Source organism: Terrihalobacillus insolitus, from assembly GCF_028416575.1.
GTDB classification, from domain to species: domain Bacteria; phylum Bacillota; class Bacilli; order Bacillales; family Amphibacillaceae; genus Terrihalobacillus; species Terrihalobacillus insolitus.
This window is the reverse complement of sequence record NZ_JAMQKB010000004.1, coordinates 153847-201176: the sequence shown is the minus strand read 5'-3', so window position 1 is coordinate 201176 and position 47330 is coordinate 153847. Positions and strand designations below refer to the sequence as shown.

The window sequence follows — 47330 nt, the reverse complement described above, 5'->3', positions numbered from 1 at the left end:
ACAAAAAAGAATTCGAATGGCTAAAAGAAGTGGACTCCTTGGCATTAGCGAACGCTCAACTGAACTTAGATAAGGCATATAAAGCCTTTTTCAAAGGTAACGCTAAGTTTCCAAAATTCAAAAGTAAACGACATAAACAAAGTTACACAACAAATCTCGTCAATGGAAATATTGAATTGTTCGATGGTCATATCAAATTACCTAAACTGAAAAAGGTTAAAATCAAACAACACAGAGAAATACCTTTGGAATGCAAAATGAAATCCTGTACCCTATCTATGACTGCATCAGGAAAATACTATATTTCTATTCTTACAGAGTGTGAGAAGGAGATCGAAGCTAAAGAAATTCAAGACGTTGTAGGGTTAGACTTTGCGATGGATGGGTTGTTTGTCGATAGCGAGGGTGAGAAAGCCAATTACCCCAAGTATTATCGACAAATGCTTGAGAAATTAGCAAAAGAACAACGTAAACTTTCCCGTAAAAAGAAAGGCTCTTCCAATTGGAATAAACAACGAATTCGAGTAGCTAAAATTCAAGAGAAAGTAGCCAATCAACGTAAGAACTTTCTTCACCATAAATCAACGGAGTTAGTGTCTAACTTTGATGCTATTGTAATTGAGGATTTAGACATGAAAGGAATGTCACAAGCACTTAAATTCGGCAAAAGCATAGCTGATAATGGGTGGGGAATGTTCACTTCTTTCTTACAGTACAAACTAAAAGGACAAGGGAAACAACTTGTCAAAATAGACAAATGGTTTCCATCTACTAAAACTTGCTCGAATTGTGGAAATACTCAACCAATGCCTATGAATATTAGGATGTATGTTTGTTTATGTGGACTAAATCTTGATAGAGATTACAATTCAGCACTAAACATCAAAAAAGAAGGCATTCGCTTATTAGCAACTGCCTAAAGACAATATGAACTCTTGGAACAAGAGGGTTAGCTTGGTCAATTTTGTCAGCTACCAAAAGTGGCGATTACCCAAGAAGCCCCACTTCAAGCAACCCGCAAGGGTGGTAAGTGGTGGGAGTAGTTCACTATACCCTACTGTAGCCATTTTGTTTATTTTTGAACATCCTCTACAATCAAATTTTCTTTTACATTGATTCTACATTTGCTTTGTTCATTTTTAAAAATATCTTTGTAATGACCCATGCAAACAAGTAAATTCCCAGATATCCAATTAAAAGGTGGAAGTAGCTAACACCATCTCCTAATTCAAACAAACCAATACTTGTTAAAAATGGTTTTATTGCAAATGAATAAATAATAGCTAACAGTATTGAATATAGGTGGAAATTCTTATTATGGTTTAGAGTCCACTGGTAAATTAACATAAATGATACAGGTACTAAAGAGGCATCTAAAGAAAAACTGGAGGGCAATACAGCAAGGATCTGATATGGATAATTCCACCAGCCATTTTGAACACCTACAATATCCGTATAGGCAAACCATGCGTGAACATTGAAGCCATAGAAACCAAGATGGAACATCCTTCTCCTATCAATTGTATAATACAGCACAACTAATGGTAACAAAAGCATGAATAAGACGATCCAAAATTGCCATGTATCAATGTTAGAATATACTTGCCAATATTCCATTTGATCTTGTGTTAAACGTTCTTGAAGCATATTAACTTCCTCAAAAAGCTTTCGCTGTTCTTCACTCAATAGAAACATCCTCTCTTATTTTACTTTTCATAATTTTCACCTAAAGCCTATTACCTATTCTAATTAAAGGTGGATTTCGTACGAAAAACAGGAGTCGTTCATTGAACGGCTCCTGTTTTACTGACATCCTGTTAATTGACGCCAAATGCTTTGATCTATTGTAACTGATTCGTTTGATAGGTGCTGGTAGGTTGCTGGGACTGTTGACTTTGTGCCGACGTATTACCCATACTTGAAGCAAAAGGAATCGCTTGTTGCATTATTTTGCCTATGCCTTGTCCTCTTGTCATGCTATAATAAGCTGCTGCGCCAACACCAACAGATGCTAATAGTGGTACCCACATTCCTTGTTTATTGTCCATGACTTTTCCCCCTTTTTTTGTCTTACCTTCTTACTTTCTCCGATCACAATAAATCCATGTAGAAAATTAATCGGACAATCCTGTGAATAAAGGGAGATTCTACATGATCAATGCATTTGAGTATAGATAAACTTCTTTATGTTAAACTAAAAGTAAATGGCAGCAAACTTACTTATTTCATTAAAAAAAGGCACCAATATAGTGCCCTTTTCAACTACGGTTATATGCAATTCGGGAGATGACCCAAGATGTATCTATTTTTTCAAAAGTAACATTCATTTTCAATATCCCGTGTAATTCACTTTTGTGTAAAGAATCCAACTCATATGTTTCATCATTTATTTTTGTAATTTGATATGGGTTATTTTTGTCAAATTTAGGTTGTCCATCCATTGGAACCAAATAAACGCCCTCGTCACCTTGATTTATTCCATCTTTCCACACCGTCTTTGTTGCTTCCTCAGACATAAAATCAGAGAATATGTCATAAAACTGCTCTTTCGTTTCAATTGACTTCATCTTATAACCTACGTACTCCTTTGAAAATTGCTGATAGTTCACTTTTGGTTCCACACGTTGCATCATATTATTATACTTTTCTAGCAGGTTCAAAAATATAGTTTCCACAACATTCTCTGCTTTTTGATCAATCGGTTGATCTATGGAAGTCAAAAGAGGAGCCATCGCATCGGACTGTGAAATGTCTGAGTCAAGATTTACGACGTTCTCAGCGGCAGATACTGTATTAGAAGCCCTATTATTCCCACCTTCTTCCTTCAACCCACAACCAGAAATGAACAAAACGGTTAAAATAAAAGTAACAAACATAGATGATTTCAAGATTAACACCCTTTCCTCTCCATCTATTAAAATAGACGTATTTATACACTTAAATGTTTCAATTTCATTACAATATTATTACTTCTTTATATACATTATGCCCAATGGATTGGATTATATTCTGGTAATCTAGTACTATTTTGTTTTTTATAGCTTTTTTACCTTTTCATTTATAGTATTCCTTAAAAATACAACGCGTTAAACATAATTCAAAAACTTATAGAGTCTTAAGCGTTCATTAGATTCATTTCTTATTTTTCCCTCTATTTAGATTACTGCGTATACAAGCTTAGCTTTCCTTTCATAGAACATTATTAGACTTTGTGGAAGGGAGGATTGTAGATAATCATCGCAATTTTTAGGTTGTCGCTTTAGAAATAGAGGAGGGATTTTTTTTGAAATTGAATCGAATAGAAGGACAACATCCTTCGTTAGCCTTTAATACTGCAGATCATTTAAAATCTGTTAAAAAGAGCCACTCGTATCACTCATTCAATGAACCGAAAAAGTCTAGTAAAAATACAATTCATATGCACCTAGAAGATAAAATCAATCAATCAGACGGTCATCATTCCTTTGAAGTCATTATCCAACTAAATGATGAACTAAAAAAAGATAAACAGAAGCTACAAAAGGCTCTTGGGAGTGCCATTACAGTAAGCCATGTTTTCACCCATATTGATGCGATAGCAGCAACTTTAACAGCAAATCAAATAATTAAACTAAGTCAGCATCCCCAAGTTTACTCAATTGAAGAAAATATTCGGATCGATATAAATCTAGACACAGCAAATAAATGGTTTGGAACAGAAGCAGCACGTGAGGATTTTAACCTTACTGGATCAGGCGTTACAATTGCTATCGTAGACACTGGTATTGATAACGATCATTTAGACTTAGATGAAAATAAAGTAATTGGCTGGAAAGATTTTGTTAATAGGAATGACTCACCTTACGACGATCAGGGACACGGTACCCATGTAGCAAGTATAGCTGCAGGAACTGGGGATGCCAATTATCGTTATAAGGGGGTTGCACCAGAAGCAAAACTGGTTGGTATTAAAGTATTAGATGCAAATGGGTCAGGATCGATCACGCAAATTATTCAAGGGATGGAGTGGCTAATCGATCATAAGGATCAATATGGTGTGCAAATTGCGAATCTAAGTTTCGGCTCAAGTGGTAGTTCAGATGGTACTGATGCGTTATCTCAAATTGTAAATGCTGCAGTCGATCGGGGCATCGCTGTTACAGTAGCAGCTGGAAACCAAGGACCCGAGAAATATACGATTGGATCACCAGGTGCGGCACAAAAAGCAATCACAGTCGGTTCCATGGCGGACGTCGGAGAAAGAGGATTTTTCCAAAACGATTTTTCATCACGGGGTCCCACTGAAGATGAGCGAAGAAAACCAGATATTTCTGGACCAGGGTATCGCATTACAGCTGCACAAGCGAATTCGTATAACGACTACGCGACATACAGCGGAACAAGTATGGCAACCCCATTCATAGCGGGGACGATTGCATTAATGCTTGAGTCAAACCCTTCATTAAGTCCTGAAGAAATTAAAAATAATGTACTTGAAAGTTCAGAGGACTGGGGCAAGGAAAGCAAAGATATTGATTACGGTGCAGGAAGATTACAAGCGTATAAAGCTATAATGAATGCAGGAAATCAAAGAGAAAATCTCCCAGCAACCCCTAATCACACTCAAATAAATGGACGCTTACAATCAACAAGAGATCGAGATCTTTATCAATATCGTGTTGAATCACTCGATTATCCAGTTTCACTGACATTAATTTTAGATAATGAAACGAGTGATTTTGACCTTTATGTGTACGATTCAAATGGCTATTTAGTTGACTATTCCTATACAACAGAGAGGCAGGAAAATGTATCATTCGTACCAAAGAGTATTGATGACTACGTTGTAGAAATATACAGCTATCGAGGGAAAGGCGCTTACTATTTAGACATTAGTGGTGGATAACAATTATGTAGAAAGCCCAGTTTCTCTGTCTTAAACAGAGAAACTGGGTGCTACCCCAAAAACGTTTCTTGAGCTCTGGGAATTCTTCCTGAAGTAATCTGGATGATCTTCCTTTTAGATATTGCAATATTTTACTCGGAGCCACGCTTGGTGGGCATGATAACAATAAATGAATGTGATCCTTCCCAACACTACCCTGTAATATTGTGATCCCTTTGGCTTCACAACCTTGCCTAATTAGTTCTCTTACTCTTATTGCCATTTGACCTCGTAATACCTTATATCTATACTTTGTTACCCAAATCACGTGATACTTGATGTCATGTACTGTATGGCTACTTTTCCTATATCCGTCCATAATTTCACCTCACACCTTAAATATGGACGAATAAAGATAAGGCTAAAAGCTGATACCGTCTAAAGACGGTGGAGTTAGACCTCGCATTTGTAAATTAAAATGGTCATGGTGCCTCCTCTTTATCATAATTTTTTAAAACAGAAACTGCTTGCCTTATTTTATTATCTATTTTTCTGAAACGTTCTTTGTTATTATTAGCTTCTAAATCGTGATAAAATATTAAGATATTCTTTACTTGGTATTGACCATGTAAAATTAACTCCAGATCTGCAGTTTTTTGTTCGAACTGTCTGATACCTTCTTCTAATGAACCCTCGGATGGAAAAACATAAATATACAACCTTCCTGAAGAAGTACTATAAGTAGTCGGTTCTATTCCATTTAATTTTTCTTGAAAAATACTATCACCTGAATTATTTTCTTGTGATATTAATTCTAATTGAATTCCCTGTTCTTTAATTGACGATATTACTGTATCTAATTTTAGCCCTTCAATTTTAATTTCGTCTGAAGACTCTGTACAACCAATTAAAAGTAAAGATACAACTATGAGAAAAATTGTTAACTTGAAAAACTTCATAAAAATATCCTCCCTCAATAAAGTTTTATTTTTCCCAGATGATACTTACGTATTATAAAAATATAATCTAATAGTTGATACCTTTAAAATTTGAATACATTCAATTTTTACATAGTAGTACCATCCTATCTTCCAAACTGGATTGGTTTGGAAAAATGTATAACCGTGATTATTTAGTTTTTTACATCACTAATAATCACTCACCCCCCATATATACATTCCTTCGTCTTGCATACCCATTAAGTTGATTTTTCTGATATGCTCCTTTGCTGGATTATAATTCTCGTAATGCCCCATTGTTCATTGTTTCAACAACATATTCACATGAATTTTCTATGTCTCTTTTTGTATATTTTGATACCAAATCAATTATTCTTTGAGAGCTGTGATACTATTGTAAAAAAATAGTGTCTTTCCAAATTCAATGCCTAAATCACCCTGTGCGTGTACAATATCAATGCCTATGACTAATGCTTGTGATGTAATTAACGTTATTTTGCGTATTCATTTAAGTCCTCGATGGTATTTTCAATTTCGATGTCAACGCGCATTGACAATTTCGTTCATTACAGGGATGCTACTTATTATTAGTAGTTAGTTGACTAAAAATATTATAAATCTTAACTGTAAATTGCACTTAAATCAATTTAATTGTAAGAGTAAAATTATAAAATAATCAATTTTTTGAATTTTATAATTTTATAGTTTTATAGTTTATACTTACCATATTACTAAATGTACAAGGAGGTATAAATTATGACTAAACTGAAAATTCCATTTATGATGCTAGTGGCTATAATATTGTCATTAGTATTTTTCCCACCACTCAACGTGGATGCTTATGTGTACTGGGACAATAACGCTAAACTTGAAAAAGGAGTCTATAATCAAGAATATTGGCTTAATGCTGACACATTTGATGGAAAAGACTATAGCTCGTTGGTAAGAACTGCTGTTAGTGATTGGAATTATTCCGTTAATTCCACATCTTCAGATTCTACTGATGTATATTTTACTAAGACTTCTTATCGTGGTTATTCTAATATTGAGTTCTATGTGGATAATTATGGAAGTAATATAGGTTGGAATGGAAATGCTGATTTTTATTCTGGTAGTACTGGTTTAATAAACGGTGGCAATGCTCCTGATGAAGACTATCTTTGGGCGCGTTGCAGATTGAATGATTCAACTCTATATAATGATGAAAATTCTGATATTCGTGCAACTATTAGACATGAAATGGGACATGCGTTAGGTCTAGCTCATTCTAGCTTTAAAAGTAATATTATGTATAAAAACAGGGACAGAACCACAAAAGTAGTTTCAGATAATGATGCCAATGGCGTAAGATATTTATATTAAAAGAAAGGATAAAATAAAAATGACAAGGGAAAAAATATTTGGAATATCTTTAATAACAATGGTGTTGGTCATTACTCTTTTTATTTTTAATAATGCAGAAACCATTGATAATAAAACCGTAACACCTAACACAGAAACTAAAAAAGAAGCTTCAGAAGTGCAAACTATAGAAGCAACAGCTGAATTAACTAATTATTTTGCAACTCTAGAAGATCTTTTAAGTAAAGCTGATTTAGTGGTAGAGGGAAGAGTTAAATCACAGGAAACAATTGTGCATGGTGAAATGCCTTTCACTATTTCAGAAGTAAAAGTTAAATCTAATTTGCTAGAAGGAAAAACAAAAGATACGATTAAAGTTATTGAAACGGGTGGTGTTTACTCTCCAATTGGTAGAGACGGAAAAAAACTTCCTAAAGTTAATATGAAATTGAATGGAGTAGATACATTAAAAATTAACGAACATGTACTTCTCTTTCTAGAAGAATTTGATGGCCCTCAATTAGAAGGTGGATATGTTCCGGTAGGAGCGTATCAAGGAAAATTCAAAGTAAAAGACGGAACTACTTTAGAACAGATTACTGATGTAGAAAATCAACTATCCCCAGAAGAAATGAAACAAATAAAAACTATTGGTAAACTTAAAGAAAAAATAAAATAAACTAATTTCTGGACCAGGGTATCGCATTACAGCTGCACAAGCGAATTCGTATAACGACTACGTGACATACAGCGGAACAAGTATGGCAACCCCATTCATAGCGGGGACGATTGCATTAATGCTTGAGTCAAACCCTTCATTAAGTCCTGAAGAAATTAAAAATAATGTACTTGAAAGTTCAGAGGACTGGGGCAAGGAAAGCAAAGATATTGATTACGGTGCAGGAAGATTACAAGCGTATAAAGCTATAATGAATGCAGGAAATCAAAGAGGAAATCTCCCAGCAACCCCTAATCACACTCAAATAAATGGACGCTTACAATCAACAAGAGATCGAGATCTTTATCAATATCGTGTTGAATCACTCGATTATCCAGTTTCACTGACATTAATTTTAGATAATGAAACGAGTGATTTTGACCTTTATGTGTACGATTCAAATGGCTATTTAGTTGACTATTCCTATACAACAGAGAGGCAGGAAAATGTATCATTCGTACCAAAGAGTATTGATGACTACGTTGTAGAAATATACAGCTATCGAGGGAAAGGCGCTTACTATTTAGACATTAGTGGTGGATAACAATTATTTAGAAAGCCCAGTTTCTCTGTCTTAAACAGAGAAACTGGGCTTTTCCTTATCCCTAAATGTCTCTGGGGCTACTTCTTAAACTCCATTTTCCAGCTAAAGTATGCATGATCTGGATTTTTTTCATATCTCAAATAAGCATTGAACTTCTTTCCCTTTTTGCTTGTTAGTCCTTTTACAAAAGCAACTTTGTTTGATAACAGTGCTTTGACCATCGTTTTCGTTGGTTTTTTTCTCATTGTTGCTAAAAATTTATCGTTTTTCCATATTATAAATTTACAGCCGCTTTTCCAATTACTACAGCCAAATCCTTTATACCCTTCTATAACGTTCCCTCCACAAATAGGACATTTACCTAACACTTCGTTTGATTTACTTTCCGATTCCACTTTGTTTATTACAGTATCTGCTTCGCCTTTTATCTTCTCTACTGACGTTCTAGTAAAATGAAAAATAAAACTTAAAAATGAATCCTTTGTAACCTGATCTTTTTCCATATCAAACAGAGATTTTTCGAGCCTTCCAGTAAATTCAAGATCAAATAAGTCGGTAATTGGGAAAGTTTCAACTAACTTTACACCTAGCTCTGTGCACAAGAGATTTTTTTGTTGGCTTGTAATATACCCGATATCCTTTAATTTTTTGATCGTTTCTGCTCTTGTTGCTGGTGTCCCAATACTAAAGCCCGCTAATATCTCGTCCATGTCTTCCTCATTCTCATCCTGTTTCAAATGTTTTCCACACGTTTCCATTACTCGAAGTAAGGTTTTCTCTGTATGATGCTTTGGAGGTTTCGTTACGTGAGAGGATATTTTTGAATCAACGACCTGGACAGGGTCTTGTTTATGAACAAGTGGTAGAATAACGTCTTTTGTTTTCATTTTCTCTACCTTTTTCCATCCTTCGACAAGCTGCACTTTACCTTTTGTTTGGAAAAAGCCTTGAACATCTTGATCATCTAATTTTGTAACTAGAACAGTCTCTTCATTTTCTGCTACTGGCATGAACTGCATAATAAACCGGTTTTTAATTGCATTATAGACGAGCTCTTGATCAGGTGTTAATCGGCTTGGTTTCACATATGTTGGAATAATAGCACTATGACTTTCCACCTTGGCATTATTAAACACTCTTTTCAACTTTTTAAACACAATTTCGTCCTTATACGGAAGATCCTCTGAAAGCACTTTTAATACTTTTGCTGTTTTTCCAACTATGCTCTCATCTAAAGCCGTACTAGCCGTTCTTGGGTATGTGATGAATTTCTTTTCATAAAGGGTTTGTGCTACCTTTAACACCTTATCTGATGTCCATCCCTTATATTTATTCGTGATATATCCTTGTAAGTTAGAAAGGTTAAACAAAAAAGGTGGGAATTCTTTTTTTTGTTCTACTTGTTTTTCCAAAATGGTTGCTGATTTATTATCGATTGCAAGTTTTATGGAATCTAGCGTATCCTTCGTCTTAAATTTTTCCTGTTTGTTTTGAAAATAGGTTCCCTCATATGTTTGGTGATCTCTCGTTTGAAAAGTTGCTGCCAATTTAAAGTAGTCTTCTGGTACAAACTGTTTTATTTCTTTGTCCCTGTCATAGATGATCTTTAGGGTTGGCAGAAGAACTCTGCCAATGTTGAGTGCCTTCCCCTTACCTGTTTGAAATTTCAGTGTTGCAACAGAGGTAAGGTTAATGCCGATCACCCAATCGGCCCATTGTCTACTCATACCTGCATCCTGAAGGGGTTTCATTTCCTGATTAGACTTCCTATTTTTAATTCCCTGTAGTACCTCATCTGGTGTCCACTCATTGAGTAGTAAGCGATAGACTGGTTTTTTAGGATTTATTTGATTGATGATACTATCCCCTATTAGTTGTCCTTCACGATCATAGTCACAAGCGGAAATAATTTGAACCACATCTTTTCTTTTCATCAAAAAGGCAATCGTTTTTAATTGCTTTTGTGCACCATAGTCTGCATTGTCTCTGTTCTTTGGATCACTTTTTACTTTGTATTGAAAATCAGTAGGAATAAAAGGAAAATGATCCATCTTCCATCTTGCCATTTTCGCGTCATAATCCTTTGCATCGTAAAGCTGTAACAGATGACCAAACGCCCAAGTAATAAGGTAGCCATTTCCTTCAAAGTAGCCATCCTTCTTTTCTTTTATTTTCAATGCATCTGCAATATTTTTTGCAACAGAAGGTTTTTCTGCTAGTATGACTTTCATTGTCTTCACCATTCCTAAAAGAACATTTTTTCTATTAGTCTGTGTCTATTATATCATAGATTCCTCGACTAATCGAACATTAGTTCTTTTTGATTTAAAAATTAAATTAGAGCATCTAAGCTTGTTGAACCGCTCTTTCCCAGATCATGTGAACGCACGTTACAAGGTTGGTAATACCATCCAATGTAGAGGATAATTAGTGTGATACATCATCCTGTTAAGACATCTTCATTCGGAAACCTTATTTGTTTCTTTTTAGGTTGTGCTAAAGAAAAGACAAGTGTCAATGGGCCAATTTTACCTAAAAACATGATGAAAATGATCACAATTTTCCCGACAAAAGTTAAAGAGAAGGTTAATCCCATCGATAATCCAACAGTTCCAAAGGCAGAAATAACTTCAAAAGTTGCTACTAAAAATGTGGTATTCTCTGTAATATTTATTATAAGGATTGCTATTATAATGAATAACATACCAATGCTAGATATTGCTAGAGAGCGATACACAATTGTGTTGGAAAGGGATCTATTTGAAATTACCACCTCTGATTGTCCTTTAAGAAAGGATATAACCCCAAAGACTATTACCATAAAAGTTGTTAGTTTAATTCCACCACCTGTAGAGGCACTACCTGCCCCTATAAACATCAAAATGATAATAAAAAATGCTGTAGATTCATTGAGACTCGTAATATCTATGGTGTTAAACCCCGCAGTCCTAGGAACCACCCCTTGAAAATATGAGGCCCAGAGTTTATTCGGTAGTGTTAATTCTCCCAAGGTATTAGGATTATCGTATTCTAAAACAAAAACGAAAAACATTGCTACAATGCTAGTTATAAATGTACCAAACAGCATCATTTTCGAATGAAGACTTAACTGTTTAAAGTTATGTTTTTTCCAAACATCCATAAGTACAGTAAATCCAATACCTCCAACTATAAATAAGAGGCTAATACTAATATTAATAATGGGGTCTCCTACATATTGCGTTAAACTATCTGACCAAAGTGCGAATCCTGCATTATTAAAGGCTGAGACGGAATGAAAGAGACTGTAATAAAGCCCTTTTTCCCATCCATATATAGGCACCCATCTAGTCGCTAACAACAAGAGACCTAGTAATTCAATGATCAAGGAAAAAACAAATAAATTTTTAACTAATTTGACCACTCCACCCAGAGAGGTTTGATTAAGAGCTTGCTGAATGACAATACGTTCTTTTAAACCAATTTTTCTCCCTAACATAATATAGATGAGAACGGCAAAAGACATAATCCCTAACCCGCCAAGTTGAATCAATGATAATATTACTACTTCCCCAAATACGGTAAAGGTTTGGGGGGTATCTACAACAATTAAACCTGTTACAGTCATGGCCGATGTGGCAGTAAATACAGAATCAATCCAACTTATTGATTCTGTAGTAGCCTGTGGTAATTTTAGAAATACTGATCCTAACAATATACAAGCAAGAAAGACTAAAATTAATAGTTGATAAGGAGATAAGTTAATACTTTTTCGACTCCATTTCATTTTGTTATACCCCCTTTTCAACGAAGAGATGCACAACTTATCAATTTGGTGATTTTTGAACATCCTCTATAATCAAATAAATTTCCGTATGTAGACTAATATCTGTTGTTTTCCTTTTCTTTAAAAGATCATAGTCATCTATACACCTTCAACCTCTAGCCGATTAAGATCACTATTTTCCCCCATCAATATTAAAATGTCACCTTCTACAATTTTCTCATTTGGTGATGGGAGCATTATCAAATGGTGTTCATTTTTCTTAACAGCAATAATATTGCAATTGTACTCCTCATATATATGTATATCATTGATGTTCTTACCGGCAATCTTATCACTAGCAACCACCTCAACAATACTATGATTTTTTGACAACTCTATATAATCAACAATTTTGTCAGAAACGATATGATGCGCAATTCGCTTTGCCATATCCCGTTCTGGATGAATGATTCTATCGGCTCCAATCCGTTCTAACACTTTTTGATGATTTTCATTGCGGGCTTTGACCCAAATTTGCTTCATTCCCATTTCTTTTAATAATAGAGTAGCCAAGATACTGGATTCCAAATCATCCCCTAAACTAATAATTGCGCAATCAAAGTTTCGAATACCAAGTGAATTAAGAGAACCCTCATCAATGGCATCAACTACTACAGCATGGCTTGCAATAGATGCATACTCTTGTACCAGCTCTCTGTTTTTATCTATTGCTAGAACCTCTATCCCAGTATCCGTTAACTCTTTACATAAGCTCCCCCCGAATCTACCTAATCCTATAATGACAAATTCTTTTTTTTCTGTTTTCACCCTTTAACTTCCTTTCAACTTTTCACTTGGTTTTTATCAGTATGAACAGTAAAAAAAATAAATATAATGCGATCTCCTAATCTTTATGTTGTGACAACATTCCGATGTATGACTTTCCATTCCTAAAAGGACATTTTTCTATTAGTGCGTGTCTATCCTATCAATATCCATTCGAATAGTTAATTAGCGCATTCTACCAGTAAGTCGGTCACCATGTCAGTCACCAAGGATTCTTGATATCCCGCTCTGCCACTCTTTTTCATTTCTTCTCTAACTGCTACCAATTCAGAAGTATCAATGGAACTAAGCTTGTTGAGCCGCTCTTCATTAATGAAGACGTCTGTTACGGCTTTTCGATACGAAGTAATGTCCATCCTCCATAGCTTGACGTGCTCAGGGTATCGACCTAACAGCCGAGTGGCCATCCCTAGACCTTCAGGATCAAAGTCACCTGCATAATGGAGCATACAGCCGCTCTTAACCAAACGATCCATTAACCATAAAGCGGCAAGCTTAAATTGACCATGCGTACAAATCAAAGGAGCATTTGGAACCTGGTCCAAAATACTTGAGTACACTCCAGAATTTTCAACGATCCACACACACTTGCCTCTAGCTGGGTACGCTCTTTCAAGCGGAATTAACTCCCTAAGTGGCATGTTTAACACACTGGATGATTTTGAAGCAGCCGCCCACATAGGGTGAATCCCGTTACTTGTTTCGCCGATAATGTTAACGCACGTTACAAAGTTGGTAATGTCATCACGCAATAGCTTGAATTCCAGTAGCAAATCATTAATTGCTTCACTATCTGTAGGCACCGTTACCTGAACACCGAGCGTTCGATTTCGATCGACAGCTAGCACATGTATCAATAGTTTTCCAAGTGTTGTGTTTCGGTCAAACGCATGTGGATTTCCTGCAATCCGTTGGCTGTATATCGGAAGCCGTTCATAGTTATCCTTCAGCCCACAAATTCCTGCGTGGAGTTGCTTTACTGCATGGATAAACATCTGTTCATCATCGTCTATTAGTCGATAAATCCAATACGTGTCAGCTGTTTTTTGTTGCAAATGCGCAAACCAAAAAGAAAGGAATGGATGATCCTCTTTTAAACGATCCAACAACATAAATAATTTCTTGTTTTTTTGTTCTTTCGCTTCCTTATTTGAAATGAAAGGTTTTTTAAAATAGGCTTCTAGCAATTCCTTTAATCCAATCCCCTCAAACCTTGTACGTTGCAGTTGTTGTTCAAACTGTTCAAGCGAAACTTTCCCTTTGTCCCGAAGTTCATCTGAGGACACACCAAAAAAACGAGCAACAGCACTTAACTCCTTGTCTTTAAAATCGGCAACCTTTACCGTACCACCAATCCGGCCGAGCGATTCATATTTCTTTTTAAACAAAGAAAAAAGACGGTGATAACCTGAGTCATCACCAAAATAAGCAAGAGCTTCTTTCAACATAATACCGAACCTACCTTCTCTATACGGGAACATCCGTTGCTTTTGATTCCTCTGGCAATTCAAAGTCGATACGATTGCCATCCCAATGATAGCGAATCACACTAACATAATCGGCATTTTTAGGGCGGATGAGCTCACAGATTGCTAGCTCAGAAATCGTATCATAGTCGCCCCACAATACTTGAGAATTCATAATATAGTCAAAGCCCAGATGCTCGACAACCTCAAACATTTCCCGAATATTATTTTCATCGACTCCAGCAAATGCCTCATCAAGTGAAATGATATGTGGTGCCGCATCGTCTGCTTCCTGGTACCGTGAATAACAAGCTGTAAAGAGTGGTATATACATGGCCATTGCTTTTTCCCCACCACTAAACTTGTAAAACGCATTGTTTGTCAGCTCACGCTTTGGCTCGCCTTCTCTACGATAGGATAAGACAAACGAAAACCACTTCCGATAGTCCAACACCTCTTTTAAAACTTGTAACAACGTGTGTACTTCGTATTGATTTCCCATGATTTCCTTTGCCTTAGCAATTTTAGACCGGAAATGAATCGTAATTCTCTCCAAATCCTCTTCTTTTAACAGCTTTGCATCCTGTTTTAACAGACGAACTAAATCAACTGTATCCATTTCTTCATCGGAATCAGCAGTGCGAGGCTTCCACTTAATTGAAAACGACAAGCCTGACGATGTATCCCTCGATTCCATCAAGCCGTTCATTTTCTCTGCCCATTGCTCAGCACGGCGGATTCTGCTGCGAAGTTTCGTACCAACAGACTTAAACAAAATTTCCTCATATAAAGCTTGATCCTGTTCATCTAATAGGCTCTCTTGGCGTGTTTGCTCGCTTTCCACCTCTTGTTGAACCGTGTACGGGCTCACTTTCTTTCCTTGATAATCCAATTCGATTACTCTGCGACTCACCTTCTGTTTCCATTGTTCGATAAAAGGTGCTTGGTTGTCATCGGTCACCGTTTCCATCCAACTTGGAACGGCTGAGGGTGCTTCAAACATCCTCATTCTGTATTCCATTAAATCGCTTTGCTGTTTGTAAAATTCTTGTGTTACTTGTCCAGCAATTTGGCTGCTATCTTTATTCTTTAGCAAATCACCGTATTCTTTCATGACATCACGAGCTCTTGAAGATATATCAAGATCTGACTCATCATTTATCACAAAACGGTAGTGTAACTCCTTTTCAAAAGAGTCATGCCATACTTGGCGCATATTTCTCCAAAAATCTAATTGGTGCTGCTGTTCCTCTAAGTTCGTTTGACCATGTGTCAAATCGGATTCTTTTTTAGGTAAGGACGTTTCCTTCTCCTTTAAATCCTGCCCAATCGATTCCAGCATTTGTTGTACCTCAGAAATTTGCCTTCGGATATCGAGAGCGCCCTCCTTTTCAAGTTGCATTTCGATCTGTTCAAGGTTTTTCTTTGTCTGACTGGCACGATCATGGACAACATTTAGCTCACCTTGAATTTCGTTTACTTCTTCAACTATATCCTGTAATCTTGCACCAATATCCTGCATACGTTGGAGGGCATTGACATATTTGATGTGTGCTGCCTCAAGAGCATATAAATCTTTTTCGTATCGCTTCATTGTTTCTTTTGCTTGCCAGTATGCCTCACGAGACATTTCTATTGAAAATGGTCGTGTTTGTTCTTCTATCGAACGTTTTACTTGTTGATAATCATCATAAATCATCTTGGTTTGCTCCGACAATTGCTGAATATGTTCATTGTGTTGTTCAATCGTTACCCGTAATTTTTCTATATGTCGAAAGCTTTCCCGTAAATCATCATCGATCGGAAATTGAGCCAAATCATTTTTAGCAAGCTTAATTGCTTCCTCAAGTGAGTCGATTACTGTTTGCACCCGCTCTTTTTCAACGATTAAATCCTGCAATTCAGCTTCGATTTTTGCGATTTGCTCCAGACGATAGCGTTTCCTTGCATTTCTTCCAATAAAACGGACGTCCTCTACTGGGATTGCATGGCCTTTTATTAGTCCCATTTGATACTGTCCACTTTCACTTATTGAAAAAGTAGACGTCTCATCATCTGCTATCATAATGCTTTGCAATACTTCGTCCACAAGACTAGCAGGTACCTGTCCATCCAATTCCAAATCTGGTTTTAAATAGTCGGCAAGTGTATGTGCCATCATGTTCGGATTTGGAACGAGCAAGCGGTCATGCTGAATCGAGATGGTTTCAGGTGTAATCAGTGCATCTAATAACCTACTATCAATAATTGCTGCCTCTAATCTTTTACGGATATCTGGTGAGACATGGTCTTGAAATTCAACTGCTGCATAAAAAGGAACAAACGCCGCACCAGTCTCTAACAGTTGCTGACGCGCTTCCTTTGTAGCAGGATCCATGTCAGGCTCGGGATCCTTTTTCGTCTTCCATTCTGCCAACTGCTTTTCTTGTGATTCCATTTGTTCTTTAAGCTGATCTAACTGGAATCGCTGATGCGAAATGTGCTGTCGTTGATCCTGTTCAAACTGCATTGTCACATTGCGAAATGGTGTTACTACCGATTCATAGCTTGTCGGTTCGTATAACGAATGGATCGCACGGGCCGCCTCTTGCAAAACATCATCCTTTACCGTTAACCATTCCGAACCCTCTACCCAGGCAAAAATCTCATTAATTTTCTTTTCTTTATCCTCTTCCAGTAAGCGACTCCATTGTTGTTTTTCATGTGTTGCGTCGTCTAGCTTTTTGTTCTCACTTGCTAGCTCTTTATCTTTTTCTTGATACTTTGCCTTTAATGCATCAAACTTTTGAAAATCAAGATCGATCTGTTCAAGGATTTTAACATACTGCTGTGTTTCTTTTCTCCAAATGGAAAAGTCAAAATTCGTTTCATGGTGTCGCTGAAAATCCTGTTCATTTAGTGTGTGCTGTTGAAAAGAGGACTCTTCGGCATCATTACGCATATCAAGCAGTTGATCCTCTAGTGTCTCCTTTTCATTATCTATCTTTTCCTCTAACGTACCTTTTTCCTCTAATAACGCATATTCCTTCCGGCGTCGCTGTTCGAGCTGAGCATCCTTTTTCTCTTTTTCCAAATCCAGTTGATGCAGCTTGGCTTGTTCTTCCTTTTTCTCCGATTCTAAATTCCACACTTTATGGGATTGCAGTCGTTCCTTTTGTTTTTCGTATGTCCATTTATTTTGAGTTAACTCACGAATTTCACCTTGAAGTTTGGCAATCGTCGTTTTAAGGTCGTTTTGATTTGTAACGATTTCTTGATGCCTTTGTTCAGCCTTTTTTACACGTTTGTCCGCTTGGAGAAGTTCATTCGCTTGATCCGCTAACAACCGTTGATTGTACGTATGGTACACACGATTCAACTGCTCAACTGCATGCAGTTCACGCTCTAGCTGTTCAATCTGCTGCTTGGTCTGATCCATTTGTTCAATTGTGTCTGAAAGGTGGCGTAGGTCGTCATCTGATAATGGAGGTAACGCCGCTTCAAGTATTTCGTAAATAACGGTTGGTTTAAAATCCTTAGAAAGCTTTGGACTACGGAGCTGGATTAACAGCTTGATCAAATCATCATAGGCATCCAATGATTCAAATCCAAACAAATACTTGTTTACCATTTTCATATAATCTGTCTGCGTTTGAACGACATGGCCACCCTCGCCGATTGCATTTTCAAGCTCGATACGTGACCGAGGAATTCGCTGTTTTTCTCCTAGGTTCTGTTCATTTTTATATAGCTCAAAATCGTGTCCAATCCTGCGATTATCCGTTATCACAAAGCCCCAGAATTTCATTTGTTTATTGCGTTTTGCTTGAAGCCCAATTCCGATCGTCAAATATTGCTCGGTTTGTGCCCGTTTAAATTCCATAAAAATGTAGCCAGTACGCTCATCACGATTCACAATTTCCTTTTCCCCAAGTAGATAATCTTCCATTCTTCTTGCTTTCGAACCAAAGGGATCTAAACGATCAGGTGACTTTTTTCCATCAAGGAGAACAGGTAACAAACTTTGCATCGTTACTGATTTTCCAGAACCATTACTTCCTCTTAGTAGTAGTTTACCATCCGCAAAGGAAAATATTTCATCATCGTAATACCAGAAATTGAGTAATCCTGCCCGATTCATTTTCCATTTATCAGCTTTCATCATTTGCCATCCTCCTCCAAAACATAATCAGTTGGATAATGTCCAGATACTCTGCCTAGCGCAGATTTAATTACAAGCATCCCCGTGTCGGGTTCCACCACTACAAGTTCCCACTCTTTCAAAAGCTGTAATAGCTCTTCCGATACACGTTTACTGGTCAAGTCACGATATTGCTTGCTCCAGCCATGACCATATTGATCCTTCAATCTCGTTATTAACTGAATAAAATCGGCACTCGTCATTTTAATCTCACCTAATACATTACGGTCGTATTGATTCATCGTGTCACGAAGAAAACGAGCAAAATGAAGCGCAATGTCCATTATTGCTTTTTGATCAGGAAAAAGTGTATATAGTTGTTTTCGCTCTTCCATAACGAGAAAAGCCGCATTTTTGAACACTTCAAGACGAAGCGGGGTGTGCTCTTCCAAGTCATCGCGCATCCGATTTCGGTACTTTCGAATGTATGCAAAATCTGGATCATCCTCGGTTTCCCTGTGTACCACAGGAGAAAACATTAGCTTACGATACACCCTTTTTCGTCTAGTATCTGCCTCGTGTCGTTTCCACTCAGTATCCAATATTTCTCTCGTTGTTTGATACATAAACAAATCATCTGGATATGATCGCATAAAATAACGAGCATATACCGTTACTTCATATAGTACTTCTTGCTCATCATTTGCCACAAACATATCAATGTCTCCGTCGACGTTCTTAATGATGTGCAGCTCGACCATCTTTTTTAACGCTCGAACAAGAGATTTACGTTGCTTGTAATTTGTCCAATCAAGCGGAAACTCGCCAGGATACATTTCCATTATTTCCTCGGCAATATTCGAAAGCAAAAACTGTTCGTCGACAGAACGCCTTTCTGTAAAAGCAAGTCCACAACAAAATATCGCGTAGTCCATTGGATCAGCAAAATCCTGAATTCCCATCCAAGGCTTAGGATCGACTGGGATTTTTTCTAGTTTGATAAAGTGTTGATGCACAATTAAGTCAAACCCAAATTTCTCAGAAACATAGCGCTTTAATCTATTTTCACGTTCACGTATAAGCTGATACATTGCTGGATCTTCTGAACGAAGCACCCAAAACTGCTCAAACAACACACTAAGTGCATCCTGTGTTTTTTCATCAAAGGTTGTTTGTTCCATTACTGCCTCACCTCTTCTTCGAGGAATTGGAATGTTGCTTTCGGCATATCAAGCACGCCATCCTCAGCGTGAAGTATAACTCTGTCTTTCTCTAACTCCACCTTCACTTTTCTGCCAAGTTCTGTTTTAATGGTTCGATCTTTTCTCGCCATCGCCTTTCCGATCCATGACAAAAGAAGCTTTCTGACATGTGCCTCTATCACGGGTAACTGTTCCACCTTAATTTCATTCTCAACGATGTATTGCTCAATCAGTTTCTTTTCTCTTCGCTTTTCTTCTAAGTGTTTTTGCATCATTTTTTCCTTTTTGACCTGATTACTTTGGATTGCGCCAGCTCGTGTTTTCTCTTTATATTTGATAATTCGCGGCTTTGTTTGATGTTCCATTGGTTGTTCATCCCATACGTCAACATAAATATCATCTGTCGGTATATGATCAATAAAAAAGTGTCTCGTATGGAATACACCAAACGCTACGGAAGAGAGCTCGTGTGCCTCATCAACCGACTCCATACTGTCGAACCATTTAGCTAAATGCAAGTAATCTTTTTTTCTGCTGCGAAAGTGCTGATGGCGCTCGCCTAAACGTTGTACCACCCTTGTAATCCGTCGAATCGTCTCATTTGTCCGTTGTTGCAGCATCTCATATTCACTCTCACCATGTTCATTACCGAGAAACCATGCCATTAGGCTCATCCATGTACCGTCCAAGTCTTCTAGTGGATCTTCTTTGATCTCTTCAAACCGAAACGTCTGGCCTTGATGACGGATCACTTTTTCAAAAAATAGCTGTCGCTGTTCTTTCGTAATCCCTAATAATAAATCTTGAATCTGAAGCGCAGTCCCTTGCAATGCAATGATAAAGTCACGTAGATATGTTGTAAATTGATCTTTATATACGAGAAAAGCTTCCGTCTGCATTCGCTCTTCTACTTCTTCACTATTAATATAGGCCATATAATCCGCCGTATTTTTAATGATTTGACGGAAATATGTCGTTACATCTTCCCATATTTGTGCACATTCCTCGTCTGATTCACTGCTATCTGGTTGGATCGTTTCCTCTATTTTTAATAAAGATTGGTACAAACGCTCAAACTGTGTCCTTTCAAGTGAACCACCAAAATTTTCTCCAATACGCTCAAGACCCACTAGCATACGCTCGAATTCTACCGTATAGGGGGTGCATTGATATCGAAATCGCCTTTTTTTAAATTCTTCAATCGTTTTAGATTTACCGAGTTCTTGTCGAGCAATAACATTGCCCCATTTTTCAAGTGCATCGAGATCCTGATGTAAGGCATCCTCGGTGTACTCTTGAAACGCATCAAATTGACGCAAATAGTCATAAATTTCTTCTGAAAATAAGAACTCTCGCATTCTCTCATGCTGTATATAGAAATAACGTAAAATTGCTCGATAGCTCCACGCCTTCTCAGCCGTAAGATAAGTTGCTTCTTTTACGCGCTTAAACACATTGCTTCAACTCCCCATGCCTGTGGTGGTCACCACTCGAAATATGACGAATGATCTGAGGCCATTTTCTACTATTGTATCGGTTATATGTATAATAGTCTATTTAATAGGAAGAGAAATTTTTGGTATTGGGAGAGCCAGTCGTTCTACTCATTGAATCAGGCTGAAGAGCGAACTCGTTTCAGCAAGCTGAAACATCGGGGAATCAGATGGAGTCTCGACTCCACCTGATTGGAAATTCCCACCTACGCTTCGCTTAGAGGTGGGGGTCTAAAACCCTAAAACCATTTAAAAATTAACTAGGTAATTACACACTATATAGCTAGGCATCCTATCTTTAAATGAGCAATTTTTTTGTCAAAAATGATCATCATGTGCTCTAATTGGTCTAGCAGGAGGTGAAAAGATTGACCGTATCGATAAAAGTTTATTCAGATTATGTCTGTCCTTTTTGCTTTATAGCAGAAAAGCCGCTGCAGGAAGCAATCAAAGGGAAAGACGTCCAGATAGAGTGGATGCCATTTGAACTACGGCCCTATCCAAACGAAACATTAAAGCCAGAAGGTGAATATTTACAGAACACCTGGCAAACATCCGTTTATCCACTTGCTAAAAAGTTTGAGGTCGATATCGTGCTACCAAACGTTTCGCCACAACCTTATACACATTTAGCATTTGAAGGATTCCAGTTTGCCAAAGAAAACGGTAAAGCCGAAGCATACAATCACCGAATGTTCCAAGCATTTTTTCAGGAACATCAGAATATTGGTGACATTGAAATTCTAACGAATCTTGCTGGTGAGATTGGTTTAGATAAAGAAAAATATAGAAGCGTATTGGAAGAAAGAAAATATAAACAGGCGCATCAAGCAGTACTTGAACATGCCGCTAACGAAGCAAACATTACCGCTGTTCCTACCATGATTATTGGGGATCAAACATTGAGAGGATTACACGACGCCCCCGACATAGCCAAAGTAATTGACGAGGAACAAAGCAAACAGCCGACAATTTCCTTTGAACAAGGGATGGCTTGCGGCCCTGATGGATGCTTTTAACGAGGAGGACATAAAATGACAAAAAAAATTACTGTATTCTCAGACTTTTTATGACCATTTTGCTTTATCGGGAAAATCCCGCTTGACCAGGTGGCCAAGGAACACGATGTGGAAGTTGAATGGAAAGCTTTTGAATTAAGGCCAGAGGGTGTAGAACTCCCACCTAAACCGCCAGGATACATGGAACAGGCAAAGGCTAATGTTGCACGAATGTCCGAGCAATATGGCATTGAGATGAAATGGAACGAGCAAAGCAAACATTCTCGCCACGCACTAGAGGGAGCAAAGTTTGCGGAACAGCATGGCCTAGGAAATGAGTATCACGATGCGATGTTCCGTGCACATTTCCAACAAGATAAAGCGATCAATGATATCGATACGTTAGTCGAAATTGCAGGAAAAATCGGGCTAGATCAAGCCTCATTCCGTGATGCACTTGAAACTCGACGTTACCAACAAAGAGTAATCGAGGACACAGAAGAAGCACAGCAAATTGGCGTAACAGGAATCCCGTGCTACATTGCCGGAAACAAAGGCGTCATGGGTGCTCAAACGTATGAATCACTGGTGCAATTAATAGAAGAAGCGTAAAAAAGCTGAGAAGCCTGATTTCCATGGTTTAGCGGACTCACAGGCCCTTATTTTCAGTAAACGACACGATTTCTATGGTTTAGCGGACTCACAGGCCGTTATTCGTTCTAAATGGACTGTTTTTGGCTGGCTTTTTGGCAATTAACGGCCTCTCAGTCCGCGAAACACACCAATACCACGGTTTTTTGCCAAATAACGGCCTCTCTGTCCGCTTAAAACTCTAGGCGGACTGAGAGGCTCTTATTTTCAGTAAACGACACGATTTCCATGGTTAAGCGGACTCACAGGCCGTTATTTGCTCTAAACAGGCTGTTTTTGGCTGGCTTTTTGGCAATTAACGGCCTCTCAGTCCGCGAAACACACCAATACCACGGTTTTTTGCCAAATAACGGCCTCTCTGTCCGCTAAAAACTCTAGGCGGACTGAGAGGCCCTTATTTTCAGTAAACGACACGATTTCTATGGTTTAGCGGACTCACAGGCCGTTATTTGCTCTAAACAGGCTGTTTTTGGCTGGCTTTTTGGCAATTAACGGCCTCTCAGTCCCCTAAAAACTCTAGGCGGACTGAGAGGCTCTTATTTTCAGTAAACGACACGATTTCCATGGTTTAGCGGACTCACAGGCCGTTATTTGCTCTAAACAGGCTGTTTTTGGCTGGCTTTTTGGCAATTAACGGCCTCTCAGTCCGCGAAACCCACCAATACCACGGTTTTTTGCCAAATAACGGCCTCTCAGTCCGCTTAAAACTCTAGGCGGACTGAGAGGCCCTTATTTTCAGTAAAAAGCATGTTTTCCATGGTTTAGCGGACTCACATACCTCAGAAACTTAACCGAACCTTACGAAAGTTAAACATTATACCACGTTGGCAACAATATTTAGATACTCAATAACTCTCTGATCTCATCTTCTGTAATACTTGATAGCATTGTTTCTCCTGGTTGGATTACTTTTTCAATAAGCTCCTTTTTCCTTTGTTGGAGCTGATAAATTTTTTCCTCAATCGTTCCTTTTGTGAGAAGCCTGATCACCTGAACGACATTCTTTTGCCCCATTCGGTGGGCCCTACCAGCAGCTTGATCTTCTACAGCTGGATTCCACCACAAGTCATACAAGATAACTGTGTCAGCTCCTGTTAAGTTGAGCCCAGTGCCACCAGCCTTTAACGAAATGAGAAAAATATCGTTTTCGCCTTCGTTGAATCGATTCACCATATCCACACGATCCTTAGAAGGTGTGCTCCCATCAATATAAAAGAAACTTACCCCAGCCTTCGTCAGCTCATCACGAATAATATGAAGCATGCTTGTAAATTGAGAAAAAATTAACATCCGTTTCTGATTTTCTCGTGCATTGCCAACAATCTCGATCAACTGCTCCAACTTTCCTGATGACCCCTCATAATTATCAATAAACAATGATGGATGGCAACATAATTGGCGCAGTCGTGTCAATCCAGCCAAAATTTTAATACGGCTCTTATTTAATCCCTCACCTTGTAATGATTCCTTCGTCTCTGCCTGAATTCTCTCCAAATAACCCATGTATAACTCTTTCTGTTCCTTCTTAAGATCAGACACATGAGTAGTCTCAATTTTGTCCGGAAGCTCGGTTAATACATCCTTCTTCAAACGCCTCAAAATAAATGGACGTACCATTTTAGAAATTTTTTCATCCGACATCTTTCGAAAAATAGGCTGACTCGGGAAAAAACCAGGCATTATCACCTGAAAAATGGCCCACAATTCATCTAGAGAATTTTCAATTGGTGTTCCACTTAGTGCAAATCGTTTGTGAGCGCGAATACTACGAACCGCTTTTGATGTTTTCGTAACGATATTTTTAATTGCCTGTGCCTCGTCTAGAAAAAGAGAATGGAATTGGATCTCTTTGTAATAATCAATGTCCTGCCGTAGCAGTGGATAGGATGTAACCAACACATCTGGCATCACTTCTTTCGTAAGCAATGCCTGGCGTTCAGTTGGAGTTCCAATGATCACTTCCACTTCAAGGCTAGAAGCGAATCTTTCTATCTCTGATTTCCAGTTATATACAAGAGACGCTGGCGCTACGACTAATGATGTTCTACTTTTTTGTGAATCTTTTTGCTCTGACAATAAATAAGCAATACTTTGTAACGTTTTTCCTAGACCCATGTCGTCAGCAAGAATTCCTCCTAACGAGTAGTGTGCTAGTGTCTTGAACCATTGAAATCCAATTTCTTGATAATCCCGCAATTCAGCATGTAGATCTGCTGGTAAATCAAAATCGAGCTCGTCTGGATTTTTTAAATTTTGAATAAGCTTGCGGAACTGTTTTCCGATACGAACCTTATGCTTATCAGCTTCACCGATCATTTCATCTAATTGAAGCGCTCGGTAAACAGGGAGCTGAAGCATACCATTCTGTAGCTCTGACTTGTCCATGTTCAAATCAGAATACAGCTGTTGAATGTTTTGCATTTGTTCATTTCCTTCAATCGATACGAATGCTCCACTTGGTAAACGATAATACTTTTTCTTTTCAATAACAGACTGCAAAATGTTCTGGATATGCTCTTGCCCAATGTCCTTCATGTCAAAACTAACCTCTAACAGACTGCCATCACTATTGAAGTCAAACGTAGTAGAAGGTGTATTTTTTTCAGGTAACAGAAGCGCTTTTACTGCATTTGTCAGAAAAATGGATGCTTTATCCTCGAGTAATGCTAGTGTATGGTATAGGAAGTAATAAATCTCCTCTTCTCCCTCTACATACAGCTTTTTCCCGTTGTATTTCAAGGAACCATTTTCAATTGCATACATAATTTCCTGTTCCTTTTTTGCGTCACGGATGATCAACCCATTTGATTCATCTACATCGGCTGAATTCGCTTGGAATGGATTCATAATAACATCCCCATAATGATATTCGACGTCAACCAATAACGTTTCTTCAGTACGATCCACCAATATTTTAGCTTCTAAAGGATACTGCCTTATCTGATTAGCTACCTGTTCAGATATATTAAGATTGCCGATTTTTTTCATTTCTGGAACGACTATAGATAAAAATGTCTCCATTTGTTCGGTTGCAATTGTCAAAAAATTATTTTCGTTAAATGGGGATCTTGTCGGTAATAAACCAGTATATAGATCTGAGATAATTTTTTGCTGACTAAGAGATAATTTATAAAGAAATTGATGCTTCAGCACGAAACCATAAAGGTCGAAAAACCTCACACTCGTTAGTTCCGATATGTTTAAACGAAAGCCTTCTTGACTTCCTTTATCTAATTGAAACGTTAATGGAGTTTGACCTTCTAACACTTGAATTTGAGGATACACTTCCCCCTGGCACTCAAAGGTGAATGTTGTACTTTGTAATTTGGCTAGCAGTTCATCCACTATCATAGGTGGAATCGTAATAACTCGTTCATCTCTTCGATAAGAATAATAAGGGTCTCTGTATGCTACCTCATTTTTCGTCACATCGATCAATAATTGAATAACTTCATTGTCTTCTTTCGTAAATACATGTTCTGTTGGATCATACGTAAACATTTTCGTAAAAAAGTGATTTCTTCGCATTTCAACATCCGTCAAAAATTCTTTTAAATTTTTAATGACATATGTTCGCTTAAGCCCTACCTTCACTTCAATTGTCCATAGGTTAGAATCAGAATAAGATGTAAATGCTGGCGTTTTAATGAAAAATTCCACTTGTAACGGCTGCTTACCAATGTGATCCACGTTATATGCTTCTATTTGTTGAAAATTGGAAAAAGTCTCAATAAAATGGGTAATCACTTGCTGTTCTCTCGTCTTCTGTATCCCCGACGGAAAGTGAGGGTAATCCCCTTTTTGTTCTTTTGCAATTTCAAGTAAACACGCAACGACATGCTTACATTGCGAAAAAGTTTCATATGCCATACAACTACACCCGTAGTCGATTCGATTTTTCCCAATTGTAACATTGACATGATAGATTTCTGTTCCCATCACTTTTGCAAACCAACTATCACCGTTTTGAAGATAATAAAGGCCTTTCACTCGACCTTGATTAAAATAAGTAAGACCGCGCCGATAGACTGTACTTGAGAATAATTCTTTTATTTCATCTTTAAAAATGAGTAAACCTTTCATTCCACATCCACTTTCCTTGTCCATTAATTTTACTATTATACCAACAACGAAATTTTCGTATACATATATTTAATCAACTAAACTAAGTTTACCAGAAAATAGAGTTTAGGATAAAGTTAAATAACACTTATTTCACATAAAAAGTAGAACAGATCAGGTATACGTATCTTTCATAACGCATACAAATGATAGAAACAATTCTACCAAACACGAATGGAGGTGTTGTCAATGACTGAGCCAGAATACCTGCTCACCTATAATGCTAGCAGTTATGAATGGTTCCATACCGAAGTAGAAATGATAGGCTTTATAAAAGAACATAACATCCAATCTTATGAAGCATTGTATATTCCAGAAGCTATCGAAATAGATGTGGAACAAGAGTTGAAGGAGTGAAATACAATGAGCGAGGCCAGCCATATAGCAGTGGACTCGTTTTACACTAACAAAACGAGTCCACGTTTATTTTTTTCCTGAACATACTACAAGTGCGTGTTCAACAGGTTGCTAAATGAGAAGCAAGCCACGAAGAGATGCCTCGCTTATTATTTGAGCACCCTCTACAAAATTTTCTCAAGAAATCCTTTTGCTCGTTCCGTCTTTGGCTGATCGAAAAATTGCTCCGGGTTGCCTTCTTCAATCAACATACCATGATCAAGGAACAAAACGCGGTCCGCTACCTCTTTAGCGAATCCCATTTCATGGGTGACAACAGCCATCGTCATACCAGACTTCGCCAAGTCCTTCATCACATCCAGTACTTCTTTTACCATTTCAGGGTCAAGCGCAGATGTCGGTTCATCAAACAGCATAAGCTCTGGTTCCATCGCAAGCGCGCGCGCAATTGCAACGCGCTGCTTTTGTCCACCCGAAAGACTACTCGGAAAAGCAGTCTCTTTATCGGTTAGACCCACCTTAGCTAATAGATCTCTTGCTTTGCTCTGTGCAACTTGTTTGCTTTCCCCTTTTACTTTGAGTGGAGCATACGTCAAATTTTCCAGTACCGTCATATGAGGGAAAAGATAAAAATGTTGAAATACCATTCCAATTTGCTCACGGATTTTCATGATGTTTGTTTTAGGGTCCGTTATATTTTGATTGTGTACCAACACAGATCCTTTTGTCGGCTTTTCTAATAGATTCAAGCAACGAAGGAATGTAGATTTTCCAGATCCTGAAGGTCCGATAATAGAAACAACCTCACCTTTACTAATATCTGTTGTAATATCCTTTAACACTTCGTTATTTCCAAAACTTTTGTGCAGGTTTTTGACCTTAATCACTGTATCTCAGCCTCCGTTCGACAAGCCTGCCGATGATCGTTAGCCCCATTACCAATAAATAGTAGATGACACCAACAAACAGCAACGGTTCAAAGTTTCGGTATAGATCCGCCCCTACAACCGTCGCCCTACGCATTAAGTCCAAATATCCAATCGTCGATACGAGCGCGGATTCTTTCGTTAATGTAATAAACTCATTCATCAATGCAGGTAAAATGTTTTTCATAGCCTGTGGTAAAATTATGTCCTTCATCATTTGATTGTAAGGAACACCAAGAGCCTGTGCAGCTTCTGTTTGTCCCTTATCCACCGCTTGAATTCCAGCTCGAATGATCTCTGAAACATAGGCAGACGAATTAAGTCCAAAAGCAAGAATGGAAGATAAAAATGGAGAAATATCATAACCCACTAATTCTGGTACAGCATAATAAATTATCATTAGTTGTAGTATCAACGGTGTTCCGCGAAAAACCGAGGTATAGGCATCCGCAAGCCAGCCTATTACTTTGACATGACTAATTTTGCATAATGCTAAAAGTGTACCTAATACAAACCCAAATATAATTGCAAAAATAACAAATTTTAATGTTACCCATATTCCTTCTAACATAAAAGGAATATAAGGCACGATTTGGCCAAAATCCAAATTCATGCCTTACACCTCATTTCTACTATTTTTCTATACTATACCATTTTTCATATTCAAAACATAGTATCCTAAAATGAAACAGTTCGTGATGCTCTTTCTTCAAAACATATTCAGTAAAATTCAATTACGGTTGTTTCCAAATTTTTCTTTATTATGCTTTTTATGTTTATTCTTCTTCCTCTAACCATTTATCCTTCAATTCTTGCAGCTTGCCGTTTTCCTCAGCTTCCTTAAGGATCGCATTTACCTCATCAACCAGTTCGCTCCCTTTCGGAAAAGCAACGGCCATACCAGGAGAACTAGATGTTGGATCATCAAAACCAAATAAATCTTGTTCTTTAATATATCCTTTTGCAACGGCTTTGTCCATGTATGCAACATCAATTCTATTTGACTTTAACTCTTGAATGAGAACTTGTCCACTATCAACCGTCTTCATTTCAAAATCAACAATGTCTTCTTGAATCTTTTCCGCACCCTCTTGTTGAATCGTGCCTAATTGCACACCTACCGTTTTACCTTCTAAGTCTTCTACTTTTTCAATCCCAGCATCCTTTAAGGTAACAAACATTTCTCCAGAACGATTATACGTTGTCGAGAAGTCAACATTTTTTTGACGCTTTTCAGTTGCAGACATTCCAGCAAGAACCATATCGACACGATCGTTCTGCAAGGCTCCAATCAAACCGTCAAATTTCATATCTTGAATATTTAGTTCATAACCTAATTCGTCCGCGATATAATTCGCTAAATCTATGTCAAATCCAATAAATTCGCCATCTTTATTTCTTGACTCAAACGGCGCAAAATCGGCAGAAGTTGCCATTTCAAGCACCTTCTTCTCAGTAGATTCACCATCGTTGTTATCACCATTTGTTCCTTCGTTTTTTTCAGATGTTCCACATGCGGCTAAAAGAAGCGAAAGCATAGCAATGAGTGCAAATAAAATATTCTTCTTCATTATTGTAATTCCTCCATTTGTTTTGATTGTCAAAACGTATATTTATTCATGTAAATGAATTTTAACAAATTTATCACACTTTGGGAAGCATTTATTTTTAAAACAGACAAATTTCGACTTTTCTGAAACTATGCTTATTGAGTCGCATTTTTCAGAAGTGATCATTTTATAAAAAACCTTGGTTGACGACATATTTATTTTTATGCAAGATACCAATTAACACATGCGGTCTTTCTCTTGATTCCACAATGCAGGAAATCAATGTATACCCATTTTTCCATTATCAGCTAATCTATCAGAATAAATACCTTTTTTTATTTAATTTGATTTAATTAACCATACATCGACAGTAAAAATCCATATAGTAGTATCGATGCTAGCATCAATCAAATGAGTGATAGTAGATAGTCACGTGAAGCATTAGAACTGCTTAAAAAAATGGAGGTGAATCCTAAAAAGCATGTATTGAATTATTTCATGCCAAATGATCAATAAAGGAGACGATTTAAATAGCAAAAGGACTTGACGCTTCTAGTCCCGTTTCGAGCAATACTGCTCAATGCATGGCAAACGAAGGATATGATTTCTTATGTCGTTACTATGCACCATCAGGGGAAGATAAATTATTAAGCAAAAGCGAAGCACAAGATATCTCAAATGCTGGTATGGACGTTGTCACCGTCTGGGAATGGGGGAATACTTCTGCTAGTCATTTCACTTACAACAATGGACTTGATGATGGACGTTCAGCTGTATCAAGAGCTCTTGAAGTTGGGCAACCATTTGACACTGCTATCTATTTTGCTGTTGATTACCCTGCATCAATGGAGGATATATCAAGCATTAAGGATTACTTTTCAGGTGTTCAAGATGCAATGAATGAGTCTCGGCATTACAATGGTGGAGGTTGGGTGCCTGGTGTATATGGCTCTTATATGGTTGTAAGGGAGATGGATAATGCAGGTATACTCTATAAATGGCAGACCTATACATGGAGTAGTGGAAAAGTATATGACTATAACAACATTTACCAATATTCAAACGGTCAAACAGTCTGCGGGCATAGTGTCGACTATGATTCATCTTCTCGCGGTACGGGCGGTTTTCGTATTTAAAAACTTTTATGAACGATTGTAAAAGTTTTTAACACCTTTTGGAACATCTTTCTTTTTTACTATAGTCCAAACATTATAAGAAATATCTATCGATGAAGTTTGACCCAAATTATTAACTGCCAGTAACGTATTTTGCTTAGAGTCTTCTGCAAAAATAGGTAGAACACTGTTATTCTTTATTTGATAACCCTTAAAATTGTTCACTGAAACATATCCAGGTTTGGATCCTGTTGTAGCATAATAAATCAAATCCTCTTTATCCCAATTAATGTTATCATCCATTGAGGCAACACGTTCGCCCTCTGCCACATATTTCTCCGAAAAGTATTGCCAATCCTCTTTGTTAGTAAAAATAAGTAGGTTAGTGGGAACTTCCTGATTCTTTTGATAAACCAAAAAACCGTTAAAATAATTTTTGTACGAAATATCGGTTTCATTGGTTTCCTCAGATGACTGTACACAACTTGTAACCGTAGATAAAATAAGAAGAGAGGTAATAACCATTACAAATTTTCTCATTTCTACAAGTCTTTGTGCCAAAATTAATTTTTCAGTTTCATCTTTCGTTGATTACACAACATGAAATTGACTCCTAATCTAGGAATCGAGGAAAAGTCAATATTAATTATAACATAAATGAAAACTGAGGAAATCATATTGGGAATGTGTTTCTGAACGTGAGAGATTGGGATGAGGAGATTGTCCCTTTTGTTCTGCATAATACCTGAAATTAAAGTAACAATATAAATAGCATTTGTTTATAAAAACTATTGGAGGTTACATAAATGTCAGAAAAATTACAGCAACAATTACAACAAGCGAGTCAACAGATACAACAAGCTAACGAAACGATTATTCAGTCGCAGGGTACAAATCCCCAGCTTATCCAACAGGCACAGCAACAATTACAGAAAGTTGAACGAGAATTGGAAAATACCCGGAAACAATCAGGCAAAGAAGCTACAGAAAACCCACAGTATCAGCAAGCTTCTGAACAGCTACACAATGTTCGTCAACATATACAGGAAATTGAAGATCATACCCACGATAATTATAAATAATGTTGGATAGCTCCATTGGACAAGGAGACAGGCTAGGAGTCTGTCCCTCCGTCGCATTTTTGAAAGAGAACCCCTTAAATCAAGGGGTTCTTCTCTTATTTATTCCTATTAAATTCTTCCATTATTTCATCAAAAGTTGCTTTTTCTTGAATGATATCAAATCCCGTTGACGCGAGTGCTAGTGCCCCTTGAGCGAGAATTTTATGAGAGTTGTTTGTTATCGTCGTATCAGCAAATTCTTTCGTGTGTGCAATTAATCCTGGGGAATCCAACCCAATATAAGGGTGAATCGCTGGTACTACTTGACTAACATTTCCCATGTCAATTGAGCCTAGTGAATCCTTTGCTTTGTTCACCTTTTCAACACCCGAAGCTAAAATATTTTTGGTGAATAATTTTGATAATGTTTCGTTTGTTCTCATATCGTCGTAACTCAGCTCATAATTACTAATGTGTACTTCAGCACCAGTCATTGCAGAAGCGCCTCGCGCAATATTTTTCACCTTTTCAACCACTTCATTTAAATAGGTTCTGCTTTTTGCCCGAACATAGAACTGTGCCACAGCTTTATCTGGGACAACATTTGCGGCTTCTCCACCTTCAGTAATAACTCCATGGATTCTTACGTCAGAAGTCACATGCTGACGCAAAGCGTTAATCCCATTAAATAACTGTAAGACTCCATCAAGCGCATTGATTCCTTTTTCGGGAGCCGCTGCGGCATGACTTGTCCGGCCACGAAAGTCAAACTGAATCGCATCCATTGCCAGTGATTCTCCACTTTCAGATGAAACGTCTGCAGGGTGTAAAATCATGGCAACATCAATATCATCAAATACCCCCTGTTCTGCCATAGGTACCTTGGCGCCATTGGTTTCCTCAGCTGGTGTCCCTAACACAACAACGCGTCCACCAATTTCATTAATCACTTTACTTAACACAACACCCGCACCAACACCCATTGTACCAATCATATTGTGGCCACAGCCATGCCCCACTCCTGGGAGTGCATCGTATTCGGCCAAATACGCAATCGTTGGACCTTCTTTATTACTATTATAAACAGCCTTAAAAGCAGTCGACCGCTCCACGACTCCTGTTTCAACTTTGAATTTATGCTCTTTCAAAAAATCTACTAACAATTGCATGGAATTGAATTCTTGATCACCAATTTCTGGATGATGGTACAAATAATCACTCATCTCCCAAAGTTTCGATTGAATCGATTGTATATGGTTTTGTAAGTCTGCTTTCATCATTATATCCTCCTGCATTATCTTTCTATAGTTGCTCTAGTAACTACAAATATAAACGAATGTCAGTATTTATACAAATACATACGCTGATTTTATTCGTCTGTTTGCATATTAATACAAAATCTTCCTTCTCTGACGTTGTTTTTTTCGTTTTACTTTAGGCGTGACATAACCTCTTTCAAAAATTCTACCACTTGAGATGTTTAATTTATCCATTAAGCCATGTATATTCTTAACGTGTTGCTCCTCCATTGCCTTTAAAAGTAAATCAACTACTACCTTAGCATCCTCTAAAGCGTGATGGTGGGAGAATGAAATATTTTTAAAATCAGCCAAATTGTCAAGCTTATAATTACGTAATTCTGGCCATAATTCCTTCGAAAGCGCAACAGAGCACAGATAGTCAAGTTCAGGATAGGTTAATCCAAAACGATCCAATGTATACCGAAGCACACTCATATCAAAACTAGCATTATGCGCGATAACTATATTGTTTTCTAAATATTTATGTAGGCTTGGCCATAATTCATCAAATGTTGGTGCGTCGATAACGTCATTTTCCGTAATTCCATGTACATAGGTATTATACGAATCGAAATTCATTAATGGGTTGATTAAACTATAGAACTCATCAAGTATTATATTTTCATTTACAACCACAATACCAACAGCACAAGGGCTTTCCCTAGTTCTATTGGCCGTTTCAAAGTCGATAGACACTAGATTCATCTGACTGCTCCTCCATAAGTAGTTTTCTCTATATCCTTCCGTGCCGATCCTTTATCCTGCCCCTTTAGGGTAGGAATTCTATGCCAAATGCCTACTAGCAAGGACAAGTCCACAAACTGGCTTTTAGCAACTCTTTAAGAATCCTTTAATTGAGGATGTTCAAAAAGTCACCAAATGATAAGCAGGGCATCTGCTTGCCCACGACGGGCTGATCCAGCGTTTGACACAGGACGTGTCAGACGTTAGCCGGACTTCGTTGGCTTGCTAAGGTCTACTAATTCGATTGTACTTGCTTTTTCTGAAACAGACACAACTGTGAACAAAGACGTAAAGGCAGACATCATAGCATCGATAAACTCTTCCTCTATATTATTATTCGGTGGATTTTGATCTTTATACGTAGCTACTACACTCCTTTCATTGTCCAAAACCTCATTAAACATGAAGTCAAAATGGTAATCATTTTCCTGTTCACCATCAAAAATAGTTGTTTTCTTATCCTTTCCGACCATCCCTAGTAAGTTAGCAGCTGTTAATAATCTATCTTTTTCTGCAGATTTTAATATGTTTGAGTTTAATTTGACACCAGTTCTTCTGTACTTTTTATATTCTGCTAAATTGCTCATTCTGGATCTCATCCCTTTAAATAGTCAAAATTCTATCTCATTAATAAATATACCATTTTTCCCGATTTTCATAAAACGCTATTATATGATTACAGCTTGAGAATGTTTAAAACAACACTTAATCGGAAATGGACTAGTGTAAGCAAAAAACATGAATCATAGCGTAGGATGACACGATAAGTTAGATCTTTAACTTTTTAAAATCTCAAAGGAGGCTAACTATTTTTTATCTATCATCAGTAATTGAAAAGTTGAACATTCAAGCTACAGATGGTGAGTTAGGTGGAGTAAGAGATCTTTATTTTGATGACCAGTATTGGACTGTACGATATTTAGTAGTAGATACAAGAAAATGGCTGCCGGGGAAAAAAGTATTGTTGTCACCAATTTCTTTCGACCATGTAGATATGGAGAATAATACGGTCAATGTGTTCGCAACTAAAGAAACGGTTAAAAATGCGCCACACCAACTTGATGATGCGCCCGTTTCAAAACAGACTGAACAACACTTAGCCAATTATTATGGCTGGCCCACTTACTGGTCTGGACTTGGACTAGGGGCTTGGGGCGGATATGATAATCCATATGCGTTTGGTGATGCGTATAATAATGGTTTAATTCAAAACAACGTAAGTGCTGATGATTTAGGAGATGATCATTTAAGAAGTACTAATCATATAAAAGGTGACTTTACAGGATATCGGATAGAAGCTTTGGATGGTGAAATAGGGCATGTATCAGATTTCGCTATTGATGAGACGAATTGGAAAATAGAATATTTAGTAGTAGAAACTAGAAACTGGTTACTAGGTGAGTTCGTATTAATAGCAACTGGCTGGGTGAAGGAAATCAATTGGGAAGATAAAAAAGTATTAATTAATCTTACGAAAGAACAAGTAAAACAAGGTGCAGAGCTTGATCCTGATTCAAATAGGCCTATTATTAGACATGATGAAGAACAGGTATATGCCAGTACCCGTAAACAAAATATTGAATAGTAAACTAGATTAATTAATGGGGGCTTGACGAATAAACTCAAGAAGAATTCGTCAAGCCCTTTTGTACATGCATTTGATTTATAAAACGAAATGCATAAGGAATGGATTAAAACGATCAAATTCTTGGACTTAATTCAAACCATTACAATGCTTTTACCATGCCACCATCCACAACAAAAGACTGACCAGTAACGTATGAATTGGCTTGTGAGCTTAAAAAAACGACCATATTAGCGAATTCTGCAGGCTTCCCGTATCGACCTATTGGATCAACGGTACCGTTTTTTTAAACGACCTCTGTAATTAACTGTTTTATCGAATCAGGTTTCGTTATGTCACAGACTACATATTCAACATGCTCATTTCCAGTGTTTTGTTGTATTTCCAGTTTTGTTTTTTCCAATTCTTTTTCATTTCGGCTCGTAATAAAAACGTGTGCCACTTCCACAGCAAATTGCATCGCTGTTGCTTTTCCTAATCCTTTGCTCGATGCCATAACAATTACTGATTTATTTTGCAAACCTAAATCCATTTTTATTCCTCCCATATTTATGTAAAATTTAAATGCACCATGTATTATCATCTAAACCTAGCTTAACATAGCTAGGCACCACCTTAACAAAAGATGTATTAGTTTTAGTTTTCATCGTTTTTTAGTAGAATGAATTATCGAATTTAATTTTCTATATATGAATTCATGGCGCAAAAACCTTTCATAATACAAATCAGAAAGTAGGTGTTTTATTGGAAAATCAATCTCTTACCTCCCTCATGTTCGTTGTAGGTATAGCTTTTTTTATCCCAATTATACTTCAAAGATTTAAATTGACATTTGTCCCAGTTGTTATTGCCGAAATAATAGCTGGTTTGATTATAGGAGAAAGTGGATTTAATATCATTTCTGAAGATCCGTTACTTGAGTTATTATCACTGTTAGGATTTATCTTCCTAATGTTCATTAGCGGGTTAGAAATAGATTTTAGTGCTTTTCAGAAAAACAACAAAAAGGCAAAAGATTCGCCAAGCCCTGTTATGATTGCATTAGGTATATTTGCTTTAATTATGACGATATCGTTTGGGCTTTCCTATATTCTGGTGGGCTTAGATTTAATTAAAGAGCCATTTTTGATGACATTAATTATATCAACGGTCTCTTTAGGAATTGTCGTACCAGTCATCAAGGAAAAAAATTTAACAGAGGGTTTGTTGGGGCAAATCATTTTACTCATTACGGTCATAGCTGATTTTTCAACCATGATCTTTTTAACGGTTTATGCTATGTTTCGGGATGAGGAGGGACAGAGGGTATTTTTACTATTCGTTCTTTTCTTGGCAGTGTTTCTTGCTTACCGAGTCATCCATAGATATTTTCAATTCGAATGGTTCGACAATCTACTTAAAGGAACAGTGCAACTTGGTACTCGTGGCGTATTTGCACTCATTTTATTTTTTGTTGCCCTATCTGAAACAATCGGTGCAGAGAATATTCTTGGTGCTTTCCTTGCTGGAACGATTATCTCTTTCCTATCACCTAAAAAAGAGTTTATCCATCAATTAGATTCATTTGGGTTTGGTTTTCTCATCCCAATCTTTTTCGTAATGGTCGGGGTTCAACTAAACATTTGGGAATTGTTCGTTGATTCAAAGATTTTGTTGTTAATGCCGCTTTTGTTAGTGTTTATGTACATTGCTAAAATAATCCCTACTCTAATCTTAAAAAAATGGTATTCGTGGAAAGAAACACTTAGCATAGGCATATTGGTAACGTCAAAACTCAGCCTAGTCATTGCTGCGTCATCCATTGCTCTTGAGTTAGGAGTGATTAATGATGTATTGAATGGTGCTATTATACTAGTATCCATATTAACTTGTTTGATTTCTCCCATTACCTTTTCAAAAATGTTTCCTGTGACAAAGTCCAAGACTAAGAAATTGAAAATATCTATTGTTGGGGCTACTCAGGCAACGATGTTAGTAGCTAGAGATAAAATGGAAGAAAAATCAATTGTTCGGCTGTACAGCACAAAAATACAGAAAGAGGAAAGTGAGCATTCATTTCCGATCATATATGTTGACGAGCTATCAATTGAGTACCTTGAAAAGAAAGATGCTTTTCGGGCAGACAAAATCGTGTTCGCCACCGATGAGGATTCAACCAATATTTCACTTGGCCAACATGCTTTGAAACAGTCCATAGATACAGTTGTGATTAAAGTTGAAAACCAAGCATTACACCAAAGGTTAACGGAAGAGGGCTTTGCCGTTTATTCTACTTTATACTCAACCCGAACATTTTTAAAAGCATTAATTGATAATCCAGGGCTTCTTCAACTAATAACGAAACATAATAATACGATTAAAGAAATTGTGGTTAATCATGCTAATTATGATCAGACACCGCTCACAGAACTACCATTTCTAGGGGAGTCTCTTATTCTTCAAATTTATCGTTATGGCCAAGTCATTATACCCCATGGAGATACAACGCTCCATGAGGGCGACAAACTACTTGCTAGTGGAAGAGAAGAAGATCTCAGAGAAATTGAACTGGCATTATCCTAACTTTGTGTCAGGGTGAATTGGAATAACATAAGCTTATATCTGGAAAATAAGGAGGCTCAACTTGAAGAGTAAAGGGTTCGGTTGATGAGGAGATAACATCAATTCACGACCTAATTCACATTATTATTAGTGCGTGTTCAAAAAGTCGCCGAATTAGAAGCAAGCAGGTCGAGGAGGCGCAGTTTTGAGGAGCACAGTGTAGACATAACCTACATGAGCACAAGGAAAGCTTCCTCGATTATACATCGCACGAAGGAAAAGCGGGCTTCTTTTCCAAGGACCGGAAAAACAAGCCAACGAAGAGATGCGCCGCTTATCATTTGATGACTTTTTGAACACCTCTAAAATAAATTTCTGCACACTTGAAGCACTCGTTCAAGATCATACTTATGTATTGCTCCTAGATGGCGTTTCAATTCTGAACCATGCACAGAAGTAATTTTTGAGGTACGAGCAACAGATGGTTTCAATAACCCAGCTTCTTCCCAATACTCCAAAACAACATCAAATTGATTTCTAGCTCTTTGGCTTGTAACTGGAGCAATAATAACATCTACATCCAACGCTAAATCATTACCAACAATAATAACAGGGCGCTGCTTTGTTTGACGAGTTTCTTTAAAAAGGACATTCGCCAGCCAGACATCACCCTGTTTCATCTTATTGCTCATTATATATATCATCCTCTTCATTATCCCACCAGGAATAATTTTCGTTTAATAAAATAACATCACTAGTCATATATTTTTCTTTAATTTTATCGAGGACCTTTTGTCTATCCTTTTCATTTAACAGGTCAATCTCCTTAATAATTTTATCTGGAAGAGACATATCATACACCTCCATTAAGTTATACCATTATTATAACTTATAATCGCGCCGGCATAAATGTTCAATAAAAAGTACTTCAAAATTAAAAATACTTACTATAAAAATAACGTCTTAATTTTCCACTGAGATGAGAGTAAATCCTTGTTGTTTCACTCTTTTGATGACCAAGAAGACTTGAATTACTTCAAGGGGAGCGCCGTTATCTATCATGTGTGTTGCAAAACTGTGACGTAATTGATGAGGATGAATTGTTTTTTTGATTCCAGCACGATTAGAAATACGTCTAACAACATATCTCAAGGAATCTACACTCATACGTCTTTTAGGTTTACGCTCTGTGACAAATAAACAGGTTTCATCATCGTCACGTTCATCTAAATATCTTTTCAGCCAAATTGCACAGCGTACATTAAAATACACTTCCCTTTCCTTATCACCTTTACGTGCACAATTACCGATTTTCCTGCAAAATTAATATCGTCTTGGTTTAATTTCGCAACTTCTCCGATTCGGCAGCCCGTCGAATAAAAAAATTCAAACAAAGCATTCTTCATCAATGTATTGCATCCTTCACGAAGATGCTCAATTTCATGTTCAGAAAGAAACTTTGGAATTCGCTTCCCTAACTTAGGTTCTTTTAATTTTGCAGCAGGATTTTTTAAGATAAAGCCTTCTTCGTGCGCCCACTTAAACAATGACTTAATGAATCGTACACGATGACCTAGGCTGGAAGGTTTTAAATGTTCTCCAGATTTGCCTAGGTATTGTTTCAAATTTTCCGTTGTAACATCTACCATTCTAATATTACCGAAATAACGCAAAAGTTTACATTGAAAGTCATACATCTTCAAGGTAAGGGGAGAAAGCCTTCAATTCTTTATCAAAACAGTATTTTTCTCATGCTTCAGTCAACAACAACACTTTTTCACGCTCCCATACTATGAATCAATTAAATTGATCCCAGTATGGTCTGCTTATACAGCCTTTATTCAACAATCGAAATGTATAATAAAATACAGCCCTAGAGTAATCGAGAAAACACAAATAAGGTGCCTATTCTTTTTAGAGATAAGCGCCCGTTTGATTAAGATCGTTTCCCCAAGACTTTTCAATCAATTCTTTAAGAAATACCCCTTCACAATTCTTTAGCTTTGAATCTTATAATGTCATAATCTCTTATATTCTTTGTAACCTCCATATTTCCAATAGGTCTTATTTCCATTACTTATCAAATTTGCCCTTTTTGGTATTTGTACTAATAAATGAATGAGATTAAGTATATCGACTGAAGAAGCCATAGAATTAACTAATATTAAGATTTTAAAAGTAGGTGTTAAGATTCCAAAAAGACTAAGTATGATTGGCAGGAAAACTGAAATTATAACAAAAGGAGAGATTGTAACTAGTATATATCTTGATTTTGAAATCTTTTCTTCAGTTATAACATAGCCACCAAATAAAGTAAGCCCAATAAATGTCTTTTTGGATTTAATAAAATTGGGGATAAACACCAAGTGAATTAGTTCGTGTATAACTATAAGTAAAAATAGCCAAATAATCACAACCAGATTGATTGTTATTGATAGGGAATCAGAGGTCAGATCAAGACCAAATTTATTCAATGAAACAGACGAGAAAATATCTATCACACCTACAGTAATAAATGTATTTAAAACCATAAACGGAATTGATAAAAGCACAGCCGTCCCAACACTTTTAGGCTCCTTTATTGGAATCCAATCATTTTCAAGTAGCTTTAAGTGTGTTTTGTTATCAGTCTTTGGCATCCCGTTTCGTATTTTCATTAAATCACCTCTCGTATTTGTTAATATTTTTGCCGATTATAGTTAATCCATTTCATATTCAACAAAATACAGCCCTTCGAGACAAACGCTGAGCCTTATTCCATTAGCGCGCCCGTTGATTGAACAAGTTTGATCAACTAATATCATCTGATACCTTATTTAAATTTACCTTCATATCGTACGATGTTCCATTTATACCTACTTTCACAAACCCATGTCCTTCATACAAACGAAAAGCAGGATTATCGGGATCAACACTTAATGATAGAGAAGTGAAACCAGAATTTTTGGCTTGTTTCATCATTTCCTCAAGAAGTAAAGTTCCTATTTTTGGCACAACTTTTCTTAAGCAATCGCGCCCGTTTGTTTAACATTTATGAATCGCCGAAAATTTAACTTTATCCTGCTAATCTATGATACAATAAAAAACAATAGACTGGCTTCGCATGAGGGGTTTGGTAGCACTGTCGATCTGCCGTTAGTCTTCGTTGGGAGACTTCCCAGGGAGGGAGGTGCTTGCCAATGGACATTGTTAGTGCGTTAACGCTGATGATATCCTTTGGGATGTTGGTGGCGTTTATTATGTCTGACAAAAACCATAAAAAATAACCCCTCACATGCGTTCGCTGTGCGCCGAGGGATTATTTTTCCTTGTGCTGCCTAGCCCCTCTTGTTGGGGTTCGGTCTATTGGCCGCTCCATGTAACAGCATGGGCGGCCTTTATTATTTTATGAACCTTCTACATATATTATACCACGATCGATATGAATGTACACATCTTAATTTCCATTTTGTAATTATGGTAATTTCTTTATTCTATAAATGCGCCCGATTGCGGTTCAGAATGAATTAGTCCGCTTTAATCATCGTAATAAATTCTGCAGAATCAGTAGCGAATTTGTCTTTCATTACAAAACCAAGATTTTTGTATAAGTGAACGGCTCTCTTATTAAATGTTGCGACGGATAGTCGTATGGGGACTCCTTCATTTTGCTCTTTTATATGATTCATAATAAAAGAGCAAAAATCATAACCGTATCCTTTCCCCACATAAACAGGGTTCATTCCAATCCCCATATCTATGGACTTTTCATTATAAACACCATATTGATATCCAATTGGGATGCGAGCCGACTCTCCAGTGCAAAAGAAGCCAAACACTTTTCCTTTTTCATCAATCAAGACCTTATAAGAATCGTCAAGTCTCTCTTTAATTCCTTCTTCGCTCATCTCACCATTATAAAAATCAAAAGGCTTTTCATATTTCCAACCTAAAGTTTGTTTGGCCAATTTTTCATCCATATTCCTAACCTTTAAATTCATAATTCCCCTCATTCCCCATACATCCCTATTGTAGTTTATATAACGCTTACAATTATTCCATTAAATGGTCCGCTTCATAAAGAAAATCATACCTGACTTGCGCCCGTTTGTTTAATAAGGGGAATTATTACTTTTCCAATCTTCAGCTAACATTCCGTAAACAATGTGGTCAACATAATGGTCATATAACCATTCAGCTTGTCTAATACAACCTTCATTAACAAACCCCAATCTTTCAGGAATTGACCTACTCCTTTTATTTTCCACAGCAGCACTAATATCAACCTTATTAAGCTCCAACGCATTAAAAGCATAATCCGTTAGTGCTCTCGCTACCCTTACCATAATACCATTACCTTGATAAACCTTTCCTAACCAATAACCTATATATGCTATTTTATTAGCCCAATCAATTTCGTTATAACTCGCCGTACCAACAATTTCTCCTTTAAAGAGAATAAAAGTTGTTATGCTTTTATTTTCTGCATAACTTTTTAAGCAAGATTTAATAAACCCTTTTGTATCTTCAACGCTTGTTGTCATATCTAACCAAGGAAGCCATTCACGAAGATATTCTCTGGAATTATCAGTTAGTTCAAAAACTCTTTCTGCATCCTTTAATTCAACTAGCTTTAGTGATATTTCTTCATCAATTTTATATACAAACATTTTTCTTCCCCCAATATTACGGAGTAGCTGTCTTTTGTTAAATCTGTTTATCGCTGTTCTAGACGCTTAATTCTTTCATCTAAATCCGGATGCGATGAAAAAAGCTTCATCATCCCGCCTTTTCCGTTAATTTTCATAGTCTGAATGGCTGCATCATCTGTAAGGTCATTCACTTTGGCTCGATCGGCGTATGTTTTCAAAGAACGCAGTGCATGGGCCATTTTATCGCGTCCTGCTAGATCAGCGCCTCCTCGATCAGCATGATATTCACGATAACGCGAGTATGCACTTACAACAAGACTTCCAAGAATTGAAAACAAAATTTGGAAAATAATAATTGCCGCAAAACGAACAATCATTTGCATTTCAGAACGCACTAAGCGCGATACGAGGATCGCTGCGATTCTTGAGAAAAAGACGACAAACGTGTTGACGACACCTTGCAACAATGTCATGGTGACCATATCACCATTCGACACGTGTGCTACCTCATGGGCAATGACACCTTCAACAGCATTATCATCCATCGAGTTCAATAATCCTGCTGAAACCGCAACGAGTGACCTTTTTTTCGAAGGACCTGTGGCAAATGCATTGACCTCGGCAGACGGATAAATACCAACCTGTGGCATATGGACTAGTCCAGCAGCACGGGAAAGACGGTGAACCTTCTCTACCACAGCACGTTCATATGCTGTCAATTGACCATTCGGATCCAACACTTTGACCTTCATCATCTTCTTTGCAACCCAACGTGAGATGGCCAGCGAGAAGAATGACCCTATGAACCCTACGAGTATACTGAATACCATTAACGAACCATAATTAATCCCTAACCCAGGACCACCATTCTCAAACGAACCGCTGATTCCTGTATACGTTGTAATTAGTGTCCAGGCGATGACAATTGTCGTCATGACTAGAATATTTGTTAAAATAAAAAGAAATAATCGTTTACCCATTATTGCTACACCTCCGATTACATAATCTCACATTTATATTTTATCATGGTTCTTGTCTTCTGCATAAATATACTTACTGTTTTTCGGGTTTAGGGTAGTCGTACCCTTTCGTATCCACTACAACAGACTTCATCTTTTGATCTTCCAATGGCTTGTCCGACTCATCTCGTTGTGTGGATACGATTTCGTCCACTACTTCCATACCTTCTAGCACTTTTCCAAATGCAGCATACTCTCCATCAAGACTTGGATAGTCTGTAACCATAATGAAAAATTGTGATCCTGCTGAATTTGGGTCCTGAGCTCGAGCCATAGATATAACGCCTCGTTCGTGCTTCAGGTTATTTTCAAAACCGTTCGAACTGAATTCTCCTGCTATAGAATAGCCCGGTCCACCAGTCCCATTCCCCTCTGGATCTCCACCTTGAATCATAAAATCTGGGATTACTCGGTGAAAAATGACTCCATCATAAAATCCTTCTTCTATTAATGAAATAAAGTTTGCAACTGTATTTGGAGCAGTAGTAGGATACAGTTCAAGCGTAATTTCTTTGTCATTTTCCATGGTAATTGTAACAATTGGATTTTCTTCTACATCAGCTGGGTAAGCCGTTTTCTCTACACTTTTTTCACTAGTTTTATCTTTTTGTTGTTCCCCTGTTTCTTCCGTTGCTTGTCCATCATTTGACTGTCCATTTTCAGACTGCGCTCCACATCCTGCTACAACAAATAGTAGTAGGATTGCTGAAAAAATGAATACTTTATTTTTTGATATCATGTTTTTCATAGGTAACCCTCCAGATTCTGAACACTACTTTTTTAAGTGAATAAATGTATTATAGCATGTATTCAAACGAAGAAGTAAACTACATTTCGTTCAAAACTAATGGCTTTCTTCACACAATCAGCCCCTTAAGCCTAGGCTTAAGGGGCCTTAACTCAATTGCATTAATGTTAGCAACTTCCACCGATTCCTGGAAGTGCTTTGATTTCAATACCGTGTGGAGCATCTCCTACTTTCACTTTTTCTGTAATTGCTAACTCTTCCATATTTAAAACGGCAACTTCTCCACTACCGTTCAAAGTAATATATGCTTTGGTTTGTTTTCGATTAAATGATATATGTTTTGCTCCAGGTAAATCTTCAATCGTTTTAATGACCTTATTCGTTTGAAGGTCGATCACGGAAACCGCATTTTCTTCCATACTTGTTACAACGAGTTGGGTTTCATCTTCGTTAATAACGAGATCTGTTGTCCCTTTTGGAACTTGAAATGTTTGTATTTCATCTCCATTATTCACATCGTAAATTTCAACACTGCCACTAGATGCAAGGTAAAGTTTGCTTCCATCCTTATTGGTTTGCATAACTCTTGGGGTTTCACCAGTTTCCAATGCACTTATAACTTCATTTGTTTCTGTGTCAACGATATACACTTTATTATTTTCATGGTCACTTACAAATAGCTTGTTATTCGCAAGCGTTAAATAGTTCGTTTTGGCACCATTGCCAAGGTCAATTTTTTCTTCTACTTTTCCCTCTTTTGTATTAACAACATCGACAAACTGATCAGCGACTGTTGATACATATAATTGTTCATTGTTTGGGGCAATTGCAAGACCATGTGGGAGTGGACCCACTTCCACCTCATTTGTGATTTCAAGTGTTTGTGTGTCGATGAACTGGATCGTCCCACTCGTTTGATTCGCTACATAGGCGTTTCGCATTGTACTGTCAAAAATGACGTTTGTCGGTTTTTCTGACGTTTTGATTTCCGCAACGACCTCGCTTGTCGGAATATCAATAATTGAAATAAGATTCTCTTCCTCACTCGGTACATAAAATTGAACGTTTGTCAGTTTCCCAGCTTCGTTAACTTTTTGGTTATCTGCTGATTGTGACGCATTTTCTTCACTTAGTTGCATTGCACATCCAGTCAACAAAACTGAAAATATAAATAAAGCCGTTATTTTTAATAAAAACATAGATTTCATGATGAAGACCCTCCACTTATAGTGTGTGTTCAAAAAGCCGACAAATCAGAAGCCAGCAGATCGAGGCGGTGCAGTTTTGAGTAACGGAACGCCAAACGCTAGCCGAGCCCGTCGTGGGCAAGCTGATGCGTCGCTTATCATTTGGTGACTTTTTGAAAAACCTCATATACGGGTATATAATTAAGAAATTAATCCATTGTAAACAGGTAGGATTAATGTTACTATATATGGTGTCATAAATCAACTAACAATAGGGGGAACCGAATTGAAAATAAAATTTATAGGCTTCATGATCGTTTTTAGTTTCATAGGATTCATTCTTGCTGGATGCTCAAGTACTAGCGAAAGTGATACTACATCGGCTGACAAGGATAATGGTGAGCAAGAATCAAGCAGTGAACAAGCGGCTTATCCAAACGATGATTTGCTTGTTGACATCGAATGGGTCAAGGAAAATCTTGATAATGAAAATGTGCGTTTTGTGGATATGCGTGGTGATGATTATGAAGGTGGTCACATCCCTGGTGCAGTAAGTGCAACATGGCAAGATGTGAACGATCCAAACAATCCTGTAGAAGGCTTTCTTTTACCTGCCGATCCGTTTAGTAGTTTCATACAGGAACTTGGGATCAATGAAGATACAACTGTTGTTGCTTATGATGCTGGAAATAGTATGAGCGCAGCAAGACTTTTTTATGCATTAGAGTATTATGGTAAAGAAAATGTGAAAATATTAAATGGCGGATTTACCGCTTGGCTTAATGCTGGAGAAGAAGTATCTACGGAAGCACCAACAATTGAAAAAGGGAATTTCATTGCTGAAGCTCAAAAGCAACTTGTCTCAACCAAAGAAGAAGTAGAAAGTAAGATTGATAAAGAGGATACCGTTCTTTTAGATGTACGTTCTCCCGAGGAGTACAGTGGTGACGATGTCCGTGCTGATCGAGGTGGTCACATTCCAAATGCAATTAACTTAGAATGGACGACGGCAATGACAGAAAAAGACGGTGTTCCTGTATTTAAATCTTCGGAGGAATTGGCAAATCAATTTGAAGAAACAGGCGTCGCACAAGATAAAACGATTGTGCCTTACTGTCAAACGAATGCACGTGGAGCACATACGTATTTCGTTCTTCGTCTAATGGGGTATGATCAGGTGAAGCCTTACGAAGGTTCATGGGCTGAATGGGGAAATGACCCTAACACCCCGATTGAATCATAATTTTCTACAAACAGGTGATCTTATGGGATATAAAAAGGAAGGAATTTCACAAATTGAATATGATGAATTGGTGAGGATTGTACAACAGGGTGAAAATTCCCCAATACTCCTCGATGTAAGAGAAGTCGAGGAATACACAGATGGACACATTCCTGGTATTCCTCTTCTTCCGATGGGAGAAATCGTTGATGTAATCGATCAATTCGAACGTGATGAGGAATATATATTTGTGTGTCGAAGTGGTAGACGTAGC

The 47330-nt window shown here is 37.4% G+C and carries 43 protein-coding genes and 3 pseudogenes (1 of these 46 running past the window's edge); 14 read left to right on the top strand and 32 right to left on the bottom strand.

All coding sequences use genetic code 11. The features are described 5' to 3' along the window. Positions 1-920, top strand: a 920-nt coding sequence (locus NC797_RS06790; RefSeq protein ID WP_272436009.1) for a transposase, incomplete at its 5' end; no start/stop codon positions are given. 187 nt (positions 921-1107) lie between these two features. Here the strand turns inward: NC797_RS06790 and NC797_RS06785 are convergent. The 3 genes from NC797_RS06785 to NC797_RS06775 all read right to left on the bottom strand — a co-directional run bounded on the left by NC797_RS06785 (position 1108) and on the right by NC797_RS06775 (position 2897). After that, on the bottom strand, positions 1108-1686 hold the full coding sequence (locus NC797_RS06785; RefSeq protein ID WP_272436008.1) for a CBO0543 family protein: 579 nt from the start codon (positions 1684-1686) through the stop codon (positions 1108-1110). 155 nt (positions 1687-1841) lie between these two features. Further along, positions 1842-2048, bottom strand: a complete 207-nt coding sequence (locus NC797_RS06780; protein ID WP_272436007.1) for a hypothetical protein — start codon at positions 2046-2048, stop codon at positions 1842-1844. Positions 2049-2258: 210 nt separating this feature from the next. Then, positions 2259-2897: a hypothetical protein gene (locus tag NC797_RS06775; protein WP_272436006.1), complete on the bottom strand. Its 639-nt coding sequence runs from the start codon at positions 2895-2897 to the stop codon at positions 2259-2261. A gap of 386 nt (positions 2898-3283) precedes the next feature. Between NC797_RS06775 and NC797_RS06770 the strand changes: the two genes are divergently transcribed. Beyond that, positions 3284-4885, top strand: a complete 1602-nt coding sequence (locus NC797_RS06770) for a S8 family peptidase (RefSeq protein WP_272436005.1) — start codon at positions 3284-3286, stop codon at positions 4883-4885. Between the two features lie 52 nt (positions 4886-4937). Here the strand turns inward: NC797_RS06770 and tnpA are convergent. Next, a pseudogene (tnpA, locus tag NC797_RS06765) lies at positions 4938-5243 on the bottom strand (IS200/IS605 family transposase); the annotation flags it as partial. A gap of 103 nt (positions 5244-5346) precedes the next feature. After that, positions 5347-5823, bottom strand: coding sequence for a hypothetical protein (locus tag NC797_RS06760; RefSeq protein ID WP_272436004.1), 477 nt, complete (start codon positions 5821-5823; stop codon positions 5347-5349). A gap of 756 nt (positions 5824-6579) precedes the next feature. Here NC797_RS06760 and NC797_RS06755 point away from each other — a divergent pair. From NC797_RS06755 to NC797_RS06745, 3 genes are read left to right on the top strand one after another with little or no spacing between them, the layout of a single operon-like run. Further along, entirely contained in the window at positions 6580-7185 is a 606-nt protein-coding gene (locus NC797_RS06755) for a matrixin family metalloprotease (RefSeq protein WP_272436003.1), read from the top strand. Between the two features lie 19 nt (positions 7186-7204). After that, the gene (locus NC797_RS06750; RefSeq protein WP_272436002.1) at positions 7205-7843 is read left to right on the top strand and encodes a cytochrome D1 domain-containing protein; all 639 of its coding nucleotides are present in this window, start codon (positions 7205-7207) and stop codon (positions 7841-7843) included. Between the two features lie 4 nt (positions 7844-7847). Then, positions 7848-8426 carry a S8 family serine peptidase gene (locus NC797_RS06745; protein ID WP_334313219.1) on the top strand — a complete coding sequence of 193 codons (579 nt, stop codon included), beginning with the start codon at positions 7848-7850 and terminating at the stop codon, positions 8424-8426. Between the two features lie 77 nt (positions 8427-8503). On the opposite strand, the gene NC797_RS06740 is transcribed toward NC797_RS06745, so the two are convergent. The 7 genes from NC797_RS06740 to NC797_RS06710 all read right to left on the bottom strand — a co-directional run bounded on the left by NC797_RS06740 (position 8504) and on the right by NC797_RS06710 (position 21259). Beyond that, positions 8504-10657, bottom strand: a complete 2154-nt coding sequence (locus NC797_RS06740; protein WP_272436001.1) for a type IA DNA topoisomerase — start codon at positions 10655-10657, stop codon at positions 8504-8506. A 209-nt stretch (positions 10658-10866) separates the two neighbouring features. Next, entirely contained in the window at positions 10867-12192 is a 1326-nt protein-coding gene (locus tag NC797_RS06735; protein WP_272436000.1) for a TrkH family potassium uptake protein, read from the bottom strand. Positions 12193-12330: 138 nt separating this feature from the next. After that, on the bottom strand, positions 12331-12999 hold the full coding sequence (locus NC797_RS06730; protein ID WP_272435999.1) for a potassium channel family protein: 669 nt from the start codon (positions 12997-12999) through the stop codon (positions 12331-12333). A gap of 179 nt (positions 13000-13178) precedes the next feature. After that, positions 13179-14465, bottom strand: coding sequence for a TIGR02679 family protein (locus NC797_RS06725; RefSeq protein ID WP_272435998.1), 1287 nt, complete (start codon positions 14463-14465; stop codon positions 13179-13181). Positions 14466-14484: 19 nt separating this feature from the next. After that, a complete protein-coding gene (locus tag NC797_RS06720; RefSeq protein WP_272435997.1) occupies positions 14485-18627 on the bottom strand; it encodes a TIGR02680 family protein in 4143 nt (1380 codons plus the stop codon). Then, positions 18624-19784 carry a TIGR02678 family protein gene (locus tag NC797_RS06715; RefSeq protein ID WP_272435996.1) on the bottom strand — a complete coding sequence of 387 codons (1161 nt, stop codon included), beginning with the start codon at positions 19782-19784 and terminating at the stop codon, positions 18624-18626. The genes NC797_RS06720 and NC797_RS06715 overlap by 4 nt, the downstream gene beginning before the upstream one ends. Then, on the bottom strand, positions 19784-21259 hold the full coding sequence (locus NC797_RS06710) for a TIGR02677 family protein (RefSeq protein WP_272435995.1): 1476 nt from the start codon (positions 21257-21259) through the stop codon (positions 19784-19786). The genes NC797_RS06715 and NC797_RS06710 overlap by 1 nt, the downstream gene beginning before the upstream one ends. A 407-nt stretch (positions 21260-21666) precedes the next feature. Between NC797_RS06710 and NC797_RS06705 the strand changes: the two genes are divergently transcribed. Further along, positions 21667-22317, top strand: coding sequence for a DsbA family oxidoreductase (locus NC797_RS06705; protein WP_272435994.1), 651 nt, complete (start codon positions 21667-21669; stop codon positions 22315-22317). A 66-nt stretch (positions 22318-22383) separates the two neighbouring features. After that, positions 22384-22908, top strand: coding sequence for a DsbA family oxidoreductase (locus NC797_RS06700; protein ID WP_272436015.1), 525 nt, complete (start codon positions 22384-22386; stop codon positions 22906-22908). Between the two features lie 876 nt (positions 22909-23784). On the opposite strand, the gene NC797_RS06695 is transcribed toward NC797_RS06700, so the two are convergent. Next, positions 23785-27030, bottom strand: coding sequence for a DEAD/DEAH box helicase (locus tag NC797_RS06695; RefSeq protein WP_272435993.1), 3246 nt, complete (start codon positions 27028-27030; stop codon positions 23785-23787). Positions 27031-27258: 228 nt separating this feature from the next. Between NC797_RS06695 and NC797_RS06690 the strand changes: the two genes are divergently transcribed. Next, entirely contained in the window at positions 27259-27426 is a 168-nt protein-coding gene (locus tag NC797_RS06690; protein ID WP_272435992.1) for a hypothetical protein, read from the top strand. A 164-nt stretch (positions 27427-27590) separates the two neighbouring features. Here the strand turns inward: NC797_RS06690 and NC797_RS06685 are convergent, their stop codons facing one another. The 3 genes from NC797_RS06685 to NC797_RS06675 all read right to left on the bottom strand — a co-directional run bounded on the left by NC797_RS06685 (position 27591) and on the right by NC797_RS06675 (position 29923). Further along, positions 27591-28313 (bottom strand): amino acid ABC transporter ATP-binding protein, encoded by a 723-nt coding sequence (locus NC797_RS06685; protein WP_272435991.1) that lies wholly within the window; start codon positions 28311-28313, stop codon positions 27591-27593. Beyond that, positions 28306-28965 (bottom strand): amino acid ABC transporter permease, encoded by a 660-nt coding sequence (locus tag NC797_RS06680; RefSeq protein WP_272435990.1) that lies wholly within the window; start codon positions 28963-28965, stop codon positions 28306-28308. The genes NC797_RS06685 and NC797_RS06680 overlap by 8 nt, the downstream gene beginning before the upstream one ends. Positions 28966-29128: 163 nt before the next feature. Then, complete coding sequence (locus NC797_RS06675; RefSeq protein WP_272435989.1) at positions 29129-29923, bottom strand: ABC transporter substrate-binding protein; 795 nt, start codon at positions 29921-29923, stop codon at positions 29129-29131. Between the two features lie 563 nt (positions 29924-30486). On the opposite strand from NC797_RS06675, the gene NC797_RS06670 reads away from it, so the two are divergent. Next, positions 30487-31038, top strand: a complete 552-nt coding sequence (locus NC797_RS06670) for a DUF1906 domain-containing protein (RefSeq protein ID WP_272435988.1) — start codon at positions 30487-30489, stop codon at positions 31036-31038. A gap of 6 nt (positions 31039-31044) precedes the next feature. Here NC797_RS06670 and NC797_RS06665 read toward each other — a convergent pair whose 3' ends face one another. Continuing rightward, complete coding sequence (locus NC797_RS06665; protein WP_272435987.1) at positions 31045-31557, bottom strand: hypothetical protein; 513 nt, start codon at positions 31555-31557, stop codon at positions 31045-31047. Positions 31558-31823: 266 nt separating this feature from the next. On the opposite strand from NC797_RS06665, the gene NC797_RS06660 reads away from it, so the two are divergent. Continuing rightward, entirely contained in the window at positions 31824-32099 is a 276-nt protein-coding gene (locus tag NC797_RS06660; protein ID WP_272435986.1) for a hypothetical protein, read from the top strand. Between the two features lie 95 nt (positions 32100-32194). Here the strand turns inward: NC797_RS06660 and NC797_RS06655 are convergent, their stop codons facing one another. The 3 genes from NC797_RS06655 to NC797_RS06645 all read right to left on the bottom strand — a co-directional run bounded on the left by NC797_RS06655 (position 32195) and on the right by NC797_RS06645 (position 34710). Beyond that, positions 32195-33355: a M20 family metallopeptidase gene (locus tag NC797_RS06655; protein WP_272435985.1), complete on the bottom strand. Its 1161-nt coding sequence runs from the start codon at positions 33353-33355 to the stop codon at positions 32195-32197. A gap of 111 nt (positions 33356-33466) precedes the next feature. Beyond that, positions 33467-34084: a 3'-5' exonuclease gene (locus NC797_RS06650; RefSeq protein WP_272435984.1), complete on the bottom strand. Its 618-nt coding sequence runs from the start codon at positions 34082-34084 to the stop codon at positions 33467-33469. Between the two features lie 242 nt (positions 34085-34326). Next, positions 34327-34710 (bottom strand): DUF7986 domain-containing protein, encoded by a 384-nt coding sequence (locus NC797_RS06645; protein ID WP_272435983.1) that lies wholly within the window; start codon positions 34708-34710, stop codon positions 34327-34329. A 185-nt stretch (positions 34711-34895) separates the two neighbouring features. On the opposite strand from NC797_RS06645, the gene NC797_RS06640 reads away from it, so the two are divergent. Continuing rightward, entirely contained in the window at positions 34896-35708 is an 813-nt protein-coding gene (locus NC797_RS06640) for a PRC-barrel domain-containing protein (protein ID WP_334313218.1), read from the top strand. Positions 35709-35850: 142 nt separating this feature from the next. Here the strand turns inward: NC797_RS06640 and NC797_RS18425 are convergent. Continuing rightward, positions 35851-35976: pseudogene (locus NC797_RS18425) on the bottom strand (SDR family oxidoreductase); the annotation flags it as partial. Between the two features lie 18 nt (positions 35977-35994). Next, complete coding sequence (locus NC797_RS18420) at positions 35995-36240, bottom strand: SDR family NAD(P)-dependent oxidoreductase (RefSeq protein ID WP_417168689.1); 246 nt, start codon at positions 36238-36240, stop codon at positions 35995-35997. Between the two features lie 212 nt (positions 36241-36452). Here NC797_RS18420 and NC797_RS06630 point away from each other — a divergent pair, with 212 nt between their 5' ends. Further along, positions 36453-38270: a cation:proton antiporter family protein gene (locus tag NC797_RS06630; RefSeq protein WP_272435981.1), complete on the top strand. Its 1818-nt coding sequence runs from the start codon at positions 36453-36455 to the stop codon at positions 38268-38270. Positions 38271-38611: 341 nt separating this feature from the next. Here NC797_RS06630 and NC797_RS06625 read toward each other — a convergent pair whose 3' ends face one another. From NC797_RS06625 to NC797_RS06580, 10 genes and pseudogenes are all read right to left on the bottom strand, one after another. Next, positions 38612-38941 (bottom strand): type II toxin-antitoxin system PemK/MazF family toxin, encoded by a 330-nt coding sequence (locus NC797_RS06625; RefSeq protein WP_272435980.1) that lies wholly within the window; start codon positions 38939-38941, stop codon positions 38612-38614. Continuing rightward, the gene (locus NC797_RS06620) at positions 38931-39101 is read right to left on the bottom strand and encodes a hypothetical protein (RefSeq protein WP_272435979.1); all 171 of its coding nucleotides are present in this window, start codon (positions 39099-39101) and stop codon (positions 38931-38933) included. The genes NC797_RS06625 and NC797_RS06620 overlap by 11 nt, the downstream gene beginning before the upstream one ends. 82 nt (positions 39102-39183) lie before the next feature. Next, positions 39184-39974 (bottom strand): annotated as a pseudogene (locus tag NC797_RS06615) (tyrosine-type recombinase/integrase). A 293-nt stretch (positions 39975-40267) separates the two neighbouring features. Next, on the bottom strand, positions 40268-40906 hold the full coding sequence (locus NC797_RS06610; RefSeq protein WP_272435978.1) for a DUF3267 domain-containing protein: 639 nt from the start codon (positions 40904-40906) through the stop codon (positions 40268-40270). 133 nt (positions 40907-41039) lie between these two features. Beyond that, entirely contained in the window at positions 41040-41243 is a 204-nt protein-coding gene (locus tag NC797_RS06605; RefSeq protein ID WP_272435977.1) for a GNAT family N-acetyltransferase, read from the bottom strand. A gap of 512 nt (positions 41244-41755) precedes the next feature. Beyond that, complete coding sequence (locus tag NC797_RS06600; protein ID WP_272435976.1) at positions 41756-42229, bottom strand: GNAT family N-acetyltransferase; 474 nt, start codon at positions 42227-42229, stop codon at positions 41756-41758. A gap of 111 nt (positions 42230-42340) precedes the next feature. Beyond that, positions 42341-42898, bottom strand: a complete 558-nt coding sequence (locus tag NC797_RS06595; protein WP_272435975.1) for a GNAT family N-acetyltransferase — start codon at positions 42896-42898, stop codon at positions 42341-42343. A gap of 47 nt (positions 42899-42945) precedes the next feature. Continuing rightward, entirely contained in the window at positions 42946-43860 is a 915-nt protein-coding gene (htpX, locus tag NC797_RS06590; protein ID WP_272435974.1) for a protease HtpX, read from the bottom strand. 73 nt (positions 43861-43933) lie between these two features. Beyond that, the gene (locus NC797_RS06585; RefSeq protein WP_272436014.1) at positions 43934-44638 is read right to left on the bottom strand and encodes a peptidylprolyl isomerase; all 705 of its coding nucleotides are present in this window, start codon (positions 44636-44638) and stop codon (positions 43934-43936) included. Positions 44639-44814: 176 nt separating this feature from the next. Then, a complete protein-coding gene (locus NC797_RS06580) occupies positions 44815-45855 on the bottom strand; it encodes a YVTN family beta-propeller repeat protein (protein ID WP_272435973.1) in 1041 nt (346 codons plus the stop codon). 265 nt (positions 45856-46120) lie between these two features. Here NC797_RS06580 and NC797_RS06575 point away from each other — a divergent pair, with 265 nt between their 5' ends. Both NC797_RS06575 and NC797_RS06570 read left to right on the top strand, forming a co-directional pair. Then, complete coding sequence (locus NC797_RS06575; protein ID WP_272435972.1) at positions 46121-47077, top strand: sulfurtransferase; 957 nt, start codon at positions 46121-46123, stop codon at positions 47075-47077. A 22-nt stretch (positions 47078-47099) separates the two neighbouring features. After that, positions 47100-47330 carry the 5' portion of a rhodanese-like domain-containing protein gene (locus NC797_RS06570; RefSeq protein WP_272435971.1) on the top strand. It continues 150 nt past the right edge of the window, so only the first 231 of its 381 coding nucleotides appear in the window; its start codon is at positions 47100-47102; its stop codon lies beyond the right edge, outside the window.

Bases quoted from the DNA above. Each gene is read 5' to 3' on its own strand.
- NC797_RS06780 (WP_272436007.1), bottom strand. From the start codon at position 2,048: ATGGACAATAAACAAGGAATGTGGGTACCACTATTAGCATCTGTTGGT.
- NC797_RS06760 (WP_272436004.1), bottom strand. From the start codon at position 5,823: ATGAAGTTTTTCAAGTTAACAATTTTTCTCATAGTTGTATCTTTACTT.
- NC797_RS06755 (WP_272436003.1), top strand. From the start codon at position 6,580: ATGACTAAACTGAAAATTCCATTTATGATGCTAGTGGCTATAATATTG.
- NC797_RS06750 (WP_272436002.1), top strand. From the start codon at position 7,205: ATGACAAGGGAAAAAATATTTGGAATATCTTTAATAACAATGGTGTTG.
- NC797_RS06740 (WP_272436001.1), bottom strand. From the start codon at position 10,657: ATGAAAGTCATACTAGCAGAAAAACCTTCTGTTGCAAAAAATATTGCA.
- NC797_RS06735 (WP_272436000.1), bottom strand. From the start codon at position 12,192: ATGAAATGGAGTCGAAAAAGTATTAACTTATCTCCTTATCAACTATTA.
- NC797_RS06725 (WP_272435998.1), bottom strand. From the start codon at position 14,465: ATGTTGAAAGAAGCTCTTGCTTATTTTGGTGATGACTCAGGTTATCAC.
- NC797_RS06720 (WP_272435997.1), bottom strand. From the start codon at position 18,627: ATGATGAAAGCTGATAAATGGAAAATGAATCGGGCAGGATTACTCAAT.
- NC797_RS06715 (WP_272435996.1), bottom strand. From the start codon at position 19,784: ATGGAACAAACAACCTTTGATGAAAAAACACAGGATGCACTTAGTGTG.
- NC797_RS06695 (WP_272435993.1), bottom strand. From the start codon at position 27,030: ATGAAAGGTTTACTCATTTTTAAAGATGAAATAAAAGAATTATTCTCA.
- NC797_RS06690 (WP_272435992.1), top strand. From the start codon at position 27,259: ATGACTGAGCCAGAATACCTGCTCACCTATAATGCTAGCAGTTATGAA.
- NC797_RS06680 (WP_272435990.1), bottom strand. From the start codon at position 28,965: ATGAATTTGGATTTTGGCCAAATCGTGCCTTATATTCCTTTTATGTTA.
- NC797_RS06675 (WP_272435989.1), bottom strand. From the start codon at position 29,923: ATGAAGAAGAATATTTTATTTGCACTCATTGCTATGCTTTCGCTTCTT.
- NC797_RS06670 (WP_272435988.1), top strand. From the start codon at position 30,487: ATGGCAAACGAAGGATATGATTTCTTATGTCGTTACTATGCACCATCA.
- NC797_RS06665 (WP_272435987.1), bottom strand. From the start codon at position 31,557: ATGAGAAAATTTGTAATGGTTATTACCTCTCTTCTTATTTTATCTACG.
- NC797_RS06660 (WP_272435986.1), top strand. From the start codon at position 31,824: ATGTCAGAAAAATTACAGCAACAATTACAACAAGCGAGTCAACAGATA.
- NC797_RS06655 (WP_272435985.1), bottom strand. From the start codon at position 33,355: ATGAAAGCAGACTTACAAAACCATATACAATCGATTCAATCGAAACTT.
- NC797_RS06650 (WP_272435984.1), bottom strand. From the start codon at position 34,084: ATGAATCTAGTGTCTATCGACTTTGAAACGGCCAATAGAACTAGGGAA.
- NC797_RS06645 (WP_272435983.1), bottom strand. From the start codon at position 34,710: ATGAGCAATTTAGCAGAATATAAAAAGTACAGAAGAACTGGTGTCAAA.
- NC797_RS18420 (WP_417168689.1), bottom strand. From the start codon at position 36,240: ATGGATTTAGGTTTGCAAAATAAATCAGTAATTGTTATGGCATCGAGC.
- NC797_RS06625 (WP_272435980.1), bottom strand. From the start codon at position 38,941: ATGAGCAATAAGATGAAACAGGGTGATGTCTGGCTGGCGAATGTCCTT.
- NC797_RS06620 (WP_272435979.1), bottom strand. From the start codon at position 39,101: ATGTCTCTTCCAGATAAAATTATTAAGGAGATTGACCTGTTAAATGAA.
- NC797_RS06610 (WP_272435978.1), bottom strand. From the start codon at position 40,906: ATGAAAATACGAAACGGGATGCCAAAGACTGATAACAAAACACACTTA.
- NC797_RS06600 (WP_272435976.1), bottom strand. From the start codon at position 42,229: ATGAATTTAAAGGTTAGGAATATGGATGAAAAATTGGCCAAACAAACT.
- NC797_RS06595 (WP_272435975.1), bottom strand. From the start codon at position 42,898: ATGTTTGTATATAAAATTGATGAAGAAATATCACTAAAGCTAGTTGAA.
- htpX (WP_272435974.1), bottom strand. From the start codon at position 43,860: ATGGGTAAACGATTATTTCTTTTTATTTTAACAAATATTCTAGTCATG.
- NC797_RS06585 (WP_272436014.1), bottom strand. From the start codon at position 44,638: ATGATATCAAAAAATAAAGTATTCATTTTTTCAGCAATCCTACTACTA.
- NC797_RS06580 (WP_272435973.1), bottom strand. From the start codon at position 45,855: ATGAAATCTATGTTTTTATTAAAAATAACGGCTTTATTTATATTTTCA.